This is a genomic window from Mesorhizobium sp. M0408 (assembly GCF_040321495.1).
Taxonomy (GTDB): Bacteria; Pseudomonadota; Alphaproteobacteria; order Rhizobiales; family Rhizobiaceae; genus Mesorhizobium.
The window spans coordinates 1-42,002 of sequence record NZ_JAMYRO010000043.1; the positions used below are offsets into that span (position 1 = coordinate 1).

Consider the following 42,002-nt stretch of genomic DNA (forward strand, 5'->3'; position numbering starts at 1 on the left):
GGCAGTAGGGCAGTAGGGCAGTAGGGCAGTAGGGCAGTAGGGCAGTAGGGCAGTAGGGCTGTAGGGCAGTCGGGCAGTTGGGCACTAGGGGAGAGGGTGGAGCGCACTTATGGAGATTTCCGTACGGCCCTCCTGCCTTATTTCCCTTACCACTATCCCCCAGCGCCAACTGGTCCGTGATCTCGAAGCGTTCGGAAGCACCGACGCGGATCATGTTCAGGCTGCCCTCGCGGGTGAAGCGGAATTCGCCGGGTGCGTCCGCACCGGCCGGCTTGCCGGCCTTGAAGCTGATGATGCGCGTGCCGCCATCGGGCCAGGTCACGGTCACGTCGGTCTTGTCGCCGGTGCGCACCACGCCTGCCTTGCAGCTGGTCATCGGCTGGCCGAGATAGCGCGCGCAGGGGATGGCGTTGCCGGCACCGGGTACCGGTGTCCCCGGCGGCTGAAGCCGCGCAACGGTCTGTGCGTCGGCCGGGGGCGCCGCGTTGGCCGCGCCGAAATTCCGGACGGGGTCGGCAGCCACGGGCGGCGATCCATCAACCTGTGCAGTCGAGGGGTTTCCAGCGGTCAGGGCCAAGCGGTAAGCGTCCTCGATCGCCACCCTGCCGATTGCGTCAGCGGAGTTCAGCGTTGTTTCGGGACCGGTTGCGCCGAGGCGCGTTGTCAGATCGGGCAGCGGTTGAGAGGCAGGGTTCTCCGTATCGGCCGCCGCCTGGGGCGTCACTTGCTGGGGATTGATGGGGTCGAGGTAGCGTGCGGGAGCCCATCCGCTCAGCTTCGGGTCGTCAATGTCTTGGACTTTGCACCACTTGTAGCCGCTGACGTCGCCGCAGCCGAGGTTTTTCACGCTCGATCCACTCGGCAGCCGCGCCTCGACCTTGCCCATGGCCGACGCCGTGGCGCGCACGTTCAGGAGATCATCCGGAGCAAGACCCGTCACAATCGAGATGATGGGCTCCGGCTCCTGGCCGTTGGCCGGCAACTCCGCCAGCATCAGCGGAGCAGCAACCATCGCAAGCAGCGTCGTCGGGAGTGTTACTGTGCGCCTAATCATCTGCCATGGGCGGTAGGTTCAATTGCCGAAGGCGCGGCCAGGCACGAAAGCGCCATCGCACGCCAGCCGGTTTTTATAGGCGACGAGGCGGCGCTGTGTAAGCCCGAAAAGGTGCCGCGTGTTGAATCGCGACCAGGCCACTTCCGTGAACTAACAGCCGGCAAAATATTGCACATTTCATGTAAATATGCACTCTCTCAAGTAAGGTTGAGGAGGGCAATATGGTCGACCTTGAAATATTTGCGCAGGTGGAAAACATAGTTCGCCAGCGTATCAAGAAAACGCGCGCCGAGATTGAGGCTTCACTTGGTCACATCGCCAACGGCAATCCGCTGGCCGCCGAACAGACCCTCTCCAGGCGCCTCGACAGGTTGCAGGTAAAGGCGTCGCTCAGCCGCACCGAAGCGGAGATGATATCGGCAGCGATCGACATGAGGTCTGCCGGGGAAAGAAAGGCCGCCGCCAAGCAGCCAGGGCCGGAGGCAATTCTCGGCCCAACGCTCGATTTCATCGGGATCGCATTCCTCGAGCGTGGGCGCCGTGCTGCCGATGCGGTTGGCCGCGTTGCCTTTCTCAACGGCAATCCACAAGGATCGGGTTTTCTGGTCGGGCCAAGGCTGTTCCTCACAAACAACCATGTGATTTCGTCGCCGGCGGATTCCCGGCGCTTCCAGGTTCAGTTCGATTATGAGCAGGACGGTGCGAATGCCGTGCGTACGCCGACGACGTTCCTGTTCGATCCTGAATCCTGTTTCGTGACCGATAGCATAGAGGGTCTGGACTACACGCTGATCGGAGTCGGCGAGCGGCGTTCCGGTCCAAAGGAACTGGGGGAGTTCGGTTTTATCTCGCTGTCGGATGCGCGCGACAAGCATATGCTCGGCGAAATCGCCAACATCGTTCAGCATCCCGATGGCCGCTTCAAGGAACTGGTGTTGCGTGAAAACCGGCTGGTGGCCCGCGACGAAACGGTGCAAGTGCTGCACTATGTCGCCGACACCGAACAGGGTTCGTCCGGTTCACCGGTCTTCAACAATGAATGGGAACCTATTGCCCTGCACCATTGGGCTGGCCCGTTCCACGAGGTGACGGGCATAGGTGGCTATGCGCTTGCGCGCGAGATCAACGAAGGCATACGGATCAGCGCCATCGTTGACGATCTGGGTGCTAGAAAGTCCAAGCTGCCGGGCTCCTCGGCATCGGCGGTTTCGCAAGCTCTGGCGATTTGGGCCGGCATGCCGCGCATGATGGACGAGACAGTTCGGCTGAACGCCGATATTCGCGAAGATGTGCCGGACAAGCCGGTGCAGCGGCCGGAACCGGATCGCAATCCGCCGGCGACGAGACACAATGCCGATGGCTCGGTCACCTGGACTTTTCCCGTCGAGATAAATGTCCGGGCGCCGCTGATCGACCGCGACGGAGGCGATGCGAGACGAAGCGACGGCAAAGGCCCGGCAAGCGAACCCGGGAAGGTGGCCATCGCCGAGGCCGCGGGTTGGAAAACAGAGGATTTCGACGATCGTGGAGGGTATGAGCCCGGCTTCATACCGGGCTTTGTCCTGGCAATGCCGACGGTTGCCAATTCACCCTACCGGTTGGCCAAAAACCTTCTTGCCAAACCGGGAGAGGACCCACACGAATTGCGCTACCATCATTTTTCGATCTTGATGAACGCCGATCGCAGGCTTGCCTTCGTCACCGCCTGCAATATCGATGGATTCCGCACCAAGGCGGTCAATCGTGAGGACAAGACGGTCATCGACAACCCGTCGCTTGTCGAATTGGGGGTGGAGTCGATTTCCGGTTCGGAAGCCAGCGATGCTTTCCGGCCGGATCGGCGCATCGACCTTGGCGAGCAGATGAACCAGGAATTCTATTCGAGCCAGAATGTGCCTGGATTTCCCGTCGCAAAATCCAAGGAACGAATCGCTCGAATGTTCCAGAAGGGCCATATTACACTTCGCGGCGACCCCGCATGGGGCGTCGATCAGGAGGCGGTCGCGGCAGAACGCGACACGTTCTTTTATACCAATGCTGCGCCGCAAGTCGGCTTCTTCAATCAAGGAAGCTCGCTTGACCATCCCGGCTCCAAAGGGAAGTTGAGATGGCGCGCGGTAGAAACCTATGTGCTGCGCAACGCCTATACGACGCGAGGCCGTGTCACGGTGTTTGCCGGGCCAGTGTTCGGCGAGGACGATCCTCCCTACCGCTTCGACAGCCATGTTCCGCTGAAGTTCTGGAAGATCGCGCTGTGGTCCGATCAAGCTGGCCTGCGCGCCATCGCGCTGCTGGCGGACCAGAAGCCGGTTTTGGAAGTGATGCCCGAAGCGTTCGGCGAGCGTGCCGAGGCATTCGATGACCCGCTTGAAATTGCCAGGGTATCGGAGTTCCTTTCGACGGTGGCCGAGATTGAAGAGCTGACCGGCCTGAACTTTGGCCAGCAGGTGCGCGACGCCGACATTCGGGCCGGTTCCGAATCCGCCCCAGCACAGACTTTCAACCCAACGCAACTAGCGCCCAAGACGTCACGGCCAAAGCCTTCGGCGACCAAGACTTCGACGTCCAAGACTTCGACGTCCAAGACTTCGGCGGCCAGCACCCGACGTCCTGCCAAGCGATCGAAGCGATCGGCGTCTGACGACTGAAGATTGGACCGGTCGCGACTTCTGCCGCTCGAAGGCGGTCATCCGTTCAGCTAGGGATGAGCGAGCTCAGCCTGGGATGAGCAAGCTCAGCCCGACATAAAGCCGGTGCGCAGCGCGTGAGCCCATTCGGGCCGTCCCGCCTGCTCGGCCTGGCGCGCCGCCGCCTCGTGGTCATAATCGACGGCGATGGCTTCGAAACGATCGGGGTGCAGTTCGACGATGCCATAGCGGGCGTGCGGTGAGCCCTGCTCGGAGACATGCGCCGGCGGCGTATCGTCGTGATAGGCCGGGCAGCCGATGCTGCCTGGGTTGAAAATGATCGGACCGCCGGCAATGCGGATCAGCTCGCTGCGGTGGCTGTGGCCACAAAGAATAATACGGCAGGCGGCATCAATCGCGCCGAGCCGCCGCTCGATGGCGGCCAGCGGCGCGCGCACCAGCCGGCCGTCGACGATCGCGTCAGTCAGGTATTTTTCGTCGTGGTCGGGTCGGGCGTGGAAGGCGAGTACGCCGGGCGCCACGTCCAGCGTTAGCGGCAGCGCGAACAGCGCCTCGCGCTGGGCTGCCGTCAGCCTTTCGTACGCGTAGCGGTCGGAAGGCCACATGGCGTCGTCCAGTGGGTCGCGGGCAACGCGGCGGTCGTGGTTGCCGCGCACCGTCGGCAGGTCGAGCCTCTCGAGCCGCTCCATGGTCTCGCGCGGCCAGAGCGGGCCGGAAACGCAATCGCCGAGATTGACGATGAGGTCGGCGCCGCCGCGCTGCCGCAGATCGTTGAGCACGGCGTCGAGCGCCAGGACATTGCCGTGGATGTCGGCGAGGACGGCAATGCGCATGGCAGGCTCCGTTAATTGGAATGGCTGGAGGGCGGGTGAAGCTACTTTGCTCGCCTCGCGAGGCGGGCGAGAGCGGAACCCAGCTTCGGGTCGTTCAGGCGCGGACTTCGATCTCGTGGCCGCCGACCGCCGGCAACGATGCGTCGCCGGCCGCGGCAATAACACTGTCGAGCAGGCCCGGGAAGCGGCGGTCGAGATCGTCACGGCGCAGCGTGATCAGCCGGCTGGTTCCAACCGCCTCGGTGCGGGTGACGCCGGCCTCACGCAGCTTGGCCAAATGGTAGCTCAGATTGGTCTTCGAGCAGAGATCGAGGAACCGGCTGCAATTCAGCGGCACGCCCTCTTTGCTGGCGAGATAGCGCACGATGGCCAGTCGCGTCGGGTCGCCGAGCACGGCAAGCACGTTCGGCAGGCTGATCTGGTCGGCGGTGGGATGGGGCAAGGTCATGCCCAGGAATTAAGCACATTCGGAGCCGATTTCAACGCATCTCCTCTCGTGGCTAATGGACACATAGTTTCGTCCCGTCGCCCCGTCCTGACACCGGGCTGTCAGGATGGTTCGGCTATTTTGCAGCGGGTTTATTGACATCATGCCCTGTTATGTCCAATTGTTCAATAACCTTTGAACTAAGGAAATTGCCATGGATAAGCGCCTCATCTGGCTTGCGCTCGGATCGTTCACGATTTCGACCGAAGGTTTCGTCATCTCCAGCCTTTTGCCCGACATTGCAAAGGATGCCGCCATCTCCGTTCCGCTCGCCGGCACGCTGATCACCGCGTTTGCGCTCGCCTATGCGATCGGCACGCCGATCCTGGCAACGCTGACCGGCGAATGGGACCGGCGCCGCGTCATCCTGTGGACGCTGGTGTTCTTCGTGGTGGGCAACGTCGCCGCGGCGCTAAGCTCCTCCTTCGAATTGCTGTTGATCGCGCGCATCGTCATGGCGCTGTCGTCAGGCTTGTTCGCGGCGACCGCACAGGGAACGGCCGTTGCGCTTGTCGACGATCATCACCGCGCCCGCGCCATTGCCGTGGTCGTCGGCGGCACTACGGTTGCGGTCGCGGTCGGAGCACCGCTCGGCGCGCTCGTTGCGACGGTTGCCGGCTGGCGCGGCACCTTCTTTGCCATTGCCGGCCTTGGTGCGCTCGCCGGCGCGATCCTGTGGTACCGGCTGCCGCGCGGCATCGTCGGCACCAGGCTGCCGCTCCGGATGCGGCTGGCAGCGGCACTTCGCCCCGGCGTCATGCCTATCCTGGTGACGACCATCCTGGCCCTGATCGGCGCCTTCACCGTCTTTGCCTTTGTCGCGCCGCTCGCGATCGAAGGCGGCGGACTGAACCCGATCGCGCTTCCCGGAATGCTGCTCGCTTTCGGCGTTGGCGCGGTCATCGGCAATATCGGCGGCGGTCAGGCCGCCGACCGTTTCGGCGCGACGCGCACCGTTTGCTGGTCACTGGCGCTGAGTGCCGCGATGCTGGTCACGTTTTCGCTGATCCCGATGTTCCTGCCGCGCGAGATCGCCGGGCCGGCATTGATGGCCATGATGGTGCCGTGGGGCATCGTCGGCTGGGCATTCCCGCCGGCGCAGGCCAGCCGCATCATCAAGCTGGCGCCCGATGCCGCGCCAATCGTGCTGTCGCTGAACGCTTCGGCGCTCTATCTCGGCGTGGCACTGGGCGCCGTGGTCGGCGCCGCGGTGCTGCGCTATGGCGCACCGGCCGACCTCGGTGTGGTCGCGGCGGCATTCCCGATCGTCGGTCTGGGCGTCGTGCTGGCGGGCCACCTGGCGGCGCGTCCGGTGGCGATGCCGGCCGAGTAAGGCTTGTTAGCAAAGCTTGGCTGCCGGCCGCCGATAGTTCAAGTCGCGGCCGGCGGTGCGTCAAAATTCAGCGCGGCGATTTCGTCCAGCGCCGCTCGCAGGCTTGCCGCCTGCTCTTTGCCAAACATCTCCTCGAAGCGCTGCTGAGCGACTTGCCACAGCTTCAGGGCTTCTTCGAGCTTGGTCCGGCCCTGCGGTGTCAGCCTGACGCGCCTGATGCGGCGGTCGGCAGGGTCGGCGAAGGTCTCGACATAACCGTCGCGGATCAGCGGCTTCAGCGTATGACCGAGGGCCGACAGGTCCATGACGAGGGCCGCGGCAATGGCACCCATCGTCGGTTCGTTGCCGACGTGGATTTGATAAAGCAGGCCCTGCTGCGTGGCCTTCAGACCCGATGGGGCCAGCACATCGTCATAGAACTGGCCGAGTTTCCGCGTCGCGCGGCGCAGCATGGCGTTATTGCAAAGCGCCAGGCCGGGCAGGGTGGTTTGGGACATTGGCGGATTTCCGATGAGGGACCGGAAGGGACCCCTCGATGCAAACCAGAAATAGTCCTTGCTCCCCGGATTGACAAGATGGTGGCATATGCCTACGTTCAAATAGTGGCATATGCCAATAATTCGTGTGCCAGTCGAAGCAGGGTGTGTTGCCGTGCGGCACTGGCATTTGGAATCGAACCAGAAGGAGCAAGACAATGAGCAATCAGGACAAAGGTACAGCGGTCGTCACCGGCGCCTCGTCCGGCATCGGCGCGGTCTATGCCGACCGGCTCGCCGGCCTAGGTTATGATCTGGTGCTGGTGGCGCGGCGCGCCGATCGGTTGGAGGAATTGGCGGAGAGGCTCCGCTACGCGTATGGCATCAAGGTCGGCGTCATCAGCGCCGACCTGGCCGACGACGGCGATCTGCGACGGGTCGAGCAGGCGATATCAACCGACGACAGCGTGACGCTGCTGGTCAACAATGCCGGCCTTGGCGGCGCGCAGATGGTGGCAACGGCCGACGCTGATGTGGCCGAGCGCATGATCAAGGTCAATGTCGTGGCTTTGACTCGTTTGACCCGCGCGGTCCTGCCGGAGCTGCTGGCGCGCAACCGCGGTGCCATCGTTAACATCGCGTCGGTGCTGGCCTTCGACACCTCGTTCGGCGGCATCTACAGCGGCACAAAGGCTTATGTCGTCAACTTCACCGAGGCCTTGCAGCGGGAAGTCGCCGACAGCAAGGTCGCCATACAGGTCGTGCTGCCGGGGGCTACGCGGACCGAGTTCTGGGAAGTTGCCGGAAGCGATATTGCCGACCTGCCGGCAGAGATCGTTATGACTGCCGACGATCTGGTCGATGCAGCGCTTGTCGGCCTGGCCAAGGGCGAAACCGTCACCGCGCCCGGGCTCTCCGATCCGGCTGGGTTGGAATCCTATCTTGGTGCGCGGCAAGGTTTCTTCGGCAGCCTGCTGGCCGGCAAGCCGGCGGCACGCTACGCTGCCTGAAATAACTGATCTTACGCTGTCCGCCACATAGGAATGATCGAGGCGGCCAGCAGCAGGCCAAGCACGGCGTTGAGCATGCGCCACTGCCGCTCGGTTCGCAGCAACCGGGCGAGCAGCGTGCCCGCCACGCACCACGCCGCCAGCGATAGGGCCGCTGCAAGACCGAAGACCGTGCCGAGCAGCACGGCGAGCTGCAGCGGCCCGTTGGCGAGCGCGGCAAAGGATGCCGCCGCTCCCAGCCCCATGGCCCAGCCCTTTGGGTTCATCCATTGCAGGCCGGCGCCGCCCAAAAAGCTGTTCGGCTTTGCCATGGCCACGTCCAGGTTGGGCGGACCGCTGCGGCCGATCTTGAGGGCAAGCCACGTCAGATAGAGGGTACCGGCCATTTTCATTGCCACTTGCAGCGAAGGAGCGGCGGCCAGCAGACCGGCGAGCCCGGCAGCGCCTGCCGCAGCCACCGTGGCCAGGCCGGCCGCACTCCCGGCCATCAGCGGGATAGAGCGGCGAAAGCCGAACTGCGCGCCGGACGCCGTCGATAAGGTCGTGGCCATGCCGGGCGTTGAGGTTGAGACCAGCGCGAACAGGGCGAGGGGAAGGACGGTTTCAAACATGCTGCTTCCTTTGAAGCCTGCACGGTAGGCTGTTTGGCTCATCAGCAAATGCAATGTTTGCTATGATCTGTATTAGCAAATATAATGGTCAGATGCTCCGCAATCTCGATACTGCCCTGATCCGAACCTTCGTCACCGTTGCCGATAAGGCCAGCATGACGGCAGCAGCCAATGCGTTGCATCTGACGCAAGGCGCCGTCAGCCAGCAGATCAAGCGCTTGGAAGAGGTTCTCGGCTGCAGCCTGTTCGATCGCGATCGGCGCGGATTGCGATTGACCCGCTCCGGCGAGCGATTATTCGGCAAGGGTAAGCGCCTGCTTTCCCTCAATGACGAGATCCTGGCGGAGATGGCGGGCGATGCAGTTGCCGGTCAGGTGCGGCTTGGCGTGCCGTACGACCTTGTCGGCACCTTGCTTGCGCCGGTGCTCAAGGCCTATGCCGAGGCGTATCCGCAGGTCGAGATCTCGCTTGTCTGCGCCTCGTCGCCGGAGCTGGCTGCGGCCTTGGCGGCTGGCACGATAGAGCTCGCGGTGATCGAGGAGCCGATCGGTCGGTCGGCCGGCGAATGCCTTGTTGTCGACCGGCTGGTCTGGGTCGGCGCCAAAGGCGGCGCCGCCCGCGGCAAGCGGCCCTTGCCGGTTTCGATGGTCGCCGAGACCTGTGCGTTCCGCCCGGTGGTGCTGGAGGCGCTTAACGAGCATGGGCTGGAATGGCGCACCGTATTCGAAAACGGCAGCATCGACGCGACGACGGCGACGGTGCGTTCGGACTTGGCCGTCACCACCTGGTTGGCGTCGACCGTGCCTGTCGACCTTGACATTTTGGCCAACGATCCGGAGCTGCCGTCATTGCCGAATTTTTCGATCAATCTGCATTTGCCGAAGCACGACGTCGCGCCGGCTGCACTGGCATTCGCGGGCCACCTCCGCGATGGGTTGGCAGGGCGACGAGAGGCGGCTTAAAAACAGCAAAAAAGACGGCCAGTGTTCAGCCGTCCTTGATCGCCCCGCGGCATTTACTTCCAGTTCTTGCGTCGCTCGATCTCGGCTTCGGACGGCTGCTCCGTGGCAAATGACCCGGTTTTGATCTCGCCGGAGCGTTCATAGCTCGCCATGAGGACGCCGGTGGTCGATGCCTGCGAACGGGTCAGCTTGAAGGCGGCAGGTATCGTGCCACTGCCGAACAGTTTTTTGCCCTTGCCCAGCACCAGCGGGAAGATCAGCAAGCTGATCTCGTCGATCAGGTCATTGGCGAGCAAGGTCTGGATCAGCTCGCTCGATCCCTGAATGAGCAGGTCGGGGCCGTCCTCCTGCTTCATCCGGCGCAATGTCGCCACGACGTCGCTGCCGAGCGCCTGGCTGTTTTGCCAGGACAGCGAATCCGGCCTGTGCGTCGCCACATATTTGGTGACGGCGTTGAAGCTGTCGGCGATCGGATCATTCTTCTGATAAGGCCAGTGGGCGGCGAAGATGTCGTAGGTTTTGCGGCCGAGAAGCAGCGCGAACGGTTTTGAAAACGTCTCGCCCATCGCGGCGCCCATCACATTGTCCCAGTAATGAAACGTCCAGCCGCCGAATTTGAAGGCGCCAACAGGGTCCTCTTGCGGGCCGCCAGGCGCCTGCATGACGCCGTCGAGGCTGACGAATGTTGCGGCGATGATCTTCCTCATTGGAGCTCCCTTTCCCTGGTCCGTGCCGTCATGGCCGGAGTTCGAGCCAAGGACGGGCGAACGGACATTTGTCCGACAGCGGCCGGCAAATTTCTAGGACCGGGGGCAGGTGACTGCCGACCTTATCGTCTCAGCTTGGAGCCGAGAACGCTCAGCCCAGACCGACGACCGTATCGTAGAGCAGCTTGAAGTTGAGCACCAGGATGAGCCCGGCGACCACCCAGGCCAGCATGGCAACAGCGCGGGAAATGGCGAAATTGCCCATCTTGCGCTTGTCCGAGACGAACTGCACCAGCGGTACGACAGCGAAGGGGAGCTGCATCGACAGGATTACCTGGCTGAAGACCAGCAACTGGCCGGTTCCCTTCTCGCCATAGAGCGCGGTGACCACCACCACCGGAATGATGGCGATGCCGCGCGTCAGCAGGCGGCGCGCCCATTGCGGGATGCGCAGCCGCAAGAACCCTTCCATCACGATCTGGCCGGCGAGCGTCGCCGTCACCGTCGAGTTCAGGCCGGAGGCGAGCAGCGCTACGGCAAACAGGATGGAAGCGATGCCGAGGCCAAGCAGCGGCGACAGAAGCTCGAAGGCCTGGCCGATCTCGGCAACGTCATGATGACCGGTGCCGTGGAACGCCACCGCCGACACGATCAGGATGGAAGCATTGACGAACAACGCCAGTATCAGCGCGATGGTCGAGTCGGTCGTCGCCCATTTGATGGCGTCGCGCTTACCGCGATCGGTGCGCTCATAGGCGCGGGTCTGCACGATCGAGGAATGCAGATAGAGATTGTGCGGCATCACCGTGGCGCCGATGATGCCGATGGCGATGTAGAGCATGGCCGGATTGGTGACGATCTCGGACGACGGCACGAACATCGAATGCAGGATGGAGCCGACCGGCGGGGCGGCGGCAAAGATCTGGATGGCGAAGCAGCCGAAGATGATAATCAAAAGCGCTATGATGAAGGCCTCGAGGAAACGGAAGCCCTTGTTCATCAGCAACAGCAGCAGGAAGGCATCGAGCGCGGTGATAATAGCGCCGCCGATCAGCGGAATCCCGAACAGCAGTTGCAAGGCGATCGCCGTGCCAATGACCTCGGCCAGGTCGCAGGCGATGATGGCCAATTCGCAAGCGACCCAAAGCATGAAATTGACCGGTCGCGGATAATAGGCGCGGCACGCCTGCGCAAGGTCGCGGCCGGTGGCGATGCCGAGCCGGGCGGCGAGTGCCTGCAGCAGGATCGCCATCAGGTTCGACAACATGATGATGAAAAGCAGCGTGTAGCCGAATTGGGCCCCGCCGGCGAGGTCGGTCGCCCAATTGCCCGGATCCATATAGCCGACCGAAACCATGTAGCCCGGCCCCATGAAGGCGAACAGCCGGCGAAGCCAGATCCCCGAGTGCGGCACCGAGATCGTTGCGTTGACTTCGCGAAGGCTGGGCTGCTCGTCGTCATCCGGGCGGGCAAATCGCCACATGGACCGGGGGGCTGAGGTGGCTTCGGCTTCCGACATGAAATGGCTTTCCACTGGAACGATCGATGTTGTCTCCTTATCTATGCCACGGCTGAACATTATGCAATATGCTATATTTCATTGTCTGAGCTTTTTCCTGTGGCCGCTTGGCCGTGCGGCCGGAACGGCAGTGAACGCCGGTTGCGCCGGCCACCGAATGGAAATAAACGGCCAGAACCAATAGGGTTCCGTGTTATGACCGCAATGTCGATTCAAACTGCCGGGAGGAGCGCGTATTGGCGCTGAAGAAAAGACCGGTTCCTCGCGAAAAGCCGCTGCCTGACGCAGAAATCCACTCGGAAGGCTTCAGGCAGACGCGTGAAGCGCGCCGCAGCGCGCTGGTCGAGGATTATGTCGAGCTCATCGCCGACCTGATCGAGGATGGCAACGAGGCGCGCCAGGTCGATATCGCGGCACGGCTCGGCGTCGCTCAGCCGACGGTGGCGAAAATGCTGACGCGGCTGTGCGCCGACGGGCTGGTCTCCCGGAAGCCTTATCGCGGCGTGTTCCTGACCGATGCCGGCCGCAAGGTTGCGGAAGAGAGCCGCATTCGCCACCAGACGGTCGAGGCCTTCCTGCGCTCGCTCGGGGTCAGCGCCGAGACGGCGCGCATCGACGCCGAGGGCATCGAGCATCATGTCAGCGCCGAGACGCTCGAAGCCTTTCGCAAGGCAATAATCGCCGCCCGCTGAAAAGCACGGCCAGCGTATCTCTTCGCGCGACTCGTTTCCCACGAGCAGGGTGAACGGCACAGACCTTGCGATGTCTCGGCCAGAGCAGGCAAGCGTCAGCAAGCATTGCTTGTTCGCACGAAAAATACTGTGACTTGGCGTAACCATTGAGATAATTGTTGTCGTGTCCGATCGAACCGGGACACGGCCCGATCGGCCGGAAAATTGCATCACGGGGGTTGCCATGCTCTGGAAGGGCCGTCGTCAGAGTGACAATGTCGAGGACGAGCGCGGCCAGAGCGGCGGGCTTGGCGGCGGGCCGGGGCAGTTTCGCATCCCGATCGGCGGTCGTGCCGGCGGCGGCGGCATGTCGGGCATTATCATCGTAGGGTTGATTTTTCTGGCAGGGTGGTATTTCGGCTTCGACCCGAGTCAGATCCTCGATAACAGCGGCTTGCAGCCCGGCGGCGGCCAGATCACCGACAATAGCGGCGAGCAAGGCGGCGGCACCGGTGCGCCGGCATCCGACGAGATGAAGCAGTTCGTGTCGACCGTGCTGGCCGAGACCGAGGATACCTGGACCGGTATTTTCCAGTCCGAGGGCCTGACCTATCAAGATCCAAAACTGGTCCTGTTCAGCGGCCAGATTCGCTCCGCCTGCGGTTCTGCCTCGTCAGCGGCCGGACCATTCTACTGTCCCAACGATCGCAAGGTCTATCTCGACACCACCTTCTTCCAGCAGCTCGATCAGCAGTTCGGTGCCTCGGGCGATTTCGCACAGGCCTATGTGATCGCGCATGAGGTCGGCCATCACGTGCAGAACCTCGTCGGCATCCTGCCCAAATTCAACCAGATGCGGCAGAGCATGGGCGAAGCGGACGCCAACCGCTTGTCGGTGCAGGTCGAGCTCCAGGCCGACTGCTTTGCCGGCATTTGGGCACATTTCACCGGCCAGAAGGGCATTTTGGAGCAGGGCGACATGGCGGAGGCACTGAACGCCGCCAAGCAGATCGGCGACGACACGCTGCAGAAGAAGATGCAGGGCTACGTCGTGCCGGAAAGCTTCAACCACGGAACGTCGCAGCAGCGGCAGACCTGGCTGGCGCGCGGGTTCCAGAACGGCAAGCTTTCGGACTGCGACACGTTCAACAACCCGATCTGAGCCGACGGTTTTCTCGTAATCCGAGAGACTGGACCGCAGTCAGGGGATGTCAGGATGAAAGCACTCTGCCCGTTCCCTCATTGTTCCCAGCGATGTGCTCGCCTATAAGGTGTGTTCCCGTTCGCTCGGGCGGCCCGAGGAGATACCATCATGATAGACCCCAAAACCGCCAGGCGGGGCCTTGCGCTTGTTTTCACCACCCTGCTGCTCGACATCATCGGCTTCGGCATCATTATGCCGGTGCTGCCGGCCTATCTCAGGGAATTGACCGGCGTCGGCATCAGCGAGGCGGCTATCGAGGGCGGCTGGCTGTTCTTCGTCTATGCGGCGATGCAGTTCGTTTTCGCACCAGTGATGGGCGGGTTGAGCGACCGGTTCGGGCGGCGGCCAATTCTGCTCGCCTCGGTGCTGACGTTCGCTATCGACAATCTGATCTGCGCTATCGCCTGGTCCTATCCGATGCTGTTCATCGGCCGCGTGCTGGCCGGCATTTCCGGCGCCAGTTATTCCACGACATCGGCGTTCATTGCCGATATCTCGACCGACGAAAATCGTGCGAAGAATTTCGGGCTGCTCGGCATTGCTTTCGGCGTCGGCTTCGTCATAGGGCCGGTTCTGGGCGGGTTGCTCGGCACGTTCGGGCCGCGTGTGCCGTTCTATTTCGCTGCCGGGCTTGCTTTCGCAAACTTTCTGATCGCGCTGTTTCTGTTGCCGGAAACACTTGATAACAAGCACCGTCGCCGCTTCGAGTGGAAACGCGCGAACCCGGTCGGCACGCTCGTCCAGATGCGCAACTACGAAGGTATCGGCTGGATCGGACTTGTCTTCTTTCTGATGACTCTGGGGCACATGATGTATCCTGCGGTCTGGTCGTTCGTCTCCAGTTATCGCTATGGCTGGAGCGAACAACAGATCGGCTTCTCGCTCGGCGCTTTCGGCCTGTGCGGGGCGATCGTCATGGCGACAGTCCTGCCGCGCGTGATCCCTAAGCTTGGCGAGTGGAAGACGGCGGTAATCGGTCTGGCATTTACCGCACTCAGCGCCTTCGGCTACGCCTTCGCGTCACAAGGCTGGATGATCTATGCAGTGATCGTCGTCGGATGTCTCGAGGCGTTGGCCGACCCGCCGCTCAGAAGCCTGGCGGCCGCCAAGGTGCCACCTTCCGCCCAAGGCGAACTCCAGGGCGCGATGACCTCGATCTTCTCGATCACCTCGATCATCACACCGCTGCTTTATACGGCGATCTTTTCCTGGTTCACGGGGCCGAACGCGCCCGTGGTTTTCGGCGGTGCCCCCTATCTGCTCGGCGCGATTTTCCTCACGCTGGCGCTCGTCGTCTTCGTCACCAGGGTGGCCAAGCCGACGCCGAAGGAAGTCAAACGCATGCACGCGCAGGAAGCGGTGACAGACGGGGCTTGATCGGCGCCGGGAGCCCGGCCGGCGCCGTCAGTCAAATCCGTTTTTACGCAATGCGCTAAACACGCTCGGCCAGTGCCGGCTCGCCGCGCTTTTCGCGGATCAAGTTGACGAAGCGGCGAAACAGATAGTGCGAATCCTGCGGGCCCGGCGAGGCTTCGGGATGATGCTGGACCGAGAAGACCGGTCTGCCGGTGAGCGCAATGCCGCAATTCGAACCGTCGAACAGCGAGACATGGGTTTCCTCGACGCCGCTCGGCAATGAGTCGGCGTCGACGGCAAAGCCATGGTTCATCGAGACGATCTCGACCTTGCCGGTGGTGTGGTCCTTGACAGGATGATTGGCGCCGTGGTGGCCCTGATGCATTTTTGCGGTCTTGCCGCCCAGCGCCAGCGCGAGCATCTGGTGGCCGAGGCAGATGCCGAAAAGCGGGATTTCGGTCTTCAACAGATCCTGGATGACCGGAACGGCGTAGTCGCCGGTGGCTTCCGGATCGCCAGGGCCGTTGGATAGAAAAATGCCGTCGGGCCGCATCGCCAGGATCTCCTCGGCGCCGGTTTTTGCCGGCACCACAGTGACCTTGGCGCCGAGGCCGGCCAGCAGGCGCAATATGTTGCGCTTGACGCCGTAGTCGACGGCAACGACGTGCATCGACGGATCAGCCTGTTCGCCAAAGCCCTCGTTCCAGACCCAGGGCGTCTCGCGCCAGACCGAGGACTGGCCGGAGGTCACCTCCTTGGCGAGATCAAGCCCGATAAGCCCTGACCATGCGGCGGCGCGGCGCTTGAGGTCATCGACGTCGAAGATACCGTCGGGCGCGTGCGCGATGACGGCATTGGGCATGCCCTTTTCGCGGATCAGCGCGGTCAGCGCCCGCGTGTCGATGCCTGAAAGTGCGACGATGCCGCGCTTCTTCAGCCACTGGTCGAGACCGGTTCCGGCGCGGTAATTCGACGGGTTGGTGACATCGGCCTTGAACACGGCGCCGACGGCGCCGGCGCGGGCCAGCGGGTTGAGGTCCTCGATGTCTTCGTCATTGGTGCCGATATTGCCGATATGCGGAAAGGTGAAAGTGACGATCTGGCCGGCATAGGATGGGTCGGTGAGTATCTCCTGGTAGCCGGTCAGCGCGGTGTTGAAGCAGACCTCGGCGACGGCGGAGCCGGTGGCGCCCAGACCGCGGCCCTCTATGACAGTGCCGTCCGCCAGCACCAGCAGGGCTGTCGGTCTCTCGCTGGCCCAAGGGGGGGTCGACGCGGCTGTCATCGTTGCCATGGCGGCACTCCTAAAGGTTGCGCCCTCAGTCGGCGCAACAAAAGGCGCGAAGCGGCGATCTCACAGCCTCGGCGCGCTAAGTTTTCATTTGTGCCTGTCGTTGCCCAAAACCGCTACGCATTTTTGGGCGACGTGCACTAGAATTCAATTCATGCAAGGCCCAGTACATAGGGGAAGGCGCCAAGGCGGTCAATGATGCCGCGCCGTGCGAGCCTGGATTTATTTCGTCGAATAATATCAGCGGTTTGCCGGACGCTATCGAGTTTGCGTTGAGCTATCGGCACGACTATTGTCCGCGGCATTCGAAGGAGAAAGCACCATGCGAGGCAAAATCGCCGAATCCCTGAAGAGTGCGATGAAGGCGCAGGACAAGCGCCGGCTGCCGACATTGCGGCTGATCCAGGCGGCCATTCATGATCGCGACATCGCCAATCGCGGCGCCGGCAAGGAGCCGGCCAGCGACGACGAAATCCTGCAGATCCTGGCCAAGATGGTGAAGCAGCGCGAAGAATCGGCCAAGGCGTTCGATGACGGCAAGCGGCCGGAGCTTGCAGCGCAGGAGCGCGACGAGATGGCCATCATCCGCGACTTCCTGCCGACGCAACTGGGTCAGGCCGAGACGGAAAGCGCCGTCCGTTCCGCCATCGCCGAGACCGGCGCTAGCGGCGTCAAGGATATGGGCAAGGTGATGGCGGCGCTCAAGGAGAAATACGCCGGTCAGATGGATTTTTCCAAGGCGAGCGGCATCGTCAAGAGCCTGCTTCAGTAAGCTGCCGAAGGCCCTTGCCGTCGCGCCCGCAATCCGGCAGCCAAAAAGCTCGCGCCCGTGATCGAACTCGTCAAACCGGCGCTTGAACACCTGCCGTCCTACAAGGCGGCCCTCGAGCGCGGCTGGTCGCCGGACAATGTGCGGCTGCTCGACGCGACGCGCGAGCAGCTTGCGGCTATCGAAAAGGATCCAGCGACTTTCCTTGGCGATCTCGACGATTCCGATGGCAAGGGACCGCCGATCACCTTGCCCGACGGTTCGACGGTGCCGCGGCTGCCCGGATTCCGGCGCTGGATCTGGGACGGGGAAGTCGCAGGCTCAATCGGCTTGCGCTGGCAGCACGGCACCGCGGCGCTGCCGTCGCATGTGCTCGGCCACATCGGCTATGCGGTGGTGCCGTGGAAACGGGGACGCGGCTATGCGACCGAGGCGCTGCGGCTGATGCTGGTGGAGGCGAGGGCGGTTGGCCTGCCCTTCGTCGAAATCACCTGCAAGCCTCACAATGTGCCCTCGCAGAAGGTCGTTCTGGCCAATGGCGGCCGGCTCGTCGGGCGTTTCTTCGAGGACGCCGCCTATGGCGGCGCGGAAAGCCTGCGCTACCGGATCGATCTGTAGCCCTATTCGGCGGCAGCCGGCAGCGGCGGCGCAGCCCGGCTTCGCCATTCCCAGACATGCGAGGCAAGCGCAACCGCGACCGCGACCAGCATGGCGATCGCGCCAACCACCGGCAGGCTGCGATAGCCATAGCCGGCATTGAGCATCGCCGCGCCGAGCGATGCGGCGAGCGCGATGCCGACATTGAAGCCCGACGGGATGAGCGACGAGGCAAGGTTGGAGGCGTCCGCGGTCCAGGTCAGGATGCGGGTCTGGATCGGCGTGCCGATGGCAAAGTTGAGGCCGCCCCAGACGAAGATCGCTATCACCATCGGCAGCGGGTAAGGGCTGACAGCGTAGATCAAGGCGAGCATTGCCGCCTGTAGGAAAAGCATGGCGATGAGCGACGGCATCAGCTTCCAGTCGGCGAGCCGCCCGCCGACGAAGACGCCGATCGTTGCGCCGACCCCATTGAGCAAGAGCACCCAAGGTATCCATTTCTCGTCGAGGCCTGTGACCTCAAGCAGCGTCGGCGTGATGTAGGTGAACAGGCCGAACTGGCCGATCATCAGCATCAGCATAATAATGAGCGAGGTCCAGACCTGCTGGCGTGCGAGCACGCGGACCTCGCTTCCAAGGCTCGCCGACGGGCTCGACGATCCCGTCTTGCGCGGCAGCAGGGCGCCGATTGCCGTGAAGGCCACCACACCGAGCGCACACATCACCCAGAATGTCGCATGCCATCCCCAGATGTTGCCGATTGCCGTGCCGGCCGGAACGCCGATTACGTTCGATACGGTGAGGCCGGACAGGATCAGCGCCACCGCCATGCCGCGCTGGTCTTCGCGCACGAGGCCGACGGCCACCACCATGGCAACGCCGAAATAGGCGCCATGCGCCACGGCCACCGCTATCCGCAACAGCAGCATCGAGGCGAAGTCGGGCGCCAGCGCGCAGGCGGCCTGGCCGATGGTGAAGGCTGCAGTCAGTCCAAGCAGCAGGGCCTTGCGGGAGAACCTTTTGGTGGCGAGCGCCAGCAGCGGGCCGCCGACTGCAATGCCGCCGGCATAGCCGGAAACGAGATAGCCGGCGGTCGGGATCGCGACGCCAAGGCCCTCCGCCACCTGCGGCAGCACGCCGGCGATGACGAATTCGGTGGTGCCGAAGGCGAAGGCGGCAATGAACAGGGCAATGAGGGGGAGCATGGCGGAATGGCGATCCTCGGATAAGGTCGCCTCAAACCACGGATGAGGGCAGCGGGCAATCCAGAAATTGTCGACGCCGCTTTAGCTTTTCTTGATCGCCGGTCAGGCGCCCGCCGCGGAGGCAAGAGCTAGGCGGCTGCCTTCCTTCCATAAGGAATTTTCAGCCACGCTCGCTCGTGAAGATAGTAGAGCAGCGACTTGGTGACGACCTCGGTCAGGCCGATGGCCGCGGCGAGCTTGATGCTTCCGGTCACGACGAGCGAAATGATCATCGTGTCGATGGTGCCGGTGACGCGCCAGGAAAGCGCTTTGGCGAAGCTGCGAGAATGGGTGTCCATCGACTTTCCTTGCGGTAGATGCGGCGATCTTTAGCCGACAGACAGGAGGTGGCGCAAAGATAATTTTTGCGCATTGGCCCACAGCAATTTTCATAGGCGATGTTCTGAAGCTACCCGGCCTGTGGACGCAATCTATCCAGCCTTCAGCCGCGAACCGGTGAGCAGGCCGCGCTCCTCAAGCACGGGATAGGCCATCGAGGCGAGCAGCGAGTTGATCTGCTTGAGGTCGCGAATGGTGTCTAGATGAATGGAGCTGGTCTCGACGCTCTTGGGGGTGCCGTCGCGCAGCCGCACGAAATGGCTCTGGCTGGTTTCCTTCTCGCGGTCGCGCAGCCGGTCCTTTTCCAGCACCAACTGGCGAGCGGTCTCCGGATCGCGGGATACCAGCACGTTGAAGGCAAGCCTGGCATTGGCAAGCACCAAGCCATGGAAGGCGCAAAGCTCACGCCAGCCTTCCGGCGTGAACTCCAGCCCGCGCTCGAATTTCTTCTTCACGTGGACCAGCATGTTGCGCACGATGATGTCGCCGACCTGCTCCAGCTTGACGCAGGCGCCGATCAGCTCCTGGCAACGCAGCGCCTCGTCCTCGCTCAACGGGTTCTTGGTGACCTTGGCCAGATAGAGCTTGATCGCAGCGTGCTTCCTGTCGACACGGTCGTCGAGTGCGGCCAACGCGCCGATCTTGTCGGCATCGGCGCTCTCATAGAGCTCGATGATCCGTTTCAGCATGATCTCGACCGTTTCGCAGACCCGCACCACCTCGCGGGTGGCGTTGGCCAATGCCTGGCTCGGCACGTCGAGCGCACTTTCGTTGAGCGCCGAAAGCTCGACGACGTCGAGCGCGTTAGCGTCCTGGGGCTTGGTGCCCAACGCCACGATCCTTTCCGAGGCGCGATAGACCAGGCTCGCCAGCGGTAGGCCGGCGATCAGGATCAGGATGTTGAAGACAATGTGGGCATTGACGATCTGCTCGGGCACCGTGCTGCCCAAGAAGGCGACCGGCGGCTTGAACGTCAGGAACAGGATCAGCATGATCAGCGAACCCATGCCGCGCATCAGGAGATTGCCGATCGGCACGATACGAACGCCGGGTTCTGCGTTGCGGGTTAGAAGCGGCGCGATGATCGAAGAGCCGAGATTGACACCGAGCACCAGCACGATGCCGAGTTCGGGCGGGATGAAGCCGCGGCCGGCCAGCGTCACCATCAGCAGCACCGCGGCGATCGAGGAATGGAACAGCCAGGTGACCAACGCCGCCAGAAGATAGGCGGTGACCGGATCGCCGGAGAAGTAATCGACGATGAGCGGCATCAGCGTGCTCTGGCGCAGTGGCTCCGACGCCTGGCCGATCATCTCCAGCGACAGAAGCAGCAGGCCGATGCCGACCAGGATGCGGCCGAACTGGCGCCAGTCGCGCCGCTCGGTGGCCATGAACATGACGGTGCCGGCGACCAGGCAGATCGGCACCAGCAGCGACAGATCGAAGGTGAGCAGCTTGACCACCAGTGCTGAGCCGATCTCGGCGCCGCGCACCGCAAGCTGGCCCGACATGCCGCTGACAATACCGGAGCCGGCGAATGAGCCGACCAGCAAGGTGACGGCGGTCGAGCTTTGCAGCGCGACAGCCAGGCCGCAGCCGGCCAGAACCGCCATGAACGGATTGCGCATTGTGGCGCGCAGTTTGTGGCGCAGCACATCGCCATAGGCGCGCTCGACGCCGGTCTTCACCAAACGGGTGGCAAACAGCATCAATGCGACCGCACCGGCAAGGTGCAGCAAAACGACAGAGCCACTCATGCCCGACCCCGCAACCCAACAGATGCCAGCGACGCGGGCGCCGTGACGTCAAGGGTGCAAAAGTGGGCGCGAATCGTGGACATTGCAGAGGTTGATATTACTCCGATTTATTTTAGCCGAATAATAAATTTTGCCCGGTTCCGACCGCCTGTTGGCACGCGACGGAGCGTGTCGGAAATGGATGGTGACAAAATGGTTGCATAGACTGCGGAGTTGCGGCGGGTCATGCGTCCATTCGCGGATGCCAGCTTTAAAGGTAGCGCTGAATTAGTCGTTCTAAATATAAGAAATCATTACGAAAACGTAATCTCGGTGTTCAGTTTCGGTTCATCCGTCCGGCTCTATTCCCTAGGCATCGACAACCAAGGAGTACCCGCCATGAAACGCGTCGTTCTTTCCGCCATTGCCTTCTCGATGCTGGCTGCAACCACCTGGCAGGGCCAGGCTGCACCTCTGAACACACCAAACGCGCCGCAGTCGAACTACAGCCAGGTCGACTGGCAAAGGCCCGGCAGGCATGTCGACGTGAACAAGCGCGTCGTAGTGAAGAAAAAGATCGTCGTGAAGCGCAGCCATTGGCGCAACGGCCAGAGATATTCCAGCTGGAAGCGTCACCAGCCGATCCGCGACTATCGCCACTATGGCCTGCGCCGTCCGGGTCCCGGGCAGGAATGGATCCGGGTCGGCAACGACTATCTGCTGGTCAGCGTTCTCTCCGGCCTGATCTTCGGTGCTATCGCCGCGCAATGAGCCCGGAACGGCTGACCGCGCTGCGTCGGTTTAGATCGAGAAGGCGGCCCGCGGGCCGCCTTCTCTTTTTGGCCTGTGAAAACCGGGTATGATCGCCATTAGGAGTCGTCGGGCTTCGCCCGTGTGATTATATGGAGGCCAAACGGGCTGTCCCCCCATGCGCTTTCCACCTGCTTTCCTCGACGAGATCCGCGACCGCGTGCCGATTTCTTCGGTGATCGGCCAGCGCGTCGCGTGGGACAGGAAGAAGACTAACGCGCCGCGCGGCGACTATTGGGCGTGCTGTCCCTTCCATGGCGAGAAGAGCCCGTCCTTCCACTGCGAGGACAAGAAGGGCCGCTACCATTGCTTCGGCTGCTCGGTTTCGGGCGACCATTTCAAGTTCCTGACCGAACTTGACGGGATGAGCTTTCCTGAAGCGGTCGAGAAGATCGCCGACATGGCCGGCGTGCCGATGCCGGTTCGCGATGCCCAGGAGGAGCGGCGCGAAAAGGAACGCGCCAGCCTGACTGACGTCATGGAGATGGCGACGGCGTTCTTCCAGGAACGGCTGCAGGGACCGGAAGGGGCAAAGGCCCGCGCCTATCTGCGCGACCGGGGGCTGACACCGGCGACGCAGCAGTCTTTCCGCCTCGGCTATGCCCCCGACAGCCGCAATGCGCTGAAGGAGCATCTTGCCGCCAAGGGTGTCCCCAAGGCCGACATCGAGGCGTGCGGGCTGGTGCGCCATGGCGACGACGTCCCGGTTTCCTATGATTGGTTCCGCGACCGCATCATGTTCCCGATCCCGGATTCCAGGGGCAAGATCATCGCCTTCGGAGGGCGGGCACTGGCGCCGGATGCGCTGGCCAAATATATGAACTCGCCCGATACGGAGCTCTTCCACAAGGGCAACGTGCTCTACAATTTCGCCCGTGCGCGGCAAGCACTGGGAAAGGGGGCGCTGGCCAAGGGCGGCACCGTCATTGCCGTCGAAGGCTACATGGATGTGATCGCGCTGGCGCAGGCCGGCTTCGAAAACGTGGTGGCGCCGCTCGGCACCGCGTTGACTGAAAACCAGCTCGAACTTCTATGGCGCATGGCTGGCGAGCCGGTGCTGTGCTTCGACGGCGACCAAGCCGGGTTGAAGGCAGCGTGGCGCGCCGCCGACATGGCGCTGCCGGCGGTCCAGGCAGGCCGCTCCGTGCGCTTCGCCCTGCTGCCGGAGGGCAAGGATCCCGACGATCTGGTCAAGGGTGACGGGCCGGATGCGTTCCGCGCCGTGCTTTCCGAGGCGCGGCCGCTGGCCGACCTCTTGTGGATGCGCGAGACCGCCGGCGGCATCTTCGACACGCCGGAACGGCGGGCGGAGCTCGAAAAGACGCTACGCGAACTGACCAGCCGCATCCGCGACGAGAGCCTTCGCTATCACTACCAACAGGAAATGCGCGAGCGCGTGCAGAGCTTCTTCGGTGCCCAGCGCGGACGCCAGGGACGTCAGGACGGACGGCCCGGTGAGCGCTTCCCGGGCAGGGTCTCAGCACCCGGCGGACAGTTTGCACGTGGCGGCGGTGCCGGTGGGCGCACCGCGATCACCGAAAGCCTCGGCCGCTCGGCGCTGGTCAAACGCGGCGGCGAGGGCATGTCGGTGCGCGAGGCGACGATCATTGCGGCCCTCGTCAACCATCCCGTGCTGATCGACGAGAATTTCGCCCATGTCGAGTTCCTCGATCTCGCCAATTCCGATCTGAAGCGGCTGCATGCGGCCATCCTCGACGCCATGGCGCACGATATGGCCAACAACCGCGAGGCTGTAATCGCGACGATCGAGCGGGCCGGCTGCGGTGAGATCTGGCAGCGCGCGGTGGCGCTGATCAAACGTGCGCGGCAATGGCCGGCGCTGGAAACGGCAGCACTCGACGATGCTCGCGATGCGTTCAGCCAAGCTCTCCACTTGCAGCGCAGCGCGCGCACCTTACATAAGGAGCTGAAGCAGGCGGAAGCAGCGCTCGCCAGCGATCCCACGGACGAAAATTACCGGCACCTGGTCGAAATCCAGGCGCAATTTCGTGATGTGCAGGCAACGGAAGCGCTGATCGAAGGGTTTGGCGTATCGTCGGGCAGAGCTGGGCGCGTTTAGATCGAAGCCTCCAGAAGACTGAAATGTAAGGCCGTGCTTGCGCGTTGAATCAAGCGTGCGGTGCTCTAAGTCGGGTAATTGATTCGCTTTTTTCATGCGAATCATGCGAGAGGCGCTTGACCTTCCGGCAGAATGGCGGAATCAGGTCGATTCGAAACGTTAACCCGCCCCGGCATCGACGGGAATGCAGCGATGTAAGGTACTGATCACTGGACAGGCAGTCAGCTTGCCACAGATATCAGGGTTAATCTGGACTTAACGAGAGATGCAGTTACTGGCCCGGTAAAGCGCGTTCTGGAAGGAGCGCATCCAATTTGACCGGACCGGCAGCTTACGCGGCTTTGATACTCAGCCGCTTGGAGAAAATAAAGACTATGGCGACAAAAGAAAAGGAAGAAGTCGAGACCGAACGCGAGGCCGCGACCGATGGCCCTCTGCTCGACCTTTCCGACGATGCTGTCAAGAAGATGATCAAGGCCGCCAAGAAGCGCGGTTATGTCACCATGGACGAGCTGAATTCGGTGCTGCCCTCGGAGGAAGTGACCTCCGAGCAGATCGAGGACACGATGGCCATGCTTTCCGACATGGGCATCAACGTGGTCGAGGACGACGAGCAGGGCGAGGAGCCCGAAGCCGCCGACACCGCCGCTGATGCCGAGGAAGACGCCAACGAGCTCGCCGAGCAGACCGGCACCGCCGTCGCCGCCACCACGACCAAGAAAGAGCCGACCGACCGAACCGACGATCCGGTCCGCATGTATCTGCGCGAGATGGGCTCGGTGGAGCTTCTGTCGCGCGAGGGCGAAATCGCGATCGCCAAGCGCATCGAGGCCGGCCGCGAGACGATGATCGCGGGCCTTTGCGAAAGCCCGCTGACTTTCCAGGCCATCATCATCTGGCGTGACGAGCTCAACGAATCGAAGATCCTGCTGCGCGAGATCATCGACCTCGAGGCGACCTATGCCGGGCCGGAGGCCAAGCAGGCGCCGGTTGTCGAGCGTATCGAGGAAGCCAAGACCGAGGAAAAGTCGCGCCGTTCGCGCGAGGACGAGGACGACATCACCAATGTCGGCGGCGACACGCGTGGCCTGGTGGACGACGACGAGGAAGACGATGACGAGGCGAGCCTGTCGCTGGCGGCCATGGAAGCGGAACTGCGCCCGCAGGTGATGGAGACGCTCGACGTCATTGCCGACACCTACAAGAAACTGCGCAAGCTGCAGGACCAGCAGGTCGAGAACCGGCTGGCCGCCGCCGGCACGCTGTCGCCCAGTCAGGACCGCCGGCTGAAGGAATTGAAGGACCAACTGATCAAGGCGGTGAAGTCGCTGTCCTTGAACACGGCGCGCATCGAGGCGCTGGTCGAGCAGCTCTACGACATCAACAAGCGCCTGGTGCAGAACGAAGGCAAGCTGTTGCGGCTGGCCGAAAGCTATGGCGTGCGCCGCGAGGAATTCCTCAAGGAATATCAGGGCTCGGAGCTCGATCCGAACTGGACCCGCTCGATCGGCAATTTGACTTCGCGCGGCTGGAAGGAATTCACCAAGAACGAGAAGGACGCCATCCGCGACCTGCGCGCCGAGATCCAGAACCTCGCCACCGAGACGGCGATTTCGATCCAGGAATTCCGCAAGATCGTCAACCAGGTGCAGAAGGGCGAGCGCGAAGCCGCGATCGCCAAGAAGGAAATGGTCGAGGCCAATCTGCGCCTCGTCATCTCCATCGCCAAGAAATACACCAATCGCGGCCTGCAGTTCCTCGACCTGATCCAGGAAGGCAATATCGGCCTGATGAAGGCGGTCGACAAATTCGAATACCGCCGCGGCTATAAGTTCTCGACCTACGCGACGTGGTGGATCCGGCAGGCGATCACCCGTTCGATCGCCGACCAGGCGCGCACCATCCGCATTCCGGTGCACATGATCGAAACGATCAACAAGATCGTGCGCACCTCGCGCCAGATGCTGCATGAGATCGGCCGTGAGCCGACGCCGGAAGAACTGGCGGAAAAACTCGCAATGCCGCTGGAAAAAGTGCGCAAGGTGCTGAAGATCGCCAAGGAGCCGATCTCGCTCGAAACGCCGGTTGGCGACGAGGAGGATTCGCATCTCGGCGATTTCATCGAGGACAAGATGGCGATCCTGCCGATCGACGCGGCGATCCAGGCCAATTTGCGCGAGACGACGACGCGCGTGCTGGCCTCGCTGACGCCGCGCGAAGAGCGCGTGCTCAGAATGCGCTTCGGCATCGGCATGAACACCGACCACACGCTTGAAGAGGTCGGCCAGCAATTCTCGGTCACCCGCGAGCGCATCCGCCAGATCGAAGCCAAGGCGCTGCGCAAGCTCAAGCACCCGAGCCGGTCGCGCAAGCTCAGAAGCTTCCTCGACAGCTGAGGCCGGGTGACGGATAAGCAGTTTCAAGGGCGCCGGTGGCGCCCTTTTCCGTTTGGGCAGAGGCGATCACGATTGAACGCGCCGCTCTTGCGTGTCGTGCCCTACGAGAGGATAATTCCGCGACGGACGCATTCTCTGGGCGACAAACCCGGATGCCCGCCCCGGCGGTTGACGCCGTGCTCCGTGGCCCCGGAGGGAGGTGTGCCATGACAACTTACATCGTGCTGATCAACTGGACGGAACAAGGCGCCAAAAACGTGCGCGAGTCGCCGAAGCGGCTCGATGCCGCCAAGAAGATGCTGGGAGACATGGGCGGATCATTCAAGGCATTTTATCTCACCATGGGGGATTGCGACATGGTGGCGGTGCTCGAAGCGCCCGACGATGCCGTCTTGGCTCGTTTCTCGTTAATGCTGGCGACGGCTGGCAACGTCAGGACTCGGACGCTCAAGGCTTTCCCGGAGGATGCCTATCGCGAGATCATCACCTCGCTCGGGTGAGCCGCTGCTCCTGAAGCGCGTCGCGCTGAACGGCCCTTGCGACGCGCTTTAAGCTCTTCTTTTTATGCATGTCGTTATCGTAAAACCGCTGCGTACCCTTTGGGCGACCTGGATCAGCGAAACCGGCCATTCCGCCGGTATCGTGTCACGTTGCGGCGCAACGGCATTTCTCGGATAATCCGTGCGTGTCCTCTGGTGCCGTTTCGAAACATGGCCAAGCCTCTGCTGACTGTCTGGTACAATACGCGCTGTCCGGTCTGCGATGCCGGTATCAGCCGGCAGAAGCGGCGACTGATCGAGGCGGTCAAGGCCGGGCGGATCGAATTTCGCGACATCAATGCCGAACCGGCGGCGCTGGCCGGATACGGCATCGGGCTGGAGGACATCCGGCGCCGGCTGTATGCGATCGACGCCGACGGCAAATTGCTGGCCGGCGCCGATGTTGCCATTGCTGTATGGCGGACGACGCCCGGCGAAGGCTGGCTCGCAACGCTGTTCGGCAATCCCGGCGCACTGCCGTTGACGCGCTATGGCTATGATCGTTTCGCCGATCTGCTCTACGCCTGGAATCGGCGCAAAGGCCGCTGGTAACGGTATTATTCGCTCCGCACCGAAAGGTCCGGAGATTGTTTCCAGGCCTTTCGCGTGCCCTGCTATCGAGCCGCGGGCTCGCAAAGCCAGCCAATGATGCAGCGCACCGCCGGCAGCACCAGCAGCAGCGTCGGAAAGGCCACCAGCCAGGACAGACCCCAAGCCGTCAGCCAAGTGGCCAGCATGTCGGGCTGGAAGCCAAGGCTTTTCAGTGTCGAGATGAACGACACGATGAACGTCATCAGCAACGACAGCACCAGCGGGCCGAGCACGGCGGCATAGCGCGCAGGCAGCTTACTGCGCGGGGTGTTCATGGTCATTTGGATTTCCCTGAAGCATCCGGTTCGTCGCCTTGCATCCATTCGCCGGTATTGTCGGCGTAACTGCCCGGAACGACCGGGGTGGATGCGTTGCTTCACGTCAGACGCTTACGGAGCGGCCTTCGGCCCTCATGCACCCTCTAGCTGCCCTCGCTGGCGAAATCAATCCTGCTGGTGCCATTTTCAGATACATCGTAAGATATATCTTGACTCGACCGTGGCGGGCACTTAGTTGAGATATATCGTAAGACATAACTCAAGGAGCAGACAATGCACAAAGGCGATCATTTCGGGCATCATCGTTTTGGCGAACACGCCGAGCGCGTTTTCATGCATATGGCCGGCAAGTTCGGTGGGCGCGGCGGCTTTGGCCCGTTCGGGCATGGCATGAGAGGCGGCGGACGCGGCGGGCCGGGCGACATGTTCCGCGCCGGCCGCATGCTGGCCGACGGCGATCTCAAGCTGATCACGCTGTCGCTGCTGGCCGAGGCGCCGCGGCACGGCTACGACATCATCAAGGCGCTGGAGGAGCGCACCAGCGGCGTCTACAGCCCGAGCCCCGGCGTGGTCTATCCGACGCTGACCTTCCTGGAGGAGGCCGGCTACGCCGTTTCTGCGCCGGAAGGCAACAAGAAGGTGTTTTCGATCACCGAGGCGGGGCAGGCGCATCTCAACGAAAATCGCGAGATGATCGACCACGTGCTCGACCACCTCGAGCGCTTCGGCCGCAAGATGGCGAAGGCGCGCGACTGGTTCGGCTGGAACGATGAAGGCGAGGACGGCGGCCGGCGCGGCCGCGGCCGCTCGGAAAAGCGCGACGAGTTTCGCGCCGTGCGCCACCGGCTGCGCGCCGCGCTCGGCGAAATCGCCGATGCGCCTGAAGCAAAGCAGGCCGAGGCAATCAGCATATTGGAAGCTGCCGCAGAGGCCTTGGAAGCGTTGTCGCGCGACTGATCTCTGAGTGCCAAGCTAGCTGCGGCCCTTGCCCGCTCGGCCAAGGACCGGTACTGAAAATCATCCTGCACCGCGCTATGTGGTGCAGGATGATTGCCGTTGGAGGATACCCCATGTCTTTTCTGAAGCGTCTTTTCGGCGGAGGCAACGAAGCCGCCGAGCCAAAGACAGCGGCGCCGGCAAAGCAGATCGAGCACAAGGGATTTTTGATCAGCGCCACGCCCTACAAGGCGGAGGGCCAGTACCAGACCTGCGGCGTGGTTTCGAAGGAGATCGACGGCGTGATGAAGGAGCACAAATTCATCCGCGCCGACCGCTTTGCCGGGCTTGATGATGCCGTCGACATCTCGATCAAAAAGGGCATCCAGCTGGTCGACGAGCAAGGCGAAAAGATCTTCGGATAGATCGGCTACTACAGCCTTGGGTCGATTGGCTCGCTTTCCAACGCCAGCACGGCGAAGACACACTCGTGAACCCGGCGTAGCGGCTGCTTGGCGACAAATCGCGTCAGTGCTTCGTGGCCAAGCGCGAACTCCCGGAGCGCCAGGCTGCGCTTGCCGGCCAGGCCGCGTTCTCGGAGGCGGACGAGATTGTCGGGCGCGTCATATTCGGGACCATAGATGATGCGCAAATATTCCGGGCCGCGGACCTTCAGCGCCGGCTGGATGAGCCCCTTCTTGCCACGGCTGACGAAGTCGCGTGGTTTGACCACCATGCCTTCGCCGCCTGAGCCAGTCAGCGCTTCCCACCAGGCGACGGCCTCGGCACACGCGCCGCCGTCGGCCAGATCAACCATACGCCTTCGAGTCGGCGTGACCACGCCGCCACGGGCAGCCAGACGGTCCGCGAGCGACATGTGCCAGAAATGGTCCTGGTCAAACCAAATACGTCCCTCGCTGGCCAGCAGGTGGAAAGGCGCGGCCTTAAGGTCCTCGACGCCCGAAACTGGCCATACGTAGGGCGCCCAGGCGGTGGCGTATTTGGCTGCGCGGACGGCCCGGTCTTCAAGGCGTGCGTTCAGGCCGGCTGCATCGACGCCGCGCGCAATAGCACGGGCCAGCGCTTCGCTGCTGGCCTTGAGACCGGCGGCAGAGGATGTGGCCACAGGCGCATACTGGCTTTCGATCAGACTGCCGGCCTTGGCCGACCAAGGCATTATCTCGGCGTCCAGCAGCAGCCAGTCGCTGTTCAATTCCTTCCACAGGTCCGCCGTGTCGACCTCGGCGCGGAGACGGGCGAGCAGGCCTCCGTCATGGCACTGTCGTTGAAAAAGGAGCGTCCGGTGCGGGTCCAGATTGCGCCGGTTTCGTCGCCAGGGACCCCGAAGCGGCTGCGTGCCGCCTGCGCGTTGCGGCAGAGCGCGATCACTGCCCGCGAACCCATGTGCTTCTCCTCGCACACGATCTGCGCAACGCCGCGCTCGCGGAAGTAAGCGAAGGCATCCTCCGGACGTTCCAGCCAGCCGTCCTGGCTGCTGGTCTCGGACGGCGACATGGTCGGCGGCAGATAGATCAGCCATTGCGGCGAGAGCGCGAAGCGGCTCATCACCTCCAGTGCTGCCGACGCGTTCTCCTCGGCCACGACAATCCGGCCCCTCAGTCCGGTCTCGATCCAACGGCGACCGGAGACATCCTGATAATCGAGCACGCCGTCGGCGTCGGCCTGTGCCGATTTACCGGGACCGGACCCGCCCAGCGGACGTATCGGCTCCGACCAGGTCTGGATTGCCGGCACCTCGACCAGTTCGCGTTCCGGCCAGCGCAAGGCCGTCAGCTTGCCGCCGAATACGCATCCGGTGTCGATGCACAGGGTGTTGTTGACCCATTCAGCCGATAGCGTGGGCGTATGTCCATAGATAATGGCCGTCTTGCCACGATAGGCCGCGGCCCAGTCGGCGCGGACGGGCAGCCCGAACTCGTCGGTCTCGCCTGTGGTCTCGCCGTACAGAGCGAACTCGCGCACAGCGCCGGAACCGCGTCCGATCATCTCTTCCTTGAGGCCGGCATGGGCGACGGCGAGGCCTCCGCCATCGAGCCAGACATGGCTGCGCAGGCCGTCGAGAAAGGCCGGCAGCGCCTCGCGCAGGCCTCGGTCCTGTGCATTTAGCTGATCGACAGTCTGCTGGAGGCCGTGAGCGACCGTGACCTTGCGGCCTTCTAGCCAGCGGCTGAGTTTGCCTTCATGGTTGCCCTGGACACAGTATGCGGTTCCAGCCGCGACCATGCTCATGGCAATGCGCAGCACGTCGGGCGAGCTGGGGCCGCGATCGACGAGGTCGCCGACAAAGACGATCTTGCGGCCCTCTGGTGGGACCACGGTGACCGTTCGGTCGCCCTGATGCTCAGACCAGACGATGCTGTAGCCCAATCGAGCGAGCAGGATATGAAGCTCATCCGAACAGCCGTGGATGTCGCCAATGATATCGAACGGGCCATGGTCGTCGCGCTTATCGGTCCACAGCGGCTGTCGCGACACCTCGGCCGCGTCGATGCTGGCCTCGCTGGTAAGCTTCCAGACTTGGCGGAAGCCCTCGCGTTGCAGGGCGCCAAGACCCTTGCGGATCTCGGTTGTCATGCGCTGGGCGACCCCGGCGCCGAACTGCCGGTCGGCTCGCACCGCATTGCGTGCGACGCACACCTCGACGCCTGGATCGAGGACCACGGCGACGGGCAAAGCGTGCCACTTGCGCGCCAGCTCAATCCAGGCCTTGCGGTCGGCGGCTCGCACATTGGTGGCGTCGATGACGGCCAGCCTGCGGTATTTAAGCCGTTTGCCGGCTATTTCGCGAACCAGATCGAAGGCATCCGCAGAGACGTCCTGGTCGGTCTCGTCGTCGGAGATCAGCGCCCGGCACTGGTCCGACGAGATAATCTCGGTCGTCAGGAAATGCTTGGCGGCGAAAGTCGACTTGCCCGATCCGGTCGAGCCGATCAGCACGACGAGGGCGAAGTCAGGAATGGTGAGGTTGGTCTTATCGGGTTCTCTCATCGGGTGAACACCGCCATCTGTGTGGGGGCGCCGAGGGTCGGGTCCTCGGCTCCGATACCGCTGAAGGTGGCTGCATAGCCATAGATCTCGCCGATTTTGGCCGCCCAGGCTTGGAACTGAGCCCGGCTCCATTCGAAACGGTGATCGGGATGGCGAAATGCGCCAGAGACCAGTCTTGGAAACAGAGCGTTGTAGTCCGCATTCGGAGTGGTCACGATGACGGATTTGGGCGCCGTCTCACCGAAAACGATGCGTTCGACCAGGGGCAGCCTGTCCTCGTCGAGATGCTCGATGACCTCGACCAGAACGGCGATGTCGGCTGCGGCCCAACGGCTGTCCCGGTAGGTCAGCGATCCATGCAGCAGCGTGACCCGGCCCTCGGGCGGCCCGCCTAATTCGTTCAGCTTGAGACGCTTTGCGGCCCATTCCAGTTCGCGCGCCGCCGGATCCAGACCGAACAGCTTGTGGATCCATCGCTCGCGCACCAGCCTGTCGAGCAGCTTGCCTTCACCGCATCCCAGGTCCGCAACCGTGGTTCCTCCCGTCGCCCGAATGGCGTGGACAACTGCGTCCATGCGCAGATCGTTGAGCCGGATAGGCGTCTCAAGCGCTTCCTCGGGCGTGACGCGCAACTCGGCAGGTTGTGCCTCGCCAGCCGTCTCGGGAGCCAGTCGCTCCAGGGCGATGCGGGTCAAGGCCCTGCGATTGCCAAGATAGCGGCGCACGATCAGGTCTTTGGCCGGATGGTTTTCCAGCCAGCCTTCGCCTTTGGACAGCAGCTTGTCGATCTCTGCTTCGCCGACCCAATAATGCTTGGCATCGTCCATCACCGGGATCAGCACATAGAGGTGGTTCAACAAGGCGCTGAGTCGGCCCGTGCCAGTCAGCTTCAGATGGCCATATCGGGGCTCGCCTGCAGCACCCCCGTTTCCTTCGATTGGCGTCAGATCGACTGTCCAGCCCATGGGTTCGAACAAACTTCGAACCAGAACCTCACCGCCGCGCATTGGCAGTGGAGTAACCACGGCTTCCAGCGGCAGTTCGCTGTCGGCCAGTTCCTGGCGCTCCTTCGATATACCGGTCATCGCCGTCCGCAGCATTTTGTTCAGCGCCACCGACAGGAAGGATGATGCTGCGTAAGGCCGGTCGTTCACATATTGGTCGAGCAGGCCTTCTGCCTGGCCCTTGCCCCGCACCAGTCCCACAGGATCGACATCGAGCAGGAGTGCAGCCTCGCAACGGTCTTCGGTTGCCTCGGGATAGAACAGCCACGCCTTGCCGAAAGACAGGTCGGTCTCGTGCAGGCGATCCGGATGCTTGTGCAGCAAGAAACCGAGATCGGTGGCCGGACGGTGCGTTGTGGCAACGGAAAGGAACATCCGCGACCGATAGCGCAGACAAGCGGAATAACCAATGGCGGTTGTGTGGCCCACCACAATAGGTTGTCGCCAACGACAACAAGGACAGGCGCCGGCGCCTGCCCTTGTACAATTCAGACGATGCTGACGCTTTATGCCGCGGTGGCCACGCGCTCGGCATTTCCGGTCGCAGCCACAATGGCGTCGACCTTGGTCGAGGCCTTGGCCAGCGCTGCTGCCACCGCATCGGCGCCCATGCCGACCCCTTCGATGCGGATGACCTCGACATCGGTCATGCCGAGGAAGCCAAGCACGCTGCGCAGGTAGGGAATGGCGTGATCGAACTGCACGGCCGCACCTTCGGAATAGATGCCGCCCGAAGCCAGTACGATGTAGACCTTCTTGCCGGTGACGAGCCCCTTGGGGCCGTTCTCGCCATAGGCAAAGCTCTTGCCGGAACGGGCAATGTGATCGACCCAGGACTTCAGCGTCGAGGAGATGTTGAAGTTGATGAAGCCGGTGGCGAGAATCACCGTATCGGCCGCGAATAGTTCATCCAGCACGACATCGGAGACGCCAACGACTTCAGCCTGGCGTGAGGTGCGCGCTTCGGCCGGCGTGTAGATGCCGGTCGCATAATCGGCATCGATGTGCGGCAACGGATTGGCGACGAGGTCGCGCACGACAAGCGTGTTCGACGGATCGGCGGCAACAAGCTTTTCAGCGAATTCAGTAGCAATTCGGGTCGAGTGCGAGGCAGCGCCGCGCGGGCTCGATGTGACAAGAAGGATGGACATAATGGGGTCTCCAGGGTTGGATTAAAATCTCCTGGCAAATATGTGTGCGCAGACCCATTTGAAAAACTGGTGTATTTTGTATATTATCCATCTAAAATGTGGATTGAACGATGCAACCGAACCCGACGCTTGACCAACTGCAGATCCTGGTTGCGGTGGCCGAGACCGGCAGCTTCTCGGCCGCCGGGCGCAAATTGAATCGCGCGCAATCGGTGATCAGCTACGCCATCGCCAACCTCGAAGCGCAGCTCGGGCTGAAGCTGTTCGAGCGCGAGGGCACGCGTGAACCGCAACTGACCGATGTCGGCAAGGCGACGCTGGAAGATGCGCGGCGCATGGTCGGCGTGCTGCAACGCATCCGCTCGCGTGTCGACGGATACCGGCAGGGATTGGAGGCGGAAGTTACGCTGTCGGTCGACGTGACGCTACCGTCGCCGGTTCTGGTTCGGGTGCTAAAGGCATTCGAGGCGCAGTTCCCGGCCGTGACGCTGCGTCTCCATATCGGCTCGCTTGGCCTTATCCTCGATCATGTTGTCGGCGGACAGGCCGATCTCGGCATCGGGGGGCTTCTGGGTGAGACGGACGTGAATCTGCTTCGCATCGGCTTCTTCTCCCTGGTGCCAGCCGCAGCGCCTGATCACCCCCTGGCGCTGCTGCCGAGACCAGTGGCGCTAGAGGATGTCCGCGAACACATCCAACTGGTCGTCTCGGACCAGTCCGAGCGTACGCGCGGGCGTGACTATGGCGTCTTCGCCTACCGCACCTGGCGGCTGACGGATGTGCGCACCAAGCACGTGCTGATGCGCGAGGGGCTGGGCTGGGGCGGGCTGCCGCGATGGCTGATTGCCGATGATCTGGCGACCGGCCGGCTCGTCGAACTCGATCTCGAGCCTTACAGCGAAGTCCGCTCGCCGCTCTATGCCATGCACCGCGCCGATCGCAGCCCGAAACCGGCGGCCGCCTGGCTGATCGACCAGTTCAAGCGCCAGCTAGGCTGTTTCAACGAGTTCGAACCGGGTGAGATACCTGAGGAGCAGCCGGAGACAGGCCGTCGATCAGCGCCATGAGAACGGCGCGATAGTCCTCGATCGATGCTCCAGTTTCGATGGCGAGCGCTGCGCGGTCGAAGGCGGCTGCGAGCAAAGCGGTCAGTGCTTCCACAGGCAGTCTCGTCATGGAGTGCGAGCGCATCGCGGCAACAAGGCCTTCGCGCAGCGAACGGTTGCCATGGCGATTGTCGATCGCATCCATGGCGGCGCGGCCCAGCACGGCCGGGCCATCAAGCAGCAAGAGCCGCGTACGGCCGGGCGCACGCATGGCAGCCAGATAGGCATCCGAGCCGGCAATCAGCGCATCGCGGGCAAATAGCGAAGGCGGCGACGCGCGTTCGATCTCTTCCGAGACGGCTTGCGCCTCCTGTTCGACCACAGCGGCAAACAACGCCTGCTTGTCGGCAAAGTGATGATAGAGCGCGCCGCGCGTGACGCCGGCAGCGGCGGCGATCTCGGGTGTGCCGGTCTCGGCATAGGACTTTTCGGTGAACAGTTTGCGAGCCGCGGCGATGAGCTCGGCGCGTGTCGCGGCGGTGCGATCACGGTTGGAGCGACGAGCGGATCCTTGTTGCATACATGCAGCCTGTATGTTAATTCCATTTACCTGCAGACTGTATGTTATTTGCCGGGAGAAGGAAAGATGAGGACGACGAGCTATTATCCGGTGCTGATGACGAGCGACGTTGCCGGCACGGCAGCCTTTTATGTTGCGCATTTCGGCTTCAAGCCGCTGTTTGAGGCCGACTGGTACGTGCATCTGCGCTCGGCCGAAGACCGTCGCGTCAACCTCGGCATCGTCCAGGGCGATCATGAGACGATCCCGGAGGAAGGGCGGGGCCGCACATCTGGCCTGCTGATCAATTTCGAGGTCAGGGATCCGGATGCCATCTATAAGCGGATCACCGCCGCTGGCCTGCCGATCCTGCGGACGCTACGCGACGAACCCTTCGGCCAGCGCCATTTCATCACCAGGGATCCCAATGGCGTGCTGATCGACGTGATCAGGCCGATCCCGCCGAGCCCAGAATTTATGGCGCAATATGCGCAGGGTGCTGCGGCGCGCTAACTCGCCCGCGCCAACGGCATCACGGTGACCTGAGTAATGCCGGAGCGGCGCACCACCGTGCACAGTGTCTCGCGGCCGATTCGCTCGGCGTCGAGCATGCGCACCAGATCGTCGACGCCGGTGACCGGACGGCCGTCGATGGCGGCAATAATGTCGCCTTCCCTGAGGCCGGCTTTGGCCGCCGGGCTGTTCTTTTCGACGGTGCGCAGGCGCACCGCCGTGCTGCTCGATACTTGCGACAAAAGGGCTGCGCGGCGCGGCAGGTTGGTGGTGTCGGCGGAAACGCCGATGAAGGCACGGCGCACACGGCCGAAGCGGATGATTTCCGAGATGACGAAATTGGCGGTGTTGGAGGCAACCGCGAAGGCGATGCCTTGCGCACCGTGGATCATCGCGGTGTTAACGCCGATCACCTCGCCAGCCGAGGACACCAGCGGTCCGCCGGAATTGCCGGGGTTGAGCGCGGCGTCGGTCTGGATGACGTCGTCGATCAGCCGGCCGGTGGAGGCACGCATCGAGCGGCCGAGTGCCGAGACGACGCCAGTGGTGACGGTCCATTCGAAGCCGAGCGGATTGCCGATGGCAATAGCAATCTGGCCGCGCCTCAATCGCTTGGAATCGCCAAGCGGCGCGACGTCGGCAAAGTTGCCGTCGGCGCGCACCAGCGCAATGTCGGTGTCGGGATCGCGGCCGAGCACGCGGCCTTCCCTGGAGGCGCCATCCGGCATTGATACGCGCACGCTGCGCGCATCGCCGACGACGTGGAAGTTGGTGACGACCAGCCCGTCCTGCGCGATGACGAAGCCGGAGCCATGGCCGCCCGGGCCACCGATGCGCTCGATGCGGCAGACGGCGGGCCCGATGCGGTCGACGGCATCGGCGACCGTCGCCGAATAGGCATCGAGAAGGGCATCGTCATATTGCAATTGCTGGGCGGGCAGGGCCATCCGAGGGCTCCGTTTGGAACAAGATGAACAATGCCTATATGTGCGGAGCGGCCGGACCGGCCGCGACCTGACCAGATGGCCAGTCACATGCCCAAACTAGCCGTCAGGCGAGTATCCGCCAACGTCCTGCCGGGCGATATCTGGGTCACGAAGAACCCAGGAGACAGATCATGAGCGATTTCAATCTGAGCACGTTTTCCGACGCCATTGCCGACATCGCGGCAGCCGCGGCACCAGCGACGGCCAGCTTCGCGACCCACCACCGGACGTCAACTGCTTTCCACTGGCGGGACGGCTATTTCGTCACTGCCGAGGAGGCGGTCGAGGCCGGCGAGGAGATCGAGCTGACGTTTTCTTCGGGCGAAGCCGTCAAGGCGGAACTGGTCGGCCGCGACCCGTCCACCGGCACGGCCGTTTTGAAACCGGCCGGCGCGCCGGGCGCCCCGTCACTGGTAAAGGCGGATGCGGTGCGGCCGGGCAACCTGGCGGTCGTGGCGGGCAATAGCGACGGCACCTCGCTCGCTACCTTCGGCACGGTCGGCGAGGTCGGCCCGGCCTGGCGTTCAATGCGCGGCGGCACGATCGACCGGCGCATCAACCTTGCCGTCAATGCCGGCGGCCGTTTCGAGGGTGGCCCTGTGCTCGACGCCAAGGGTGGACTGATCGGCATGCTGCTGTTCGGGCCACGCCGGCGGGCGCTGGTCATGCCTTACGAAACGATCGAGCGGGCAGTCACGACGCTGCGCGAGAAGGGTCATGTGGCGCGCGGCTATCTTGGCGCCGGCCTGCATCCGGTCCGCAATGGTGATACCCAGGGCGCCATGGTGATGAGCCTCGACGATAACGGGCCGGCGAAATCAGCCGGTCTCAGTCTCGGCGACATCATCGTGTCGTGGAACGCAGAGACGGTGCATGGCCCGCGCGAGCTGATCCGCAAGCTCGGGCCGGACAGCGCCGGTGCCTTGGTGACACTCGGCGTGGTGCGCGGCGGCGAGAACCGTGAGGTTTCCCTGACCATCGGTGAAAAGCCACTGAGCTGAGGGATAGATGGTAAGCGGTGAGGTCGCTGGCAGACGGCTGACGGTGCTGATCGCGCTCGGTGACGTCGAGCGCGCGCGAAGTCTGTCCGCCGTTCTCGCCGCGACCGATGATCTGCGGCCGGTTCTGGCCGGCGAAGTCGACGGGCGTGAGGCGGCGGATGTCGCCATCGTCGATGATCATGGGCTACAAGGCGGGCTCGTCGACGCGGCTATGCCTCGCGTGCTGCTATCGTCGCGAGCGGCCCGCGAACGGCCGGCCGATACAGTGTTTGCCGTGCTGCCGGTGCAAGCGGACGAGTTGCTGATCGCCGCCGCCGCGCGGCTCGCGGCTGCGGGCTACCGGATTTCGCGCGACAGCCATGCTCTATCCGATCGGCATCACGATTTGATCTTCCATGACAGCGACCGGTTCGAAGAGGAACTGACCGACGAGCAGATCGTCCGGCCGACGCTTTCGCCGCGCGAGAGCGAAGTGCTGGCGCTGCTGGCCGAGGGCGCCCCCAACAAGGTCATCGCGCGGCGGCTGAACATCTCCGTGCATACGGCGAAGTTCCATGTCGCAGCGATCCTGACGAAGCTCGGTGCCGCCAACCGCACCGATGCGATCGCCATCGCCATGCGGCAGGGCCTGGTGCTGGTCTAGCTCAGATTGTCTCAAGGCCGACGCAGCGTAACCCGCATCCGGTGTGTTGGGCCTTGCGCGGCGGTTCTCAGCCGCGCAAGGATCGTGTCTTTCATGTTGAAGGAAGGCGCAAGGATGTCGCTCAAGGGAAAGACGCTTTTCATCTCCGGCGGGTCGCGCGGCATCGGGCTGGCGATTGCGCTGCGCGCCGCGCGCGATGGCGCCAATGTGACGATCGCGGCCAAGACCGCCGAGCCGCATCCGAAGCTGCCCGGGACGATCTACACGGCGGCGCACGAGATCGAGCAGGCCGGCGGCAAGGCGCTGCCGGTGCTGTGCGACATTCGGGATGAAGAACAGGTCGCCGAAGCGGTCGCCAAGACCGTGGAGAGGTTCGGCGGCATCGATATCTGCGTCAACAACGCCAGTGCCATCCAACTCACCGGCACGCTGGAGACTGATATGAAGCGCTACGATCTGATGCACCAGATCAACACGCGCGGCACTTTTCTCGTCTCCAAAATGTGCATTCCGCACTTGAGGTTGGCGGAAAATCCTCACATCTTGAATCTGGCGCCGCCGCTTGACATGAGGGCCCAGTGGTTCAAGAACCATGTCGCCTACACGATGGCAAAGTTCGGCATGTCGATGTGCACGCTGGGCATGAGCGCCGAGTTCGCCAGGGACGGCATTGCGGTCAATTCGCTATGGCCGATCTCGACCATCGACACGGCGGCGGTGCGTAACCTCCTGGGCGGGGCGACGGTGGCGGCGATGAGCCGTTCGCCCGACATCATGGCCGATGCGGCATACGCCATCCTGGTCAGGCCGTCGCGTGAGGCGACCGGCAATTTCTACATTGACGAAGAAGTGCTGCGCGCTGAGGGCGTCAGCGATTTCTCGGCCTATGCGCCGGGTGCGACAGGCCCGCTCGCCGGCGACTTTTTTGTGCCGGACGAGGTGTTCGGCCGGTCGGATACCAAAATCAAAGGTATCTACTGACGGAAAGTATCTCGCTACAGAAGTATCTCTCAAAAGACCGGCACAGACGCGTGCTCACTCCTCGGCTTTCTTGGCTTTGCCAAGACCCATCAGCCGGTCGATATAGGCAAGCATCAGTGCCGACAGAACGAAGGCCAGATGAATGATGGTCAGCCACATCAGCTGGTCGGTCGTGTAGGAGACCGAGTTCAGGAACACCTGCAAGAGGTGGATCGAGGAGATCGCTACGATTGTCGAGGCGACCTTGACCTTCAGCGAGCCGACATCGATCGTGCCCAGCCAATGCACCTTGCCGTCATTTTCATCGAAGCGGCTGACGAAGTTTTCGTAACCCGAGATGATCACCATCACCACCAGTGAGGCGACCAGCGCGGCATCGATGAGGCCGAGTATTTTCAGGATGGTGTCGGTGTCATCGAGCGTGAAGGCGACGGAGACGAACTCGAACAGCTTCTTGCCGAAGGACACGGCATAGATGGCAAGTGCCGCACCCAGTCCGAGATAGAAGGCGACCAGCAGCCAGCGCGAGGCGAGAATGATCGATTCGATGGCGAGTTCGAGGCGCTTCATGCGGCGATTCGGGCTCCGTTGTCGGAGTGCCGTATTTCGGGCAGGCTGCGGCGGTTTGCAAGGTTGCAAAAAAACGAAACCCCGCCGGGGAGGGGAACCGGCGGGGCTCGTGTGTCCCGCTGGAGTCGGGACAGGGCAGGGAACGCCCTTTCCAGAATCTGGGATGGGTAACCGCGCGTTTCAAGATTGATGACCGCGCGATTCAATGGTTGATCAAATCGCGCGGTTCACATTGCGGTTTATTGGGCGCTGGCCACCGGCGCTACCAGGGGGGTAATCCGGCGGATGGCGACGCGGCGGTTCTCGCGGTTGGGTCCCGACGTGTTGACCTTGAGATACTCCTCGCCATAGCCCTGCGTCGTCAGGTTCTCCGGCGGGATGCCAAAGGCGTTGGTCAAGGCTTCGGCGACCGCCTCGGCGCGGCGGTCGGACAGAGCAAGGTTCGCTTCCGGTGTGCCGACAGCGTCGGTATGGCCCTCGATCAGGAAGCTCTCGGCCGGGTTTTTCTTCAGCAGCTTGTCCATGGCGTTGGCAACACCCTCCAGCTTCTGGACCTCGGTGTCGGAAATCGAGGCCGAACCGAATTCGAAGTTGAGCGTGTCGAGGTCGATGCGGCGGGCGATGTCGCGCACGCGGGCCGAGCGCTTGACCTCGTCGATCGAATAGAGGCGCTGGACCCTCTCGACCGGCGGCCGTTCGAGGAAGGTGTAGTAGTCGTCCGGATCCTCGACCTCTTCGGAATCCAGAATGTATTCCTCTTGCGGGATGGTAAGGCGCATCGGCGGCAGGTCGTCGCCCGGGTCGCGCCAGTCTGCATCATCGTCATAGTTCCGCTCGTCGACATAGCTCAGCACATATTCGCGGCCGTCGGGCGCGATGCGTGAACGCTGGATGACGTCGCCGTAGCGGTTGCGGATGGTGACGATCCGGACACCATTGTCACGCTCGACGATTTCCCGGGTGCGATCGCCCGACAGGTCCTCATAATAGACATTCCTGGCGCCGCGGTGCATGCGCGGTGCATCGCTGCTTTCCACGAACGTCTGGTTGTTGAACTGGAGGATGACGCGGTCGCCGAATTCCCTGACGACGTTGGCGCCCTGGGGGCGCGGACGGCGGCGAACATCCTCGATGTCCGGCGCACGCTCGACGCGCTTGCCTTTTTCCTCGGTCACCGGAACGATCTTTTCAGGCTTGATCTCCCGCTGGGCTGCCCGGTCGTCGGTGGGTGGCGGCCCCTGATCGACCGGAGCCGGCTTCGGGGGTTCGACCTGGTTCTCGCCCTGCTGGGCGGGCTGGTTGCCCTGCTGCTTACCGGCATTTTGGCCGCGCTCCTTGCCACCCTTGCGCTTGCGCAAGACATCCTTCTGGCTGTCCAGAACAGGTGCCTCGTTCGGATTGGCCTGGGCTTCACCCTGGACCGGATTTTCACCCTGGACAGGCGCGGCCTGGCCAGTCGAAGGCTGTTCGCCGGTCGAGGGCTGTTGCTCTCCTGTCACCGGCTGTTCGCCGACAGGCCTCTTGCCACGTTTCTTGATCTTGTCCTGGGGCTGTTCGCCCTGGACGGGAGCGGCCTGCTGCTCGGTCGGAGCCGGTTGGGCCTGTGGGGTCGCTTCCTTATTGGTCGGCGCCGGCTGGCCTTCCGCCTCCGTGGCGGGTCCGGTCAATTCAGCAGGCTTCTTGCGCTTGCCCGGCTTTTGTCCGGGCTCGACAGTCGGAGCCTGTTCTGCCGGGGCAGCCTCGATCTGCTGGTTCTGTTTTTGCTTCTTCTTGCGCGGATTGACGTTGGGCTGGTTGTCGTTTGCCGGCGCTGCCTGCTCGGCCGGTTGTTCCGATGGGGCCGCTTCGATCTGCTGCCGATTGCGCCGCTTCTTGCGGGGTTGCTCGGTCTCGGCCGGAGCGATCTGCTCGGCCGGAGCGGATTCTGTTTGCTGCTGCTGATTGCGCCGCTTCTTGCGGGGTTGCTCGGACTCGGCTGGAGCGATCTGCTCGGCCGGAGCGGATTCTGTTTGCTGCTGCTGATTGCGCCGCTTCTTGCGGGGTTGCTCGGACTCGGCTGGAG

39 protein-coding genes and 1 pseudogene are annotated in these 42,002 nt (G+C 63.0%); 21 read left to right on the forward strand and 19 right to left on the reverse strand.

Translation table 11 applies throughout. The annotated features are described in order from the left end of the window. A partial coding sequence (locus NKI67_RS30860) for an SH3 domain-containing protein (RefSeq protein ID WP_352648570.1) occupies window positions 1-1,012 on the reverse strand: 1,012 nt, incomplete at its 3' end. A gap of 263 nt (window positions 1,013-1,275) precedes the next feature. Here NKI67_RS30860 and NKI67_RS30865 point away from each other — a divergent pair. Next, a complete protein-coding gene (locus NKI67_RS30865; RefSeq protein WP_352648571.1) occupies window positions 1,276-3,702 on the forward strand; it encodes a DNA/RNA non-specific endonuclease in 2,427 nt (808 codons plus the stop codon). Between the two features lie 86 nt (window positions 3,703-3,788). On the opposite strand, the gene NKI67_RS30870 is transcribed toward NKI67_RS30865, so the two are convergent. Together NKI67_RS30870 and NKI67_RS30875 are read right to left on the reverse strand one after the other, a co-directional pair. Beyond that, the gene (locus NKI67_RS30870) at window positions 3,789-4,535 is read right to left on the reverse strand and encodes a metallophosphoesterase family protein (protein ID WP_352648573.1); all 747 of its coding nucleotides are present in this window, start codon (window positions 4,533-4,535) and stop codon (window positions 3,789-3,791) included. A gap of 94 nt (window positions 4,536-4,629) precedes the next feature. Then, a complete protein-coding gene (locus NKI67_RS30875) occupies window positions 4,630-4,983 on the reverse strand; it encodes an ArsR/SmtB family transcription factor (RefSeq protein ID WP_352457526.1) in 354 nt (117 codons plus the stop codon). Between the two features lie 193 nt (window positions 4,984-5,176). On the opposite strand from NKI67_RS30875, the gene NKI67_RS30880 reads away from it, so the two are divergent. After that, on the forward strand, window positions 5,177-6,355 hold the full coding sequence (locus tag NKI67_RS30880; protein ID WP_352586884.1) for an MFS transporter: 1,179 nt from the start codon (window positions 5,177-5,179) through the stop codon (window positions 6,353-6,355). Window positions 6,356-6,393: 38 nt separating this feature from the next. On the opposite strand, the gene NKI67_RS30885 is transcribed toward NKI67_RS30880, so the two are convergent. Next, window positions 6,394-6,852, reverse strand: coding sequence for a MarR family winged helix-turn-helix transcriptional regulator (locus tag NKI67_RS30885; RefSeq protein WP_023678314.1), 459 nt, complete (start codon window positions 6,850-6,852; stop codon window positions 6,394-6,396). Window positions 6,853-7,049: 197 nt separating this feature from the next. Here NKI67_RS30885 and NKI67_RS30890 point away from each other — a divergent pair, with 197 nt between their 5' ends. After that, window positions 7,050-7,841, forward strand: coding sequence for an SDR family NAD(P)-dependent oxidoreductase (locus tag NKI67_RS30890; RefSeq protein ID WP_023678313.1), 792 nt, complete (start codon window positions 7,050-7,052; stop codon window positions 7,839-7,841). Between the two features lie 11 nt (window positions 7,842-7,852). On the opposite strand, the gene NKI67_RS30895 is transcribed toward NKI67_RS30890, so the two are convergent. Next, a complete protein-coding gene (locus NKI67_RS30895) occupies window positions 7,853-8,452 on the reverse strand; it encodes a LysE family translocator (RefSeq protein WP_352648575.1) in 600 nt (199 codons plus the stop codon). 92 nt (window positions 8,453-8,544) lie between these two features. On the opposite strand from NKI67_RS30895, the gene NKI67_RS30900 reads away from it, so the two are divergent. Beyond that, window positions 8,545-9,414: a LysR family transcriptional regulator gene (locus NKI67_RS30900; protein ID WP_352648577.1), complete on the forward strand. Its 870-nt coding sequence runs from the start codon at window positions 8,545-8,547 to the stop codon at window positions 9,412-9,414. 53 nt (window positions 9,415-9,467) lie between these two features. Here NKI67_RS30900 and NKI67_RS30905 read toward each other — a convergent pair whose 3' ends face one another. Both NKI67_RS30905 and NKI67_RS30910 read right to left on the reverse strand, forming a co-directional pair. Continuing rightward, complete coding sequence (locus tag NKI67_RS30905) at window positions 9,468-10,121, reverse strand: dihydrofolate reductase family protein (RefSeq protein ID WP_352648579.1); 654 nt, start codon at window positions 10,119-10,121, stop codon at window positions 9,468-9,470. Between the two features lie 151 nt (window positions 10,122-10,272). Then, window positions 10,273-11,640: an Nramp family divalent metal transporter gene (locus tag NKI67_RS30910; protein WP_352648581.1), complete on the reverse strand. Its 1,368-nt coding sequence runs from the start codon at window positions 11,638-11,640 to the stop codon at window positions 10,273-10,275. Between the two features lie 236 nt (window positions 11,641-11,876). Between NKI67_RS30910 and mntR the strand changes: the two genes are divergently transcribed. The 3 genes from mntR to NKI67_RS30925 all read left to right on the forward strand — a co-directional run bounded on the left by mntR (window position 11,877) and on the right by NKI67_RS30925 (window position 14,892). Continuing rightward, window positions 11,877-12,332 carry a manganese-binding transcriptional regulator MntR gene (mntR, locus tag NKI67_RS30915; RefSeq protein WP_023678308.1) on the forward strand — a complete coding sequence of 152 codons (456 nt, stop codon included), beginning with the start codon at window positions 11,877-11,879 and terminating at the stop codon, window positions 12,330-12,332. 223 nt (window positions 12,333-12,555) lie between these two features. Continuing rightward, window positions 12,556-13,473, forward strand: a complete 918-nt coding sequence (ypfJ, locus tag NKI67_RS30920; protein ID WP_352648583.1) for a KPN_02809 family neutral zinc metallopeptidase — start codon at window positions 12,556-12,558, stop codon at window positions 13,471-13,473. Between the two features lie 150 nt (window positions 13,474-13,623). After that, a complete protein-coding gene (locus NKI67_RS30925) occupies window positions 13,624-14,892 on the forward strand; it encodes a TCR/Tet family MFS transporter (RefSeq protein ID WP_352577727.1) in 1,269 nt (422 codons plus the stop codon). A 55-nt stretch (window positions 14,893-14,947) separates the two neighbouring features. Here NKI67_RS30925 and carA read toward each other — a convergent pair whose 3' ends face one another. Further along, on the reverse strand, window positions 14,948-16,165 hold the full coding sequence (carA, locus tag NKI67_RS30930) for a glutamine-hydrolyzing carbamoyl-phosphate synthase small subunit (protein ID WP_084641355.1): 1,218 nt from the start codon (window positions 16,163-16,165) through the stop codon (window positions 14,948-14,950). 319 nt (window positions 16,166-16,484) lie between these two features. On the opposite strand from carA, the gene NKI67_RS30935 reads away from it, so the two are divergent. Continuing rightward, complete coding sequence (locus NKI67_RS30935) at window positions 16,485-16,934, forward strand: GatB/YqeY domain-containing protein (RefSeq protein WP_023678304.1); 450 nt, start codon at window positions 16,485-16,487, stop codon at window positions 16,932-16,934. Between the two features lie 57 nt (window positions 16,935-16,991). Further along, window positions 16,992-17,549, forward strand: coding sequence for a GNAT family N-acetyltransferase (locus NKI67_RS30940; protein WP_352457535.1), 558 nt, complete (start codon window positions 16,992-16,994; stop codon window positions 17,547-17,549). Between the two features lie 2 nt (window positions 17,550-17,551). Here the strand turns inward: NKI67_RS30940 and NKI67_RS30945 are convergent, their stop codons facing one another. The 3 genes from NKI67_RS30945 to NKI67_RS30955 all read right to left on the reverse strand — a co-directional run bounded on the left by NKI67_RS30945 (window position 17,552) and on the right by NKI67_RS30955 (window position 20,868). After that, on the reverse strand, window positions 17,552-18,733 hold the full coding sequence (locus NKI67_RS30945) for an MFS transporter (RefSeq protein WP_023678302.1): 1,182 nt from the start codon (window positions 18,731-18,733) through the stop codon (window positions 17,552-17,554). 128 nt (window positions 18,734-18,861) lie between these two features. Next, the gene (locus NKI67_RS30950) at window positions 18,862-19,071 is read right to left on the reverse strand and encodes a DUF2061 domain-containing protein (protein ID WP_023678301.1); all 210 of its coding nucleotides are present in this window, start codon (window positions 19,069-19,071) and stop codon (window positions 18,862-18,864) included. 132 nt (window positions 19,072-19,203) lie between these two features. Beyond that, on the reverse strand, window positions 19,204-20,868 hold the full coding sequence (locus NKI67_RS30955; protein ID WP_352648585.1) for a Na/Pi cotransporter family protein: 1,665 nt from the start codon (window positions 20,866-20,868) through the stop codon (window positions 19,204-19,206). A 378-nt stretch (window positions 20,869-21,246) separates the two neighbouring features. Here NKI67_RS30955 and NKI67_RS30960 point away from each other — a divergent pair, with 378 nt between their 5' ends. The 5 genes from NKI67_RS30960 to NKI67_RS30980 all read left to right on the forward strand — a co-directional run bounded on the left by NKI67_RS30960 (window position 21,247) and on the right by NKI67_RS30980 (window position 27,224). Then, the gene (locus tag NKI67_RS30960; protein WP_352567922.1) at window positions 21,247-21,618 is read left to right on the forward strand and encodes an RcnB family protein; all 372 of its coding nucleotides are present in this window, start codon (window positions 21,247-21,249) and stop codon (window positions 21,616-21,618) included. A 157-nt stretch (window positions 21,619-21,775) separates the two neighbouring features. Further along, the gene (gene dnaG / locus NKI67_RS30965) at window positions 21,776-23,737 is read left to right on the forward strand and encodes a DNA primase (protein ID WP_352567921.1); all 1,962 of its coding nucleotides are present in this window, start codon (window positions 21,776-21,778) and stop codon (window positions 23,735-23,737) included. A gap of 374 nt (window positions 23,738-24,111) precedes the next feature. Further along, window positions 24,112-26,133: an RNA polymerase sigma factor RpoD gene (rpoD, locus tag NKI67_RS30970; RefSeq protein ID WP_023678297.1), complete on the forward strand. Its 2,022-nt coding sequence runs from the start codon at window positions 24,112-24,114 to the stop codon at window positions 26,131-26,133. 206 nt (window positions 26,134-26,339) lie between these two features. Further along, window positions 26,340-26,633 (forward strand): GYD domain-containing protein, encoded by a 294-nt coding sequence (locus tag NKI67_RS30975; protein ID WP_023678296.1) that lies wholly within the window; start codon window positions 26,340-26,342, stop codon window positions 26,631-26,633. 210 nt (window positions 26,634-26,843) lie between these two features. Beyond that, window positions 26,844-27,224 carry a thiol-disulfide oxidoreductase DCC family protein gene (locus NKI67_RS30980; protein ID WP_352457540.1) on the forward strand — a complete coding sequence of 127 codons (381 nt, stop codon included), beginning with the start codon at window positions 26,844-26,846 and terminating at the stop codon, window positions 27,222-27,224. 62 nt (window positions 27,225-27,286) lie between these two features. On the opposite strand, the gene NKI67_RS30985 is transcribed toward NKI67_RS30980, so the two are convergent. Next, window positions 27,287-27,544, reverse strand: a complete 258-nt coding sequence (locus NKI67_RS30985; RefSeq protein WP_352570975.1) for a DUF2798 domain-containing protein — start codon at window positions 27,542-27,544, stop codon at window positions 27,287-27,289. Window positions 27,545-27,814: 270 nt separating this feature from the next. Here NKI67_RS30985 and NKI67_RS30990 point away from each other — a divergent pair, with 270 nt between their 5' ends. Beyond that, complete coding sequence (locus NKI67_RS30990; RefSeq protein ID WP_352570976.1) at window positions 27,815-28,498, forward strand: PadR family transcriptional regulator; 684 nt, start codon at window positions 27,815-27,817, stop codon at window positions 28,496-28,498. Window positions 28,499-28,611: 113 nt separating this feature from the next. Further along, window positions 28,612-28,902, forward strand: coding sequence for an HlyU family transcriptional regulator (locus NKI67_RS30995; protein WP_023678291.1), 291 nt, complete (start codon window positions 28,612-28,614; stop codon window positions 28,900-28,902). Between the two features lie 8 nt (window positions 28,903-28,910). On the opposite strand, the pseudogene NKI67_RS31005 reads toward NKI67_RS30995, so the two are convergent. The 3 genes and pseudogenes from NKI67_RS31005 to NKI67_RS31015 all read right to left on the reverse strand — a co-directional run bounded on the left by NKI67_RS31005 (window position 28,911) and on the right by NKI67_RS31015 (window position 33,641). Then, a pseudogene (locus NKI67_RS31005) lies at window positions 28,911-31,486 on the reverse strand (polynucleotide kinase-phosphatase). Then, window positions 31,483-32,865, reverse strand: coding sequence for a 3' terminal RNA ribose 2'-O-methyltransferase Hen1 (locus tag NKI67_RS31010; RefSeq protein ID WP_352570978.1), 1,383 nt, complete (start codon window positions 32,863-32,865; stop codon window positions 31,483-31,485). Before NKI67_RS31010 ends, NKI67_RS31005 begins: the two are co-directional and overlap by 4 nt. Before the next feature lie 131 nt (window positions 32,866-32,996). Beyond that, window positions 32,997-33,641, reverse strand: coding sequence for an FMN-dependent NADH-azoreductase (locus NKI67_RS31015; RefSeq protein WP_023678288.1), 645 nt, complete (start codon window positions 33,639-33,641; stop codon window positions 32,997-32,999). Window positions 33,642-33,751: 110 nt separating this feature from the next. On the opposite strand from NKI67_RS31015, the gene NKI67_RS31020 reads away from it, so the two are divergent. Beyond that, the gene (locus tag NKI67_RS31020; protein WP_023678287.1) at window positions 33,752-34,708 is read left to right on the forward strand and encodes a LysR family transcriptional regulator; all 957 of its coding nucleotides are present in this window, start codon (window positions 33,752-33,754) and stop codon (window positions 34,706-34,708) included. On the opposite strand, the gene NKI67_RS31025 is transcribed toward NKI67_RS31020, so the two are convergent. Beyond that, complete coding sequence (locus NKI67_RS31025) at window positions 34,641-35,267, reverse strand: TetR/AcrR family transcriptional regulator (RefSeq protein WP_023678286.1); 627 nt, start codon at window positions 35,265-35,267, stop codon at window positions 34,641-34,643. The genes NKI67_RS31020 and NKI67_RS31025 overlap by 68 nt on opposite strands. A gap of 66 nt (window positions 35,268-35,333) precedes the next feature. On the opposite strand from NKI67_RS31025, the gene NKI67_RS31030 reads away from it, so the two are divergent. Continuing rightward, on the forward strand, window positions 35,334-35,759 hold the full coding sequence (locus NKI67_RS31030) for a VOC family protein (RefSeq protein ID WP_023678285.1): 426 nt from the start codon (window positions 35,334-35,336) through the stop codon (window positions 35,757-35,759). Here NKI67_RS31030 and NKI67_RS31035 read toward each other — a convergent pair. Continuing rightward, complete coding sequence (locus NKI67_RS31035; protein WP_023678284.1) at window positions 35,756-36,706, reverse strand: S1C family serine protease; 951 nt, start codon at window positions 36,704-36,706, stop codon at window positions 35,756-35,758. The genes NKI67_RS31030 and NKI67_RS31035 overlap by 4 nt on opposite strands. Before the next feature lie 170 nt (window positions 36,707-36,876). Between NKI67_RS31035 and NKI67_RS31040 the strand changes: the two genes are divergently transcribed. The 3 genes from NKI67_RS31040 (at window position 36,877) to NKI67_RS31050 (ending at window position 39,370) form a co-directional block, all read left to right on the forward strand. Next, a complete protein-coding gene (locus NKI67_RS31040; RefSeq protein ID WP_023678283.1) occupies window positions 36,877-37,746 on the forward strand; it encodes a S1C family serine protease in 870 nt (289 codons plus the stop codon). Window positions 37,747-37,753: 7 nt separating this feature from the next. Then, a complete protein-coding gene (locus tag NKI67_RS31045; protein ID WP_352570981.1) occupies window positions 37,754-38,389 on the forward strand; it encodes a helix-turn-helix transcriptional regulator in 636 nt (211 codons plus the stop codon). Window positions 38,390-38,503: 114 nt separating this feature from the next. After that, a complete protein-coding gene (locus NKI67_RS31050; protein ID WP_023678281.1) occupies window positions 38,504-39,370 on the forward strand; it encodes an SDR family oxidoreductase in 867 nt (288 codons plus the stop codon). A 54-nt stretch (window positions 39,371-39,424) separates the two neighbouring features. Here the strand turns inward: NKI67_RS31050 and NKI67_RS31055 are convergent, their stop codons facing one another. Continuing rightward, window positions 39,425-39,940, reverse strand: a complete 516-nt coding sequence (locus NKI67_RS31055) for a TIGR00645 family protein (protein ID WP_023678280.1) — start codon at window positions 39,938-39,940, stop codon at window positions 39,425-39,427. Between the two features lie 239 nt (window positions 39,941-40,179). After that, on the reverse strand, window positions 40,180-42,002 hold a 1,823-nt coding region (locus NKI67_RS31060), incomplete at its 5' end, for an OmpA family protein (RefSeq protein ID WP_352648591.1).

What these genes read in the sequence shown, in the direction of transcription:
- NKI67_RS30865 (WP_352648571.1), top strand. Translation starts at nt 1,276, where the DNA reads ATGGTCGACCTTGAAATATTTGCGCAGGTGGAAAACATAGTTCGCCAG.
- NKI67_RS30870 (WP_352648573.1), bottom strand. Translation starts at nt 4,535, where the DNA reads ATGCGCATTGCCGTCCTCGCCGACATCCACGGCAATGTCCTGGCGCTC.
- NKI67_RS30875 (WP_352457526.1), bottom strand. Translation starts at nt 4,983, where the DNA reads ATGACCTTGCCCCATCCCACCGCCGACCAGATCAGCCTGCCGAACGTG.
- NKI67_RS30880 (WP_352586884.1), top strand. Translation starts at nt 5,177, where the DNA reads ATGGATAAGCGCCTCATCTGGCTTGCGCTCGGATCGTTCACGATTTCG.
- NKI67_RS30885 (WP_023678314.1), bottom strand. Translation starts at nt 6,852, where the DNA reads ATGTCCCAAACCACCCTGCCCGGCCTGGCGCTTTGCAATAACGCCATG.
- NKI67_RS30890 (WP_023678313.1), top strand. Translation starts at nt 7,050, where the DNA reads ATGAGCAATCAGGACAAAGGTACAGCGGTCGTCACCGGCGCCTCGTCC.
- NKI67_RS30895 (WP_352648575.1), bottom strand. Translation starts at nt 8,452, where the DNA reads ATGTTTGAAACCGTCCTTCCCCTCGCCCTGTTCGCGCTGGTCTCAACC.
- NKI67_RS30900 (WP_352648577.1), top strand. Translation starts at nt 8,545, where the DNA reads ATGCTCCGCAATCTCGATACTGCCCTGATCCGAACCTTCGTCACCGTT.
- NKI67_RS30905 (WP_352648579.1), bottom strand. Translation starts at nt 10,121, where the DNA reads ATGAGGAAGATCATCGCCGCAACATTCGTCAGCCTCGACGGCGTCATG.
- NKI67_RS30910 (WP_352648581.1), bottom strand. Translation starts at nt 11,640, where the DNA reads ATGTCGGAAGCCGAAGCCACCTCAGCCCCCCGGTCCATGTGGCGATTT.
- ypfJ (WP_352648583.1), top strand. Translation starts at nt 12,556, where the DNA reads ATGCTCTGGAAGGGCCGTCGTCAGAGTGACAATGTCGAGGACGAGCGC.
- NKI67_RS30925 (WP_352577727.1), top strand. Translation starts at nt 13,624, where the DNA reads ATGATAGACCCCAAAACCGCCAGGCGGGGCCTTGCGCTTGTTTTCACC.
- carA (WP_084641355.1), bottom strand. Translation starts at nt 16,165, where the DNA reads ATGGCAACGATGACAGCCGCGTCGACCCCCCCTTGGGCCAGCGAGAGA.
- NKI67_RS30935 (WP_023678304.1), top strand. Translation starts at nt 16,485, where the DNA reads ATGCGAGGCAAAATCGCCGAATCCCTGAAGAGTGCGATGAAGGCGCAG.
- NKI67_RS30945 (WP_023678302.1), bottom strand. Translation starts at nt 18,733, where the DNA reads ATGCTCCCCCTCATTGCCCTGTTCATTGCCGCCTTCGCCTTCGGCACC.
- NKI67_RS30950 (WP_023678301.1), bottom strand. Translation starts at nt 19,071, where the DNA reads ATGGACACCCATTCTCGCAGCTTCGCCAAAGCGCTTTCCTGGCGCGTC.
- NKI67_RS30955 (WP_352648585.1), bottom strand. Translation starts at nt 20,868, where the DNA reads ATGAGTGGCTCTGTCGTTTTGCTGCACCTTGCCGGTGCGGTCGCATTG.
- NKI67_RS30960 (WP_352567922.1), top strand. Translation starts at nt 21,247, where the DNA reads ATGAAACGCGTCGTTCTTTCCGCCATTGCCTTCTCGATGCTGGCTGCA.
- dnaG (WP_352567921.1), top strand. Translation starts at nt 21,776, where the DNA reads ATGCGCTTTCCACCTGCTTTCCTCGACGAGATCCGCGACCGCGTGCCG.
- rpoD (WP_023678297.1), top strand. Translation starts at nt 24,112, where the DNA reads ATGGCGACAAAAGAAAAGGAAGAAGTCGAGACCGAACGCGAGGCCGCG.
- NKI67_RS30975 (WP_023678296.1), top strand. Translation starts at nt 26,340, where the DNA reads ATGACAACTTACATCGTGCTGATCAACTGGACGGAACAAGGCGCCAAA.
- NKI67_RS30980 (WP_352457540.1), top strand. Translation starts at nt 26,844, where the DNA reads ATGGCCAAGCCTCTGCTGACTGTCTGGTACAATACGCGCTGTCCGGTC.
- NKI67_RS30985 (WP_352570975.1), bottom strand. Translation starts at nt 27,544, where the DNA reads ATGACCATGAACACCCCGCGCAGTAAGCTGCCTGCGCGCTATGCCGCC.
- NKI67_RS30990 (WP_352570976.1), top strand. Translation starts at nt 27,815, where the DNA reads ATGCACAAAGGCGATCATTTCGGGCATCATCGTTTTGGCGAACACGCC.
- NKI67_RS30995 (WP_023678291.1), top strand. Translation starts at nt 28,612, where the DNA reads ATGTCTTTTCTGAAGCGTCTTTTCGGCGGAGGCAACGAAGCCGCCGAG.
- NKI67_RS31010 (WP_352570978.1), bottom strand. Translation starts at nt 32,865, where the DNA reads ATGTTCCTTTCCGTTGCCACAACGCACCGTCCGGCCACCGATCTCGGT.
- NKI67_RS31015 (WP_023678288.1), bottom strand. Translation starts at nt 33,641, where the DNA reads ATGTCCATCCTTCTTGTCACATCGAGCCCGCGCGGCGCTGCCTCGCAC.
- NKI67_RS31020 (WP_023678287.1), top strand. Translation starts at nt 33,752, where the DNA reads ATGCAACCGAACCCGACGCTTGACCAACTGCAGATCCTGGTTGCGGTG.
- NKI67_RS31025 (WP_023678286.1), bottom strand. Translation starts at nt 35,267, where the DNA reads ATGCAACAAGGATCCGCTCGTCGCTCCAACCGTGATCGCACCGCCGCG.
- NKI67_RS31030 (WP_023678285.1), top strand. Translation starts at nt 35,334, where the DNA reads ATGAGGACGACGAGCTATTATCCGGTGCTGATGACGAGCGACGTTGCC.
- NKI67_RS31035 (WP_023678284.1), bottom strand. Translation starts at nt 36,706, where the DNA reads ATGGCCCTGCCCGCCCAGCAATTGCAATATGACGATGCCCTTCTCGAT.
- NKI67_RS31040 (WP_023678283.1), top strand. Translation starts at nt 36,877, where the DNA reads ATGAGCGATTTCAATCTGAGCACGTTTTCCGACGCCATTGCCGACATC.
- NKI67_RS31045 (WP_352570981.1), top strand. Translation starts at nt 37,754, where the DNA reads ATGGTAAGCGGTGAGGTCGCTGGCAGACGGCTGACGGTGCTGATCGCG.
- NKI67_RS31050 (WP_023678281.1), top strand. Translation starts at nt 38,504, where the DNA reads ATGTCGCTCAAGGGAAAGACGCTTTTCATCTCCGGCGGGTCGCGCGGC.
- NKI67_RS31055 (WP_023678280.1), bottom strand. Translation starts at nt 39,940, where the DNA reads ATGAAGCGCCTCGAACTCGCCATCGAATCGATCATTCTCGCCTCGCGC.